41 protein-coding genes and 5 pseudogenes are annotated in these 45,288 nt (G+C 62.4%); 9 read left to right on the forward strand and 37 right to left on the reverse strand.

Annotated features, from left to right (window positions below; genetic code table 11):
- Nucleotides 1–297, reverse strand: a 297-nt coding sequence (locus NKI95_RS30650; RefSeq protein ID WP_352721560.1) for a hypothetical protein, incomplete at its 3' end; no start/stop codon positions are given.
- 318 nt (nucleotides 298–615) lie between these two features.
- On the opposite strand from NKI95_RS30650, the gene NKI95_RS30655 reads away from it, so the two are divergent.
- The 4 genes from NKI95_RS30655 to NKI95_RS30670 all read left to right on the forward strand — a co-directional run bounded on the left by NKI95_RS30655 (nucleotide 616) and on the right by NKI95_RS30670 (nucleotide 3,082).
- Nucleotides 616–1,800 (forward strand): glycosyltransferase family 9 protein, encoded by a 1,185-nt coding sequence (locus NKI95_RS30655; RefSeq protein WP_352721561.1) that lies wholly within the window; start codon nucleotides 616–618, stop codon nucleotides 1,798–1,800.
- Nucleotides 1,801–2,085: 285 nt separating this feature from the next.
- Complete coding sequence (locus tag NKI95_RS30660) at nucleotides 2,086–2,160, forward strand: ATP-binding protein (protein ID WP_352721600.1); 75 nt, start codon at nucleotides 2,086–2,088, stop codon at nucleotides 2,158–2,160.
- 4 nt (nucleotides 2,161–2,164) lie between these two features.
- A complete protein-coding gene (locus tag NKI95_RS30665; RefSeq protein WP_352721562.1) occupies nucleotides 2,165–2,530 on the forward strand; it encodes an ATP-binding protein in 366 nt (121 codons plus the stop codon).
- A gap of 198 nt (nucleotides 2,531–2,728) precedes the next feature.
- Entirely contained in the window at nucleotides 2,729–3,082 is a 354-nt protein-coding gene (locus NKI95_RS30670; RefSeq protein WP_023679095.1) for a hypothetical protein, read from the forward strand.
- A gap of 137 nt (nucleotides 3,083–3,219) precedes the next feature.
- Here NKI95_RS30670 and NKI95_RS30675 read toward each other — a convergent pair whose 3' ends face one another.
- The 21 genes and pseudogenes from NKI95_RS30675 to NKI95_RS30780 form a co-directional block, all read right to left on the reverse strand.
- Entirely contained in the window at nucleotides 3,220–4,185 is a 966-nt protein-coding gene (locus NKI95_RS30675) for a glycosyltransferase family 10 domain-containing protein (protein WP_198023618.1), read from the reverse strand.
- A gap of 283 nt (nucleotides 4,186–4,468) precedes the next feature.
- A pseudogene (locus NKI95_RS30680) lies at nucleotides 4,469–6,150 on the reverse strand (ISL3 family transposase).
- A 268-nt stretch (nucleotides 6,151–6,418) separates the two neighbouring features.
- The gene (hypF, locus tag NKI95_RS30685) at nucleotides 6,419–8,755 is read right to left on the reverse strand and encodes a carbamoyltransferase HypF (protein ID WP_352721564.1); all 2,337 of its coding nucleotides are present in this window, start codon (nucleotides 8,753–8,755) and stop codon (nucleotides 6,419–6,421) included.
- Entirely contained in the window at nucleotides 8,755–9,333 is a 579-nt protein-coding gene (locus tag NKI95_RS34565) for a response regulator (RefSeq protein WP_023679098.1), read from the reverse strand. The genes hypF and NKI95_RS34565 overlap by 1 nt, the downstream gene beginning before the upstream one ends.
- Nucleotides 9,330–11,093 carry an enoyl-CoA hydratase-related protein gene (locus NKI95_RS30700; RefSeq protein WP_352721566.1) on the reverse strand — a complete coding sequence of 588 codons (1,764 nt, stop codon included), beginning with the start codon at nucleotides 11,091–11,093 and terminating at the stop codon, nucleotides 9,330–9,332. The genes NKI95_RS34565 and NKI95_RS30700 overlap by 4 nt, the downstream gene beginning before the upstream one ends.
- A 2-nt stretch (nucleotides 11,094–11,095) precedes the next feature.
- Nucleotides 11,096–12,145: a hydrogenase expression/formation protein HypE gene (gene hypE, locus NKI95_RS30705; protein ID WP_352721567.1), complete on the reverse strand. Its 1,050-nt coding sequence runs from the start codon at nucleotides 12,143–12,145 to the stop codon at nucleotides 11,096–11,098.
- The gene (gene hypD, locus NKI95_RS30710; protein ID WP_023679101.1) at nucleotides 12,145–13,290 is read right to left on the reverse strand and encodes a hydrogenase formation protein HypD; all 1,146 of its coding nucleotides are present in this window, start codon (nucleotides 13,288–13,290) and stop codon (nucleotides 12,145–12,147) included. The genes hypE and hypD overlap by 1 nt, the downstream gene beginning before the upstream one ends.
- Nucleotides 13,287–13,532, reverse strand: a complete 246-nt coding sequence (locus tag NKI95_RS30715; protein ID WP_023679102.1) for a HypC/HybG/HupF family hydrogenase formation chaperone — start codon at nucleotides 13,530–13,532, stop codon at nucleotides 13,287–13,289. Before NKI95_RS30715 ends, hypD begins: the two co-directional genes overlap by 4 nt.
- Nucleotides 13,532–14,410, reverse strand: coding sequence for a hydrogenase nickel incorporation protein HypB (gene hypB, locus NKI95_RS30720; RefSeq protein WP_023679103.1), 879 nt, complete (start codon nucleotides 14,408–14,410; stop codon nucleotides 13,532–13,534). The genes NKI95_RS30715 and hypB overlap by 1 nt, the downstream gene beginning before the upstream one ends.
- Nucleotides 14,410–14,751, reverse strand: coding sequence for a hydrogenase maturation nickel metallochaperone HypA (hypA, locus tag NKI95_RS30725; protein ID WP_023679104.1), 342 nt, complete (start codon nucleotides 14,749–14,751; stop codon nucleotides 14,410–14,412). Before hypA ends, hypB begins: the two co-directional genes overlap by 1 nt.
- Nucleotides 14,751–15,830 (reverse strand): hypothetical protein, encoded by a 1,080-nt coding sequence (locus NKI95_RS30730; protein ID WP_352721570.1) that lies wholly within the window; start codon nucleotides 15,828–15,830, stop codon nucleotides 14,751–14,753. The genes hypA and NKI95_RS30730 overlap by 1 nt, the downstream gene beginning before the upstream one ends.
- Nucleotides 15,831–15,873: 43 nt before the next feature.
- The gene (gene hybE / locus NKI95_RS30735) at nucleotides 15,874–16,458 is read right to left on the reverse strand and encodes a [NiFe]-hydrogenase assembly chaperone HybE (RefSeq protein WP_352721572.1); all 585 of its coding nucleotides are present in this window, start codon (nucleotides 16,456–16,458) and stop codon (nucleotides 15,874–15,876) included.
- Between the two features lies 1 nt (nucleotide 16,459).
- Nucleotides 16,460–16,681, reverse strand: coding sequence for a rubredoxin (locus NKI95_RS30740; protein ID WP_023679107.1), 222 nt, complete (start codon nucleotides 16,679–16,681; stop codon nucleotides 16,460–16,462).
- Nucleotides 16,678–17,523, reverse strand: a complete 846-nt coding sequence (locus NKI95_RS30745; RefSeq protein ID WP_352721574.1) for a hydrogenase expression/formation protein — start codon at nucleotides 17,521–17,523, stop codon at nucleotides 16,678–16,680. Before NKI95_RS30745 ends, NKI95_RS30740 begins: the two co-directional genes overlap by 4 nt.
- 25 nt (nucleotides 17,524–17,548) lie before the next feature.
- Entirely contained in the window at nucleotides 17,549–17,992 is a 444-nt protein-coding gene (locus NKI95_RS30750) for a thioredoxin domain-containing protein (protein ID WP_023679109.1), read from the reverse strand.
- 4 nt (nucleotides 17,993–17,996) lie between these two features.
- Nucleotides 17,997–18,329 (reverse strand): HypC/HybG/HupF family hydrogenase formation chaperone, encoded by a 333-nt coding sequence (locus NKI95_RS30755; protein WP_352721576.1) that lies wholly within the window; start codon nucleotides 18,327–18,329, stop codon nucleotides 17,997–17,999.
- A complete protein-coding gene (locus NKI95_RS30760; protein ID WP_352721577.1) occupies nucleotides 18,329–19,015 on the reverse strand; it encodes a HyaD/HybD family hydrogenase maturation endopeptidase in 687 nt (228 codons plus the stop codon). The genes NKI95_RS30755 and NKI95_RS30760 overlap by 1 nt, the downstream gene beginning before the upstream one ends.
- Nucleotides 19,016–19,607: 592 nt before the next feature.
- Nucleotides 19,608–20,318, reverse strand: a complete 711-nt coding sequence (gene cybH / locus NKI95_RS30765) for a Ni/Fe-hydrogenase, b-type cytochrome subunit (RefSeq protein WP_352579874.1) — start codon at nucleotides 20,316–20,318, stop codon at nucleotides 19,608–19,610.
- A 9-nt stretch (nucleotides 20,319–20,327) separates the two neighbouring features.
- Nucleotides 20,328–20,903, reverse strand: coding sequence for a HupE/UreJ family protein (locus tag NKI95_RS30770; RefSeq protein ID WP_352643352.1), 576 nt, complete (start codon nucleotides 20,901–20,903; stop codon nucleotides 20,328–20,330).
- Between the two features lie 13 nt (nucleotides 20,904–20,916).
- Entirely contained in the window at nucleotides 20,917–22,713 is a 1,797-nt protein-coding gene (locus NKI95_RS30775) for a nickel-dependent hydrogenase large subunit (protein ID WP_023679114.1), read from the reverse strand.
- Complete coding sequence (locus NKI95_RS30780) at nucleotides 22,713–23,789, reverse strand: hydrogenase small subunit (RefSeq protein WP_352721579.1); 1,077 nt, start codon at nucleotides 23,787–23,789, stop codon at nucleotides 22,713–22,715. The genes NKI95_RS30775 and NKI95_RS30780 overlap by 1 nt, the downstream gene beginning before the upstream one ends.
- A gap of 996 nt (nucleotides 23,790–24,785) precedes the next feature.
- Here NKI95_RS30780 and NKI95_RS30785 point away from each other — a divergent pair.
- Both NKI95_RS30785 and NKI95_RS30790 read left to right on the forward strand, forming a co-directional pair.
- Entirely contained in the window at nucleotides 24,786–25,070 is a 285-nt protein-coding gene (locus NKI95_RS30785) for a type II toxin-antitoxin system TacA family antitoxin (RefSeq protein WP_352721581.1), read from the forward strand.
- Complete coding sequence (locus NKI95_RS30790) at nucleotides 25,071–25,580, forward strand: GNAT family N-acetyltransferase (RefSeq protein WP_352721583.1); 510 nt, start codon at nucleotides 25,071–25,073, stop codon at nucleotides 25,578–25,580. It begins immediately after the preceding gene.
- Nucleotides 25,581–26,580: 1,000 nt separating this feature from the next.
- On the opposite strand, the gene NKI95_RS30795 is transcribed toward NKI95_RS30790, so the two are convergent.
- Nucleotides 26,581–27,216 carry an FMN-binding negative transcriptional regulator gene (locus NKI95_RS30795; protein ID WP_352721585.1) on the reverse strand — a complete coding sequence of 212 codons (636 nt, stop codon included), beginning with the start codon at nucleotides 27,214–27,216 and terminating at the stop codon, nucleotides 26,581–26,583.
- Nucleotides 27,217–27,265: 49 nt separating this feature from the next.
- The gene (locus NKI95_RS30800; protein ID WP_352721586.1) at nucleotides 27,266–27,910 is read right to left on the reverse strand and encodes a helix-turn-helix domain-containing protein; all 645 of its coding nucleotides are present in this window, start codon (nucleotides 27,908–27,910) and stop codon (nucleotides 27,266–27,268) included.
- 92 nt (nucleotides 27,911–28,002) lie between these two features.
- Here NKI95_RS30800 and NKI95_RS30805 point away from each other — a divergent pair, with 92 nt between their 5' ends.
- Nucleotides 28,003–29,148: a trans-sulfuration enzyme family protein gene (locus NKI95_RS30805; protein WP_352721587.1), complete on the forward strand. Its 1,146-nt coding sequence runs from the start codon at nucleotides 28,003–28,005 to the stop codon at nucleotides 29,146–29,148.
- A gap of 229 nt (nucleotides 29,149–29,377) precedes the next feature.
- Here NKI95_RS30805 and NKI95_RS30810 read toward each other — a convergent pair.
- A pseudogene (locus NKI95_RS30810) lies at nucleotides 29,378–30,391 on the reverse strand (class I tRNA ligase family protein); the annotation flags it as partial.
- A gap of 442 nt (nucleotides 30,392–30,833) precedes the next feature.
- Between NKI95_RS30810 and NKI95_RS30815 the strand changes: the two are divergent.
- Together NKI95_RS30815 and NKI95_RS30820 are read left to right on the forward strand one after the other, a co-directional pair.
- Nucleotides 30,834–32,480, forward strand: coding sequence for an MFS transporter (locus NKI95_RS30815; RefSeq protein ID WP_352721589.1), 1,647 nt, complete (start codon nucleotides 30,834–30,836; stop codon nucleotides 32,478–32,480).
- 708 nt (nucleotides 32,481–33,188) lie between these two features.
- Nucleotides 33,189–33,428 (forward strand): annotated as a pseudogene (locus tag NKI95_RS30820) (hypothetical protein); the annotation flags it as partial.
- A 9-nt stretch (nucleotides 33,429–33,437) separates the two neighbouring features.
- Here the strand turns inward: NKI95_RS30820 and nolL are convergent.
- From nolL to NKI95_RS30880, 12 genes and pseudogenes are all read right to left on the reverse strand, one after another.
- Nucleotides 33,438–34,510 (reverse strand): annotated as a pseudogene (nolL, locus tag NKI95_RS30825) (nodulation factor fucose acetyltransferase NolL).
- A 607-nt stretch (nucleotides 34,511–35,117) separates the two neighbouring features.
- Entirely contained in the window at nucleotides 35,118–35,252 is a 135-nt protein-coding gene (locus tag NKI95_RS30830) for a hypothetical protein (protein ID WP_352721591.1), read from the reverse strand.
- A 425-nt stretch (nucleotides 35,253–35,677) separates the two neighbouring features.
- Nucleotides 35,678–35,791 (reverse strand): annotated as a pseudogene (locus NKI95_RS30835) (SMC-Scp complex subunit ScpB); the annotation flags it as partial.
- Nucleotides 35,792–36,772: 981 nt separating this feature from the next.
- Nucleotides 36,773–38,743: a relaxase/mobilization nuclease RlxS gene (gene rlxS / locus NKI95_RS30840; RefSeq protein ID WP_352721593.1), complete on the reverse strand. Its 1,971-nt coding sequence runs from the start codon at nucleotides 38,741–38,743 to the stop codon at nucleotides 36,773–36,775.
- A gap of 193 nt (nucleotides 38,744–38,936) precedes the next feature.
- Nucleotides 38,937–39,623, reverse strand: coding sequence for a lytic transglycosylase domain-containing protein (locus NKI95_RS30845; RefSeq protein ID WP_352721594.1), 687 nt, complete (start codon nucleotides 39,621–39,623; stop codon nucleotides 38,937–38,939).
- Entirely contained in the window at nucleotides 39,611–40,159 is a 549-nt protein-coding gene (lepB, locus tag NKI95_RS30850) for a signal peptidase I (protein WP_352721596.1), read from the reverse strand. The genes NKI95_RS30845 and lepB overlap by 13 nt, the downstream gene beginning before the upstream one ends.
- Nucleotides 40,156–40,425, reverse strand: a complete 270-nt coding sequence (locus NKI95_RS30855) for a helix-turn-helix transcriptional regulator (protein ID WP_023679653.1) — start codon at nucleotides 40,423–40,425, stop codon at nucleotides 40,156–40,158. Before NKI95_RS30855 ends, lepB begins: the two co-directional genes overlap by 4 nt.
- Before the next feature lie 151 nt (nucleotides 40,426–40,576).
- A complete protein-coding gene (locus NKI95_RS30860; protein ID WP_023672372.1) occupies nucleotides 40,577–40,900 on the reverse strand; it encodes a DUF736 domain-containing protein in 324 nt (107 codons plus the stop codon).
- 541 nt (nucleotides 40,901–41,441) lie between these two features.
- Nucleotides 41,442–43,163 carry a ParB/RepB/Spo0J family partition protein gene (locus tag NKI95_RS30865; protein ID WP_352721597.1) on the reverse strand — a complete coding sequence of 574 codons (1,722 nt, stop codon included), beginning with the start codon at nucleotides 43,161–43,163 and terminating at the stop codon, nucleotides 41,442–41,444.
- Nucleotides 43,164–43,240: 77 nt separating this feature from the next.
- Nucleotides 43,241–43,660: a DUF2958 domain-containing protein gene (locus tag NKI95_RS30870; protein ID WP_352721598.1), complete on the reverse strand. Its 420-nt coding sequence runs from the start codon at nucleotides 43,658–43,660 to the stop codon at nucleotides 43,241–43,243.
- A gap of 14 nt (nucleotides 43,661–43,674) precedes the next feature.
- Nucleotides 43,675–43,878, reverse strand: coding sequence for a hypothetical protein (locus tag NKI95_RS30875; protein ID WP_352549568.1), 204 nt, complete (start codon nucleotides 43,876–43,878; stop codon nucleotides 43,675–43,677).
- Nucleotides 43,875–44,837: an ArdC family protein gene (locus tag NKI95_RS30880; protein ID WP_352721599.1), complete on the reverse strand. Its 963-nt coding sequence runs from the start codon at nucleotides 44,835–44,837 to the stop codon at nucleotides 43,875–43,877. Before NKI95_RS30880 ends, NKI95_RS30875 begins: the two co-directional genes overlap by 4 nt.
- Nucleotides 44,838–45,288: the final 451 nt, after the last annotated feature.

Below are 45,288 nucleotides of genomic sequence, written 5' to 3' on the forward strand. Positions count from 1 at the left end.
CGTCTCGCCTATAAATAGCCCTGATCCGGTTTTTTGCGATGGCCTCTCCGCTGTGCTTAAAAATCCGTTTTGACTCCCCCCGCCGTCCCTGTCCCGTGGGGGCTGGGGCTCGACTTCATCACAGGGTTGATTCGTCCACTTCATGTTGGACGACCCGGACGCGCAGAAAAAAGCGCCTGCGGCGGGTCCTTTGTTAACCACCATGATGCGGGACCACAGCGACAGGGCGTGCCGGAGACGGTCAATCCGGCCGGCGATGTCGTCGCCGGCGGCGACGGTCTCATTCAGGATCAGCATCGACCAAAGAGCGAGGCCACTGCCGTTATGCTCGAGATCTGGGGACGGCGGCTTGGCGATCGCCGTCTACTCGGCGTTTCTCGAACTCACTGCATGCAAGACCGTGACGAAGCCCTTCACATTGCGGGTCGGGACATAGCTGGCTTCTTGGCGCGCTACCACCGCTAGAGATGCAGACTTCGCCCGACAGCTCCTGCTGGAGCGCGGCTTGGATCTGATGGCAGAATTCTTGCGGAGACGCGGACAAGTGGGGAGCACTCCAACCCTACACACGCGTCACTGGCTATCAGTGTTGACCGTATAATCTTCGGAATGGCAATGGCATATTTTACAAAGCACGACCGCAATCAAATTATATACCGCAGCTGGGAAGAGCCGGAACAGTCAAGCGCAAGGATGAGAATTTTGGTCCTCAAGCTTGATCATGTCGGCGACTTTTGGATGTCTCTAGGGCCCCTAAAGGACCTTCGTCAGCGTTTTGCGCATGCCCACATTACGCTGGTGGTGGGAAGCTGGAACATCGCTACTGCAAAACAGTTCGACCTCGCCGACGATCACATTGCTTTTGACTTTTTTCCTCGCAACCCAAAAGTCAAAACGCGCAAAAAAGCCGCCGACATAAGGCCGCTGCTGACCGGCGAGTTTGATCTTGCCATTGATATGCGTGTTCCGGAAGAAACAAGGCCCATCTTGCTTGAAGTCCCCGCCAGGCACCGTGCGGCGATAGTTGATCCGTACAGCATGCATCAGATCGATATTGCGATAGCGCCATTCAATCTGAAACTGCGCAGAACCATCCTCTACAAGCTGGTCCAAAAAATAGGGCTTGCTAACAAAATCCCTCGTAGATGGCTTGATTGGTTCATTGACCGCAAGCAGGTGCGTCTCCAGCATGTGTCAGAAATCCTCCTCTTTCTGGTCGCAAAGGCAGCTGCCTATTTCGAAAGCGGAGCGGGTCACCCACAGAATTCGACTACAGGCAATGCCCCGATTGTCGTGGCTCCGTTCTCCAATTCCAGCCTGCGAGATTGGCCGATTGAAAGTTTTGGCAAAGTTGTCGCTGCTCTTTCGACCCGTGGTGAGGTGGTCCTCGTTGCCCGTGGCGAATGCCTGGAAGCGCTTGAGGAGGTTGCGAAGATAGCTCGGGATCGTGGAGCCGCGAACATTCGGACGGCTGTCGACTTGTCGGAATTGGAATTCAATTATCTCGTGAATTCGGCCGCGCTCGTCGTTTCGAACAATTCAGGCACCGGGCATGTCGCTGCCCAGCTTGGCCGCCCTACTATCGGCATTTTCACGGCGTCACATCTACCGGAGATTTGGGGGTTTCGAGGTCCCCTGGTCAGCATGCTTATGAGTGTTATTGAATGTCGCGGGTGTGGTCTGGACCAAGTGCGGCATTGTCCGGTCAAAGTCCGATGCAAGTTCGACATCACGCCGGATCTCGTGATTGCCGAGGTAAACGCCTTGATGAATCATTGTAAGGGTACGGCACAAGCTTAGTGGCTCGCGGTCACCATAACCGCGATTGCCCGGATCTTGGTCGCTGATTCAATCGCTCCAAACATCTAAAGGCCGAAATTCAGAATTGAATCGACTTGGTCGAAGGACCGCAGTGGCGATGTCACCCCCTGGGCCGGGCGACCATTTCGTTTTCGTTCGCATGCCCGTCCATAGCGACAGCGCCACTAACAGCAGATGAACCACACAAAGTGAGGGAGACCCCAATTAAGTGCCAAGCGACAGCTGGCCCAAGGCGCCTGGCTGAAGGCGCATGAAAACCTCGTCATCACCGGGCAGACCGGCACCGGAAAGACTTGGCTGGCCTGCGCCTTCGGACGTCAGGCCGCCCGGCTCGAATGATTCCGTGCTCAACCTGCGCATGCCGCGTCTGTTCGAAGATCTCGCCCTGGCGCGTCGCGACGGCCGCTTTCCCCGTCTCATCGACAAGCTGGCTCGGGTGCAACTGCTCATCCTTGACGGCTGGGGCACCCACAGCCTGACCGACCAGCAGCGTCTCGATCTGCTGGAAATCTTCGAGGAACGCTATCGCCGGAAATCAACGCTGATCACCGCCCAACTGCCGATCGCCCAGTGGCACGCCATGATCGGCGAGCATGAGAAAGCAAAAAACACCGCCGCCCTTGACCGGCGCCGAAAACGGCGAAATCAATCGCAAATGACTTCAACCAGGCAACCGAGCGCCGACCCCATCCTGCTGTCCGCGAATTAGTGAAACTGCTGTCCCCGATTTAGCGGAACGACTGTCTCGTTTTTGCGAAATACGCACGTCCGACGCAGCTTGCGTTGACAGAGGCGGTTTTACGCGCAATAGCACTTCCGCTCGGCCTATTTTTGTGGAGTTCAATTGTGGTTCGGCCAAGGGCGCTGGGCGCCGGACCGGCCCCGTGTAAAGAGAGAGAGACCCTGCATGGAAGAATTCTTACCGCGCATCGCCACTGGTGCCGGCATCGGCCCGGCTCTCGCAGAGAAGGCCGTTGGGTTAATGCTGGGTTTCCTGCAAAGCCACGCGGCCGACGGTCCCGTTGCCCGCATGATCGAGGCCATTCCGGGAGCTTCGGAATTAGTAGCGAAGTATCATGGCGACGACCCAGAGGGTGGCGGCCTTATGGGGCTCGGCCAGCAATTGATGAGTGAGGGTCTCAGCATGGCAAAGATCGCCGGCCTCGCCAACGAGACGATCGCCTTCACCAAGGAACGTGTCGGCGACGAACTCGTGGACGAGGTCCTCAATTCAGTTCCTGGCCTTCCCCAGTTCGTCTAATCAGCGGCAGCCGGGGGCGCATGACCTCGTGCGCCCGTACCGGCCGTTCTGCGCAGTAGGCATTCTCCGCCGAGCTTTCCGTACCGATCTCGCCAGACCACCAACCGCCGGGCACGCGAAGCGAGCGTTGGAGTACTTCATTCGTCTATTCCAAAATCGACCTCAGGCGAATCGATGTGTATAATTTCTGGCGGTAAGGGTTTATCCTGAACGCTTTCGATGAAGCCCGCGAGATAAGCAAACGTATTGTATTTCTCGAGGACCAACCGCTTCGCCTCTCGTATTGCGCCGCGACGCTCCTTCCAGAGGTCCGAGTTGATGATTTCTTGAATTTTTTGGATTACGTTCTTGTCCTCTGGGTCAATCAGAACCATTGAGTCCGAAGGGAAGAACCTCGTGATTGCCGGGCTGCCGTAATAGATCGGCATTGTTTCAGCAACGAAGCAGTCCATAAGCTTCTCTGTAAAATAGTAATCAGCACGAGTATTCTCGAAAGCTATACTGTAACGGTAAGGTGCGAGTGCGTTCCATTTATCTCCAATCAGCCGAAAACCTCGGCCGAACAGGTCAAAATCGAGCTCCTCTCTCAGCCGTTCCAGAAACGCCAGCCGATATCGATGCCCTTTAAGCAGGGCGATGTTACTGGTAATCCATGAGAGCCGAAGCGGCTTGTCCACGACTTCGCTGACCAGAAGTTGGTCATATGTCTTGTTTACAGACCAAGACCGAGTGATAGGTGGAGCCAAAACGAATCGGCGCCCTGCATTCTGCCGAGCAGCCAGCTCTGCGTCAGACGTCAGGACGATAGTATTTTTCCCCTGCCCTTCATGAAATGCGCGATGAGCTTTCGTCGGCGGTTCGCCGATTGCAAAAATTGTCCTGTTTGGGCTCGCCTCGATATCAACAGGGAGCCCAAAAAGAGAAGCAGAGTTAAAGACGATATGCCAATCGGGCACGAAGGATGTCGTGCGTACAAAAGCGACATTGTTCCAGATTCCACTGCCCTTTGGAGTGAGATGGTGGATTGCATCATCCAAAACGCCCCAAGAATCCAGACATGTAGCAACAATGGGCGCCGGACGTTCCGTCAACAATTTGGCCAACAAAGCAGTTCCACCCCATTCACTTCCGTTGGACCGGGAGCAACTTGTGCATCGGGCGCAACACCTCTCTGCGCCTGAAATAGCTCGCGATCCTGATCGATATCAAACACACGATTCTGTGCGACTTCGCGCCATTCGACAACTCATCTCTAAGACCGCGGGAATCCCTTCACTCGTGAAGGTACTCAATCGCCATTCCGGATTGCGGTAACATTGGGCAGCATAAACCTGCCGGGACCCGCCGTCGAGGCAATTGTCGCTTTGCACTTAACCAGGTTCTTCCTCACTTTGTGTGGTGATCAGGCCGGTTGAGTGGCAGCATGCGTGCCCTAAGGAGTTCGGAGCCCGCTCTGCCGTACATCGCACGCTTGATCGTCTTCAGGCGGTTGATCTGCCCTTCCGCCTGGCCGTTGCTCCACCGTAATTCAATGGCATTGCGAACGGCGTCAACGTCACGGCGTAGGACCCGAGCGAAACGCGTGATGGCGACGAGCCCGGAGTTGACGGCATCCTCGATCCAAGTGTCGAGCTTGTCCAATTCACAGGCCCCGCAAATGCCGCGGAAGCGCATGGCAAGCCTGCGCATCGTGGCAAACTCATGTGATCCTTGCTTCAGGACGTCGACCTTTCTCGCCTGGTTGATCGTCAGCATACCCCGGGCCTTCATGCAGAGGGCCGCGGCGACTACCGGCGAGATCACATGGCCGGTCGCCGGATCCTGGATGGGGACAGCATCGCGGGCTGGTTGATGGCGTATGATCGAAGCAGGCGACGCACTGTCCTCGCCCGTCCTCTCGGCGCGGCGCCAGCTTGGGAGAAGCCGCTCCAGATTCGAGAAACTGCCCGTGTAGCCGCGCTGTTTGATATCGTGGAACAGGTGTCGTCCGCAGCGATTGCCGTCTCTCCAGGACTGGCTAAGAAACGCCTCGAAATATAAGGGTGACGTCGGCTCGACGCGGCCCTGCGTCGGTCGGGTGGCGTGTCGAAATTCAGCCATTTGGCGATGCTGCGCCGGCCGTAGCCGGTACGACGGGCGATCTCGGAACAGGACAGCCCTTTCCTTGCGCAAGGCGTGAACCATTTCGAACACCGTCTGCCGCGATCTGTCGATGAGCGTGGCGCACCCGGCGCCGATGCGTTGCGTCAACGTGCGGATCATCCTGCATCAGATCGACTTGCGCGCTCCCGATACCCTTATCGGGCAGCAATGCAGGCCCCGTGGCGCGGCCCGAAAGGCTCATCTGCTCCTCGATTGCGACCCGCAGATTCTACATGAGATGGAAACGATCAGCCACCTGGCGCGCTTGCGGTGCACCCTCGCGAACAGCTTGCGCATAGAGCCCGCATCGGTCTCGGCTCACGATCTCGACGGAAGGGTGCCGCTCTAGCCATTGCGACGCACTCGCCACGCTTCTGTCATCCAGGATGTCGACAACCGAATGGCGCTCCAGGTCCACGATCATCGTGCCGTAGCGCCATGATCGCCGCCAGCTCCAGTCATCGATGCCAACGACCCGAATGGTGGAGTTGCTGTGAGCGACCGCGGCATCTCGCTTCAGCTGCCACAGGATAGTGTCGTCGCAGACCGGCATGCCGAGCCGTCGCATCAAGCGCTCGCCGGGACGGCCGCCGGTGCTATGGCCGAGCAGACCGACAATCTCCGCGACCCTCCAAGGGGAAGCAATCGTCGGCAGACGGTCGGTGAATGTTTGTCGTTCACATTTCTGATGGGCGCACCGCCAGCGGCTCAACCGAGGCTTCACCGTCACGGTCTTGCCCTGGACCGGCAGATTCTGAAGGCTGCGGTTGGACCAGCCATGCCGACTTCGGGTCCGTCGTCCGCAATCTGGGCAAAATGCCGAACGCCGGTCCGGCAGCGGAAACAAGCCAACTGTCATCATCAGTGAGCGCGACACCCCGTATTTTAGCCCCTGGGCCGGGGGACCATTTTGTTTTCGTTCGCATGCCCGCACATAGCGGCATCCCTCGCCAACGGCGAATGAACCACACAAAGTGAGGCAGAGCCCCATTAACTGCCAAGCGACACGATCCTTGGCTGCGTACCCGTCCTCGACGATTCCCTCGGAGCATCATTCCTGGCTAGTCCTTTTACCCGGCCATACGCGATCAGCCACTCACGGCCCGGACGAAATGCGCAAAGCTGGCCGCCGCACGTCACAATGCGCAGCGCCTTATTTGGACGATGCTGATATTTTTTCTTCAACGATTGGTCTCAATGCGAAAGGGCTAGGCCGATCGTTGCCTGGCCGAGCGCCAGACCGCCGTCGTTTGCGGGAATGCTTACGTGCGCCAGCCCCTCCAATCCTGCGACTGTGAGCTCGGCAAGTACGCCTTTGAGCAGCAGCCGATTCTGGAAAGCGCCACCGGACAGTGCGACCGTGCCGACGCCGTTTTCGTTAGTGAGTCCGATGGCCTTCCGCGAGATGATCTCTATCAGCGTCCTGTGGAAGCGCGCAGCAATCAGCCCGGTTTCGGCGCCCAAAGCCTGATCACAAAGAAGCGCTTCCCACAGACCTTTCCAGGAGATAACCGGTCCCTTCCGCGAGGTTGCTGGCCAAGCCTCGGCCGCATCCATGAACGGGCTGGCGAGCGCCTCCATCTCCATGCCGGCTTGCCCCTCGTAGCTCTGGCGCTCCAAACAGATGCCGAGGACTGCCGCGCAGGCATCGAAAAGCCGCCCCGCCGAGGAGGCAAGCGGAGCATTGACGCCCCTCTCGATCATCCGGTCCAGCACCCGAAGCGGCTTTTCGGCCAAGGCGGGGACGAAGGGCCGATCGGCAGGAAGCTTGGCCAGGAAATCCGGACCGAAAGCCGCCCGCAGATGCGCATAGGCATTGCGCCACGGCTCGAGGCTGGCCTTGTCGCCGCCGGGCATGGCGACCGGCTCGAAGTATGCCAGCCTCCGGAACCCTCGATAGCCGCCGAGCAGGAACTCGCCGCCCCAGATCGTGCCGTCATCGCCGTATCCGAGACCGTCGAGGATAATGCCCAGCACCGGCGGTGCGTCGATTGCGCGGCCGTGCTGGGCAAGGCACGAGGCGAGATGCGCGTGATGGTGCTGGACCTGCACAAACCTCGCCCCGGTCTCACGGGCAAGCTCCATGGCAAGCTGGGTCGAACGGTAGCCCGGATTCCGGTCGGCCACAATGAGGTCCGGCTTCGTGTCGAACAGGCTTCGATACAGCCCCAACGCCTGCCTCCACGCGTTCTGGTTCTTCAGCTCGTCGAGGTCGCCGAGATGCTGCGACAGCAGCGCGTTGCCGTCGCCCGCCAGGCAGAACGCGGCCTTTAGGTCGCCGCCCGCAGCCAGCGCCCTGACCGGGCCATCGAAGCCCGCCGGCAGCGCCAGCGGCTCCGGCGCGAAGCCGCGCGCGCGCCGCAACACCGAAATGCCGTGCCCGTCGAATCGCACCACGCTGTCGTCGAGCCGGTTGACAATCTCGCGGTCGTGCATCAGCCAGAAGTCGGCGATCCCGGCAAGCTCCTGCCGCGCCTCGTCATTGTCCGTGCATTGCGGCTCGCCCGAGCGATTGCCGGAGGTCATCACCACCGGACCGTCCAGCGCCCGCAGCAAGAGATGATGCAACGGCGTGTAGGGCAGCATGAAACCGAGCCGCTCGTGCTGCGGCGCCACGCCCGCCGCAACGCCGCAGCTGTCACGGCGCTTCACCAGCACGATCGGCGCCGCTCGGGCGGCAAGCGCCACGCGCTCCTCGCCCGACAGCTCCGCGAATTCGGCAAGCTGCTCCAAGTCGCGCGCCATCAGCGCGAACGGCTTACCGTCGCGCTTCTTGCGGGCGCGCAGCTGCGCCACCGCCGCTTCGTCCGTCGCGTCGCAGGCGAGGTGGAACCCGCCGATGCCCTTGATCGCGACGATCCGCCCTTCCCCGATCAGCGCCGCCGCCTCGCGGATCACCGCCTGCGGGCCGCCGCCGACCACGACGTGGTCTGGACCTTCCAACCAGACGCGCGGGCCGCAGGCCGGGCAGGCGATCGGCTGGGCGTGATAGCGGCGGTCGGCCGGATTTTCATACTCGGCCCGGCATTCCTCGCAGGTCGAAAATCGTGCCATAGCGGTCGAGCGGCGGTCATAGGGGATAGCCTTGACGATTGACAGACGCGGCCCGCAATGCGTGCAATTGGCGAACGGGTAGAAATAGCGCCGGTCCTTGGGGTCGAGCACTTCCGCAAGACATTCCAGGCAGCAGGCGGCATCGGGCACGATGCCGGTCTTCACCCGCCCGCCCGCGCTCGCCGCTATGGCGAAGCCGCCCGCCGGCCGCGGCCCCTCAAGCGTCGCCGTCTCGATCCCGTCGATCCGCGCCAACGGCGGGCATTGCGCCTTTAGCCTGTCCACGAAGGTCTCGAACTCGGCATCGCTGCACCACAGCGCGATCTCCACGCCTGCAGCATCGTTGCGGACGTGACCCGATAGCCCCATAGCGGTCGCGATGCGCCACACTGTCGGCCGGAAGCCGACGCCTTGCACCAGCCCCGTCACCCGGACCAGGCGTCCCTCCACTGCGGGCTCGGCGAGCGGCGGGCCCATCAGCGCACCGTGCACACTATGCACGGGTCCAACGACCGCACGATGTGCTGGACTGCAACCGGCTCGGTCTCGCCGAGCCGCACCGGCGCACCTTCGAGCGCCAGCTCCAGCGGGCCACGATTGCCGGCCCAGTCGCGTGGCGAAAAGTTCTGTAATGCGTAGAGCAGGTCGATCTGCGCGTGGTGGCGGCGACGAACCGCGATCTGGAGAAAGAGCTGCACCCCGTTCTTCAGCGTGAGCGTGAGGTTTTCCGGATGACAGAGCTTGGTGATGTACTGGTAGATGCCGGCCTCGTTGATGCCGTCGATGGTGTCATGCGCGTCGGTGTAGCCCGAGATGATCATGCGCACGATGTCCGGCCAGCGGGTGCGCGCCTGCTTCAGGAACTCGGTGCGGCAGGTGCCGGCTATGCGCTGGTCACACAGGATGATCTGGATCCATTCCATCTCCAGGATCGAGCTGGCGGCCTTGGTGTCGCTGGCTACGTGGACATCGAAATCCTCGCTCAGGACGCGCCGTTGCGCCTCCAGCGAGCGGATTTCGTCGTCGACGATCAATATGCCCGGCAGGTCGCTCACGATGCCTTTTTCCTTCCCTCCCGGCCGGCCTGCCAGGCGACGTCGCGGTGGCGGGCGATCGTCACTGGGGTGCGCGACTTCGGCACCTTGTGCACGAAATTATGCCGCGCGACGTGGTAGCTTGGGTCGAAGCCATAGAAATTGCGGCGCATCCGCGAAAGCTCCTCCTCGCGATAGGCGCAAAGCGGCTTGGCCGCCTCGTCGGCTGCGCGCCGGGCTTGTTTTTCGGCGAGCAACCCCGGAAACTCTTCGCTCCCGGCCAGCGCGGCAGCCGACGCCCTCACTTGCGCCGTGAACAGCTCGCTTGCCCCCGCGAACACCCGGTTGGCCAGATTCAGATTCAGCGCCTCCTTCGCGCCCATCGGCAGGCGCGCTGCCGCGATCCGGCGGGCATTCTCAGTCCCGCAGCAGCTCGGCAGGAGATAGGTCCAGAACTCCGAGCCGTAGAGATTGCCCATGTCCTTGTAATGCGGGTTGAGGATGACGCTCGAGCGCATCCAGAGCTGGTCGGTGCTGCGGGCGAGAAACACGCCGCCCGCTGCCGCATTTCCGGCAAGCGCTGCTACGGTGATGTGGCTTGTCGTGCGGATGATCGCATCGGCGAGGTCGTCGATGGCATTGATGTTGACCCAGGAATCGTCGGCCGCGCTGTCGGCCGCCTCGATCCGGTTGAGGTCGAGCCCGTTGGACCAGAACTGCGGCCCTCCGCACAGCACGATCGCCCTGGTCGGACGCTCCGTCGCTTTTGTATAAGCGTCCAAAAGTCTTCGACAGGCGTCCTTTCCCATTGCACCGTTATAGAAGGGGAAGTGCAGATAGCCGACCGCAGCTTCTTCTTCGTAGATGATGTCCTGATAACCGCCCGGTGAATTGAGCGGGATCTCCGGCAGGTCTGCAACTTCCTTCGCGAAGACCATGGTCGCCGGCAGCTTGAACGGGTGTGGCGAATTGGGATGCCGGACATGGCCGATCCACAACGCGCCGTCGACGGTGACGATGGCGATCGCCGGCCCGCTTCTGGCGGCGACCACTCGCGGCTCGGGGAGCGATATCTTGCCCCGTTCACCCCGCGCGAGAGGCAAGTCACCCCCTGGTTCACGTGCGTCTCGCGCGTCGAAAAGGAAGACCGTTTCGCCGAAAAGTTCGTCCCGCACGCCGGGCGCGCCGTCGGCTGCTGCGATATTCTTCAGCACCGTTTCGGTCGTGTCGGCAGCCCAATCGATCCGCCGGTCCGCCTGTTTGATCGCGTCCCGCCACCGGCCCAGCGGCGCTACAGATTGTTCTTCCAGGGCAATCGGCTTTTCGCCCTGCTCGAACCGCGCGATCGCTTCGAGCACCGCCGTCACCGCCGCGTCCGTCACCTCGTTGCTGTAGAGGCTCGATTTCGTCGCCTTTCGCATCGCGAAGGTGGCGCTCGCCCAGACCGGCCCCGCATCCATTTCGGCCGCCGCTTCCAGCACCGTGACACCCCACTGCGTCGCCCCGTCCACCATCGCCCAGTCCAGCGCGGAGGGGCCGCGGTCGCCGACGATGCCTGGGTGAACGATCATACAGCATCGATTTTCATAGACTTCTTTCGGGATTGCCCGCTTCAGAAAGGGGGCAATAACGAGGTCCGGCCGAAACAAATCTACCGCCTCCATGGTCCGCTCGTCGTTGACGTCCATCTCGACCGAGACCTCGTGTGCGTGCTCGCCAAGCGCCACGAAAATCCTCTGACTCAAGGCGTTGAAGGCGGTGACGAGAAGCAGAATGCGCATCTTCAGCAGATCCTCGGGAGCTGTTCCCCGGCGATCCAGTCGACCACGCGCATACCGCCAAGTCTCGTTTTCATCCGCACCAGCGCATGCTGGTCTGTGACGACTTCGCCAATGATTGCGGCATCCCGGCCCATGGGATGAGCGCGTATCTCGGCGAGCAAAGTCTCCGCGTCTTGCGCCACGCAGATGGCGATCAGCTTGCCTTCGTTGGCAACATTCAGCGGGTCGAGGCCGAGCAGTTCGCACGCCGCCGCGACCTCCGGCTTCACCGGAACCGCCGCTTCCCGGATTACCATTCCGACCTTGGACTGCTGCGCGATTTCGTTCAGCGTCGCCGACAGTCCGCCGCGCGTGGGGTCACGCAACACCCGGATACCAGGAACGGAGCCAAGCATCGCCGCCACCAGATCGTGCAGAGCTTGGCTGTCGGAGATAATTTCCGTTTCAAAATCAAGGTGTTCGCGCTTCGACAGGATTGCGACTCCGTGGTCGCCCATGGTGCCGGAGACAAGGATTGCATCGCCCGGCCGGGCATTGCTTCCGGAGATGTCTGTGCCGTCCGCCAGCACGCCAACAGCGGTCGCGGAGATGAAAACGCCGTCGCCTTTGCCCTTCTCCACCACCTTGGTGTCGCCCGTAACCACGGGTACGCCTGCTTCCCGGGCGGCAAAAGCCATTGAAACAACTATTCTTTCCAGTTCGGCCAACGGAAAACCTTCCTCCAGGATGAAGGACGCGGACAACCAGAGCGGCCGCGCGCCCATCATGGCGACGTCGTTAATCGTGCCGTGGACCGCCAGTGCTCCGATATCCCCGCCCGGAAAGAACAGAGGCGAGATGACATGCGCGTCCGTTGCCATCACCAGGCGTCCGCAGACGGTGCCGAGCAGGGCCGCGTCGTTAGCCTGGGCCAGGAACTCGTTGGCCAGATGTCTTTGAAAAATATCCCGAATCAGCTCGGCCATCGCGCGGCCGCCCGCGCCATGCGTCATGTCCACCGCGCCGCGGACCGACGAGGTGGTGACGGCTAGGCTGGGATCGTTCGCGCTCATTATTCCGCCGCCTCCAACAGCTTCGGCTCGCGGAAACGGCCATAGGTCCAGTAGGCCGCGCAGGCGCCTTCGGAGGAGACCATGCATGAGCCAATCGGGTTCTGCGGCGTGCACACGGTGCCGAACAGCTTGCAGTCGGTCGGCTTCTTCACCCCGCGCAGGATCGAAGGGCATTCGCAGGACTTCACCTGGCGCGAAGCCTTGACCGACAGCTCGAAACGCTTCTCGGCGTCGAAATCGGCATAAGCGTCGCGGATGCGCAGGGCGCTGTAGGGCACGGTGCCGAGGCCGCGCCAGTCAAAGGTCTTGCGCAGCTCGAAGACCTCGCTCACCAGTGCCTGCGCCTTGAGGTTGCCCTCCTCGGTCACGACGCGGGTATATTCGTTCTCGACCTCGTGCCGGTCTTCATTGACCTGCCGGATCAGCATCAGGATGGACTGCATGACGTCCAGCGGTTCGAAGCCGGCGATGACAACCGGCTTCTGGAATTCCTCGGCAAAGAATTCATATGGCTGCGAGCCGATCACGGAGGAGACGTGCGAAGGTCCCAGAAACCCGTCAATCTTGACGATGCCCAGTTCCCGCACTTCCGGCGATTCAAGAATGTGAGAGATCGCGGCCGGCGTGAGCACATGGTTGCAGAACACGCTGAAATTCTTGAACCCCTCGGCTTGCGCCGTCTTGATCGCGACGGCCGTCGGCGGCGTCGTGGTTTCGAAACCGATGGCGAAGAAGACGACTTGCCGCTCGGGGTTTTCACGCGCGATCTTTAGGGCATCGAGCGTTGAGTAGACCATGCGGACATCCGCTCCGTCCGCCTTGGCGCGGATCAGGCTGCGTTGCTTGGTGCCCGGCACGCGCATCATGTCGCCGTAGGTGCAAAGGATGACCCCGTGCCGCTCGGCGAGCTCCACCGCATCGTCGAGGCGAGAGATGGGAAGCACGCAAACGGGGCATCCGGGTCCGTGCACGAAATGCACGTTCTGCGGCATCAGGTCCTGCACGCCGTGGCGAAAAATCGCATGCGTGTGCCCACCGCAGAACTCCATGAAATGGTAGCTCTTTTCCGGATCAGCCTCGATCGCGATGGCGCCGGCGATGGTCTTCGCAAGCTCCTGGTCGCGATATTCGTCGACATATTTCACGCCGAAATCTCCTCCAGCCCCTCCTCCAGCACGCCCGCTTCGGCCATCAGCTGCAGCGTGCGCTCGGCCTCCTCGGGGCTCACCTTGTGGAGCGCATAACCGACATGGACGAGCACGAAATCGCCAAGCGAAACGTCTGCCACCAAAGCCAATGAGATGCGCTTCGTGACCCTGTCGAACGCGACCACGGCCATGTCGTCATCGAGCAGTTCAACGACGCGGGCGGGAATGGCCAGGCACATCAGGCTGCTCCGAGCTCGGCCGCCCGCCGATGGCCGACTAGCGCCATGGCGCGGACCGCGCCGATCCAGGCCGTCCAGTCCGACATCCCCTCGCCCGTGCGCGCGGAAACCCTCAGCACCTTGATCCGCGGGTTCACCTTTCGGGCGTTGGCGATGCAGGCCTCCACGTCGAAGTCGAGATGCGGCAACAGGTCAGTCTTGTTGAGGATCATGAGATCGGCGGCGGCGAACATGTCGTGATATTTCAATGGCTTGTCCTCTCCCTCGGTGACTGAGAGCACCACCACCTTGTGTGCCTCGCCTAGGTCGAAGCCCGCCGGACAGACGAGGTTTCCCACGTTTTCGACGAGGAGCAGGCCTCCTTCGGCAAGGTCGAGGTGATCTGCGGCATGGCCGACCATATGCGCGTCGAGGTGGCAGCCCTTGCCGGTGTTGACCTGGATCGCGGGCGCGCCGGTGGCGCGGATGCGGTCGGCATCATTGGAAGTCTGCTGGTCGCCCTCGATCACGGCGATCGGCAACTTGCCCTTCAGTGCCTCGATCGTGCGGCAAAGCAGCGTCGTTTTGCCAGAGCCGGGGCTGGAGACGAGGTTGAGCGCAAGCACGCCGCGCTCGGCGAACATTTTCCTGTTCGCATCGGCATACTCGTTGTTCTTGGAATGGATATCCTTTTCCAGCTTGACCATCCGCGCCTGGCTCATGCCCGGCGCACGGGTGCCACCGGGGCCCGAGCCACAATCGTGCACATGATCGTCATGATGGGGGCCGTGATCATGATCGTGGTGGTGATCATGATCGTGGCCGTGATGATGGTGATGGCCATGCGCCTTGCCCTCGATCCGGACGGCGCCCTCGCCGCATCCGCAAATAGTGCACATCAGCTCACCTCCAATTCCCTGATCTTCATTTCTTGGCCGCCGGTCACCTGCAGCTGATGGCTTCCGCAGTCCGGGCATGGATCAAAGCGTGCCGCGATCGGCACGCTCTGGCCGCAAGGCATGCACCAGGCCCTGCCTTCCGTCTCGACGATTTCCAGCCTTGCGTCTTGCGCCAGAGAGCCACGCATGACGACATCGAAGCCGAACTTCAGCGCCTCGACCTCGACAGCGGATAGCCGCCCGATTTCCATGCAGACGCGGCCCACCTTCCGAAAATCCTGTCTCGCGGCCTCTTCCTCGATGATGCCACGGACGCTCTCGCATATCGCCATCTCGTGCATCAGCCGAGCCTGATATCGTAGCCGACGCAGGGGTCGATGGCCCGGACCAGGAGATCGGCCTGGACCGCCAGATCTTCAGGTCTGGATGCAGCGAGCGCCGAAAGCGAGCTCGCGGCAATGCCGCTCTCGGCGAAATGAATGCTGGTCGGAGCCGTGATGGCGTAGTCGGCGATTCGGTCGTCGTTCAAAACAATCCGATGTTCCAGCCGGCCGCGTGCTGCCTCGGCGAAGGCAGTAGCAGAGCGGCCCCCGTTCTCGTCGCGAAAGACTTCGCGCGTAGGCACTTCGGACCCCTCCGCGACATCCCGCAGGGCCGCGAGCCCTCCGGCGATCTGCGCCGGCAGCGTCGATGCCTCGACCACGCGGGCAGCCAGCCGCGCGGCCAGGCCGGCTCCACCGTTTTCGGAAAGGAAAGCGCGAACGAGCGGCGCACCAGCCTGCCTGGCGAGGCAGCTCGTGTCGGCCGACGTTTCCTTCGGCAAATGTTCGTTTCCCCCGTTTGTCGTTTCGGGGTGGCCTATCATGGCCCAGCCCCTTGCCAAGACCGGGGCGATGAGACGGGCCGCAATCGTGCCGCGCTCCATAGCCCACTGCGCGAAGGCATCGCGATCCATCTCGCCAAGCGGCTTTTCGCCTTCGTAGACCACGGACTGCGTTAGATGGCTCGCTTCGGCGGCCGTTTCGGCAGCGTCCGCGCCCGGAATCCCCACGCACACGCCGGGAACGAACGCATTCCCGCCTGGAAAAAGTGCCTGCTTGAGGCGCTGCGGCAGGCGCATAGACCGGCGCAGGGTTTTACCGTCGGCAGGCTCGCCCGCGAGACTGGCAGTATCCAAGCCAATGCGCAGCAGGTGCTCGCGCAGCGTTTCGGTAAGCACAAGAAGCCGCCGCGCTTGCTTCGTGCGCCGGTCCGTCCCGATCTCCAGGGCCGCCTCGGCTGCCTCAACGCTCGCCGCCGACTGCGCAATACTACAGACACTGAACAGCGAACCGATCGCCGAGATGACCTCCGTCACCGGCCGGGCTCGCACGATCGGGCCAAGCGCAACCGGGCGCGGCGGCGTGACGATGGCTTCCATAACGCGACCGCCATCGCAGACGAGATCGATAGAGACGCGGCCATCAACGCTCATGCAGCGGTCTCCTCCTTGTCGCCAAACCGAACAGCCAGCGGCGGGTCAATTTCGCCGGCTGGGAGCTCGCGGGTGTTCCGGCTGTCTCAACCTCGTCCAACGCGCTTGCCTCTTCCTCAGGTAGCCGGCCTTCCCAGACACGGATCATCTCGCCGTCTTCGTCTTCTTCCGCCTCACGGTTGAACAGTTCCGCAAGCACCTGCCGCGCGGCCTCTTGCGCACTCTCCTGGTCGGCGAATTCGAACATCGGCGAGAACAGCGAGCACATGCGGTAGCAGCCGAGCTCCTCTTCATAGGCCCGGAAGAACTCGAACCGGCCCGCCGGGAATGATGCATGCTCCTTCGTGCCCGTAGGCACGCGCGGGCGCGCTTGCCCGTCGCCAAATGGTAGAAGCACGAGGTTCATGAACCAGGGCGTGACAAGAACCGCGAGCCATTTGCCCTGCCACTGCCGCACGCCCACCGCGCTGACGCAAAGCGCCGGATTGAGGATCGGAATTCCTGCCATGGCCGTCCGTTCGATCCGCTGAAACACGAACTCTAGATGGGCAGCGACGGCTTGCGAATGATCCATGTCAATCGCTCACGACCATGAAGCCCTGCTTGGAGCCGTCACAGGTGGGGCAGCTCCAGTTGGCCGGCAGTTCGGCGAAGGGCGTGCCGGGCGGGATCTGCCAGTAGTCGTCGCCCTCAGCCGGGTCGTAGACATGCCAGCAAATCCTGCATTCGAGCCGCGACATCGGGCCGATCTTGGCATTGTCGCCGCCATATGAACCGGCAAAGAAGGAGTCGTTCACCGGTAGACCTCCAGGATTTCGAGGAGCCGCTGGCGGCTGTCCGCAATATCCTCGGGCGCAGCGCGGACCACCCCCGGCAAGGCCGTGACCTCGATCGTGTTGAGGATGAGATCGTCGGTCGAATTGAAGAAGCGCACCCACCAGACGCCGCGCGTCCCCGTCGTGGTCACGCGGCAATTGCCGTAGCCACGCGACAGCACGACCACCGGCCCGTGGCCAAGCAGGCCGTCGAGGAAGGTCAAGTCCTCTTCAGTGTGCGGCAGCAGCGACAGGTTTATGGCGTGCGGCCCGACGTCGGGCCCGACGAGCGGGATGCGGCCATTGAGCTCCGAAATCAGCGGCGGCGCGTTGAAGACGCCCGTCGGATAGGTCGCCGGCGCAGCGAGCGTATTGCGGCAGCCGGCGAAGGCCCTCTCCAGCACGGCCGAGGGAAAGGCGCCGACCTCGACGAAATCGCGCACGAGCCTGCCATCCGTTCCGGTCTGGCGCACGCGCCAGATACCGGCGAGCACCGACTCCTGAGCCTTCAGGTCGTCGCCGCAGATGATCAAGACCTCGCCCTCGCCCAGCGCCTGGTCGATCAGCGCAAGATTGGCGTCGTCGAGGCCGGAAAGATCATGCACGGCGTTTTCGCAATCCGGCGAGGACCGGCCGAGGCTTTCAGCCAGCGCGGAGAGCACCGCCAAAGCAGCTTCGAGCCCGGCGACATTTTCCGACTCCGGCAACATGGGTGACGCAGAGGTCGCCATGCCCTTCGGCATTTCCATATACTGCAAGTCGCTGCCGTCCCCTTCGCTCGGCTGTGAACCCGGCCCGATGCCGCCGAATAGCGATGCTGCCATGATGCGCCCTCCCGGCCGCTTTCGCTCACTGGAAATGATCGTGGTCGTGACGGTCGTGGGTCGCGCAGGCTTCGGGAAGCTCGAAACGCGGCGGCGCGCTCGGCCCGCGCCTCAGTTTGCCGTCGATCTCAGTGAGGTAGTCTTCCCAGTCGAGCACGCGCTTTATGGCGCCGAGATATTCGCCGTTCCTCAGGAAGACAAGCGCCGGGAAGGCGTCGAAGCGATAGCGGCTTTGCAGCTCGCGTTCGCTCTCGCGCGATACCACGGCGGGCTTGAACACGCCCTGGAAGGCCTGCACCAGCTCCGGGAGGATCACCGCCACATCGTTGCTCTCGGCGAGCCGCAACCAGTCACCGGGAAAAAACAGCGCGGTGAGGTCGTGGGCCTCGGCGAATGCGTCGATGTTCGCCTCGTCAACCACCGGGATGCGGTGGCGCTCCATCATCATGGTGAGAACGGGTGAAAACATGGACTCAGGCGTCCTCCGTGCCTTGCGGTGAAAGGGCTTGCCCCGGCCGCAAATGCTCCGGCAGTTGCGGCTCGGGGCCGACCAGGTCGGCGAAGAGGTGGTCGAGGTCGGTGTCGCCGGCGAGCGCACGCTCCGTCGCTTCGATCGCGTCGGCGATCAGGCGCGCCGTCTCGGCAGTGACAGTCTCGCGCGCGGTGTCGAGGAAGGCGAGTATCCACGTACCCGCTGGCTGGTCGCCCACCAGGGTCATATCGAGGCGCCGCGTGCCGCTGCGACCGGTGCACAGGGCAATGCCGCCGCTGCATTCAACCACCTGGAAGGGAACGCCGACACACATCAGCCCTGCCTTCCAGACGATTGCAAAAGCGCGTCGATCTCGCACTCGAAATTCGCCGGACCAGCGAAGGCACCATTCTCGAGAAGCCGCTCGCCGTGACGACAGGCCTCTTCCGGTCGGGGTCGACCGCTCTCGTAGATGCCGATGCGCATTTCGCGCGAGGCGAGCGTCTCTTCTTCGGCCAGCGGTTCGGTGCGCTTGGCGATCGTCGCGCCGAGCCAGGCGAGCCACTCGATGGCGATCTCGATTGCAGGCTCGATCTGAGCCTTCACCGCGGGCCGGAGACTGCCGCCGTAGTCGTCCAGCTCGACCGGTTGCACGCCGACGAGAAGGAGATGGGCGGGATAGTCACCCATCATCTCGGCCATGGCGAGAACTTCCTGAAAGCCAGTCTGGTGGAGCGAAATCTTCTTCACACCGAGGAAGGCCGGCACCTCGCTGCCTTCGACGAGCTTCAGCGTGCCGGGCGCCAAGCCGTAGTCGACCGCGTCGAACACCACGAGGATGTCGGCCTCGCGGATATGTTGGAGGAGGTAGATGCCCTGCGTGCCGCCATCCATGGCCCGGACGTTGTCCGCCGTTTCGCAGAGCCGGTGGAACTCCTCCACCACGCGGATGCCGAAGCCCTCGTCGGCCCATAGCAGATTTCCGATGCCGAGCACGAGCACCCGTGGCGCGTCGTTCATTGGGAAGCCTCCTTTCGACCTTTTTCTTCCAGCAGCAAGAGGCGGGCCAATTGGCCGGGGGCCGGCAAATGGTTGCGAAATAGGTTGATCTCTGGATAGCGAACGACGCGTATGGAAAGCGCGATGACGATTTTACCGCACAAACGGAAAGTATCCTTCCATTGACGGATACGGCAACGGCCGGACTGAGAACCGAATTCCAGGCCGATGGAAAGTTTGCGTTCACTCGCCCTCCCCACTCCGCCTCGCTCCGCACCTTTGCCCTGAAAGGGATAGAGGAAGGGCGCCGGGCGTTGCGGTTGGCACTTCCTCTCCCCGTCGAACGGAGGAGAGGTGTCGAGGCAAGCCGAGACGAAGTGTGGATCGACTTGAAGGCAACCCGTCTTGAAGAAAAGAGCCGGGGGGGGGGCGCCCCCCCCCCCGCCGGGGGGGGGGGGGCAGGACGAGTGGGGGGAACAACGCGCGCCCGGGGCGCGCGAGGGGCCCCCCCCCCCGCCCGTTGTCTGTTTCCACCGCCCTCCCCCCCCCCTCCTCCCCCCCCCCCCGCCCCCCCCCCCCCCCCCCCCCCCCGGCAGGTGAGGTCGCGAAAGTCCTAGTGGGAATCACGAGGCGCGCCGTTGCCGCGAAAGGTCCGCCAGCCGGAGAACATCGAGGAGATGATCGACTGCTTCGACATGATGTCCTCGCGCACCGCGGCATAGATATGGATGATCACGAAGCAGATGATCACCCACATGCCGAGATGGTGCCAGGTATGCACGTCCTGACTCTGACCGAGAAGTGGGATGACCCAGCTCGAGAACAGGTCGTACTGCCAGGACCCCATGCCGGCCCCTTCGCCGTAGAGCGCCAGTCCGGTCACGATCATGAAGATGGTGAACCAGACGAACAGGAAGTGCATGGCGAGCGTCGCGAGCGGGTTGTGCCCGGAATACTTCATCGGCTCGCTCACCAGCATGGCGTACCAGAGCACCTCGTGCCAGAGCTCCTTCCAGAACCGTCCGTTCCAGACAGGCGGGAGGAATATCTGCCGGGAATGCTCGTTGCCGGCGAAGACCCAGTAGATGCGGAATGCGAAGCCGACGATCAGGACATAGCCCGCAACGAAATGCAGGTAGCGTATCCAGCCGAAGAGGAAACTGGAACTCGCCTCGCCGCCAACCGCCGGCGGCGGCGAGCCGATCAGGTAGCCGGTGCCGGCAAGCATGAGGATGGCGAAGGCATTGACCCAGTGCCAGAGGCGCAGCGGCGCCTCGTAGACATAGACCCCTTCTTCGCCATGCGGAGTTTGGCTCGCGCTCATGGCCGCCCCCTAGCCGCCGAACACGAGCGTAGCGCCCGAGCCGGCAATGACCATGCCGAGCCCGGCGCGCGCCCAAGGCGACGACGCGAGCCTGAGGCCGATGCCGGTGCCGGCCAGATGCAGCGCCGCGGTCGAGAGCGTGAAGCCGGCAATATAGGCAAGTGCCGCGCCGGTCGTCTCGCTCGCATGGGCATGGCCATGGAAGAGGGCGAAGAACCCGGCAAGGCCGATGCCGAGCATGCCGGGAAGGCCGGCACCGGCGACGATCATGATGCCGAGAGCAAGCACGGATAGCGCTATCATGCCTTCGACCGCTGGCAGGCCGATGCCGGCAAAGGCCAACGCCGCACCCGTCATCATCATCGCCACGAAGGTTGCTGGCGCCACCAGGACCCGCGACGGCATGGCCACCGCCGACCAGACCCCGACCGCCGCCATGGCGAGAAGGTGGTCGAGTCCCATTAGCGGATGGGCGATGCCGGCGGCGAACCCGTCGGCATGCCCTGCGCCGACATGGGCGAGCGCCGGGCTGGCAAGCACCGCGAGCGAAGCTGCGGCGCCAAGTTTCAGGATAGCGTGTCTCATTTCGGTTCCTCCCCTAGCGCACTTTGACATTGGCAAGTTCCTGTCCGTCCGGACCCATGACATGGGTCGAACAGGCAAGGCACGGATCGAAGCTGTGGATCGTCCGCAGGATCTCGACCGGCTCCTCCGGCCGCTCCACCTTAGTCTCCATCAGCGACGCTTCGAAGGCGCCGATATTGCCGGCATGGTCGCGTGGCGAGCCGTTCCAGGTGGTCGGCACGACGCATTGGTAGTTTTCGATCCGGCCGTTCTTGATGCGTATCCAGTGGCCCAACGCCCCGCGCGGCGCTTCGGTGAAGCCGACCCCCTTGACTTCGGCGGGCCAGGACTTCGGATCCCATTTCTGGGTATTGGCCGTCGAGCTGTCTCCAGCCTTGATGGTGGCGATCAGCTTGTCCATGAAGTAGACCTGCTTGCGGGCCGCCCACTGTGCTTCCAGCGCGCGCGCAGCGGTGCGGCCGAGCGTCGAGAACAGCCCCGTCAGCGGTACGCCGAGTGCCCGCAGCGTCGAGTCGACCTGCTCCTTGATCTCCTCGTGGCCCTGGACGTAGCCGACGACATAGCGGGCGAGCGGCCCTACCTCCATCGCATGGCCGCGCCAGCGCGGCGCCTTGATCCAGGAATATTTCGCGCTCTCGTCGATTTCGCGGATGTCGGTGCGCGTGCCCTTGGCATTCGGCCCGAGCTGATAGTTCGGCTCCGTGATACCATCCCATGGATGCAGGCCCTTCGCCTCGTCCGGGTATTTGTACCAAGAGTGGGGCACAAACTCCTGGATCTGCTCGGGATCGCGCACGTCAACGGGCAGCACCTCTTTGAGATTGCCATCGATGATCGCGCCCTGGGGCATCATCAGGTTGGCTGCCGAATAGTCGTTGGCTTTGTCGGGGATGTCGCCATAGGCAAGAACGCTCTTGCCCGACAGCCCGCCGCCATAGAGCCAGCCCTTGTAGAGACTGCCGATCGCGATGATGTCGGGGATGTAGACGTTGTCGACGAAGGCGATGGCGCGCTCGATGACGCTGCGGACGTAGTTCAGCCGCTCCATGTTGATCGGCGCGCCGGCCGCCATCTCACCGTCGATGTTGATCGCACAAGGCACGCCCCCCACCAGCCAGTTGGGATGGATGTCCTTGCCGCCGAAGATCGTGCGCGTCGTCATGATCTCCTTCTGGAAGTCAAGCGCTTCCAGATAGTGCGTCACCGCCATCAGATTGGCCTCCGGCGGCAGCAGATAGGCCGGGTTGGTCCAGTAGCCGTTCTTGAACGGCCCGAGCTGGCCGCTCTCGACGAACTTCTTCAGCCGGTTCTGGATGTCACGGAAATAGCCCGGCGAGGACATCGGGTGGCTCGGCGAAACCGCCTGCTGCAGCTCCGACGTCGCCTTCGGGTCGGCTCTCAATGCGTTAACCGGGTTGACCCAGTCGAGCGCGTGCAGGTGGTAGAAGTGGACCAGATGATCGTGCACCTGCAACGAGAGCTGCATGATGTTGCGGATCGAATTGGCGTTCTCCGGGATTATGATGCCCAGTGCGTCCTCGACCGCACGCACCGAGGTGAGCGCGTGCGTGCCGGTGCACACGCCGCAGATGCGCTGGGTGAAGGCCCAGGCGTCGCGCGGGTCGCGGCCCTTGAGGATGACCTCGAGCCCGCGCCACATGGTGCCGGTCGAGACCGCGTTGCGGATGATGTTGTTCTCGTCGATGTTCACCTCGCAGCGCATATGGCCTTCGATCCGCGTGACCGGATCGACGACCACGCGCTGGCCGGAGGTGTCGAGATTGAAGCCGTTCGGCGTCTGGATGACCATCACTTGTTCCCTCCCTTTTCGCGCATCCGCTTGACCACGCTCGCCGCCGCATGCGCGGCCGCGGCGGCGCCGATCACGGTCGCGGCCGTCGTGCCGATCCTGTCGGCATCGGCCTCGATGCCGAAGCCGTGGACGCGGGTCAGGCGGCTGTAGAAATCGCCCTTGTCCCAGAAGCCGTCCTCGGAGCAGCCGATGCAGGGATGGCCGGCCTGGATCGGGAAGGAGAGGCCGCCGTTCCAGCCCACCGTCGAGCAGGCGTTGTAAGTGGTCGGTCCCTTGCAGCCGACCTTGTAGAGGCAATAGCCCTTGCGCGCGCCCTCGTCATCGAAGGACTCGACGAACTGGCCGGCGTCGAAATGCGGGCGCCGATAGCATTTGTCGTGGATGCGCTGGCTGTAGAACATCTTCGGCCGGCCCTGCCGGTCGAGCTCTGGGAATTTTTCAAAGGTCAGGATGTAGGTGATGACGGCCGTCATCACTTCTGGGATCGGCGGGCAGCCGGGAACCTTGATGATCGGCTTGTCCGGCAGGCCCGGAACCTTGTGGACGGGCGTGGCCCGCGTCGGGTTCGGCCGCGCGGCCTGCACGCAGCCCCAGGAGGCGCAGGAGCCCCAGGAGATGATCGCCTTGGCGTTGGAGGCGGCATGGTTGAGCTGGTCGACGAAGGGCTTGCCGCCGATGATGCAGAACATGCCGTCCTCGTTGAGCGGCGCATTGCCTTCGACCGCGAGGATGTAGTTGCCCTTGTACTGTTCGACGACTTCGTCGACGATCGCCTCGGCCTGATGGCCGGCGGCCGCCATGAGCGTGTCGTCATAATCGAGTGAAAGCATCGACAGCACGACGTCCTTGGCGAGCGGGTGCGCCGAGCGGATGAAGCTTTCGGAGCAGCAAGTGCATTCAAGCCCGTGCAGCCACAGCACCGGAATGCGCGGCTTGGACTCCATCGCGTAAGCTATTTTCGGCGCAAAGGCCGGTCCAAGGCCGAGGGAAGCCGCCGTCAGGCTGCAGAATTTCAGGAAACTTCGGCGGGTGATCCCCTGTCGGCGCATGACCTCGTAGAATGTTTGTTGCATCAGGCCTTCCTCCACAGGCGGCGGCGTCTCCTGGTGCCGCGGATATGCGAAGGCGGAGCAAGTCCGATGCCAGAGTTAAAAAGCCGAATAAATTCAAAACTCAGATGCTCTTCGAGGCGTTGACTTGTTCCGGTCGCCGGCAAAGGAGTGGAAACCGGGCTGGCAGATTTCGAACAAAGTTTCCGCGATGCGGCGAGACGAGCGAAGAGGCCTGGCGACGGGTGCCGACGGGATTTCGGCGGGCCTCGACCGACCTCGCCCAGAGGCCACGCGCGGCTTGTCAGGACGGCCGAGCAGATCGCGCTTGGCCTGCGCGGCTACAGCAGACTGGGAATCGCGGGATTTGCACCATCTACTCGTCGCCGCTTGCGTTGAAACCGCTGTTGTCGGGTTTGTCGCATCCGCGACACGGTGATGTTCGGCCGCGCGCCGCCGCACTCGCAGCTAAGTCGTTGAATAAAATGCAGACTGGTTTTTCTGAGGCTGCACGTGCCGCGGTCGTGACCGGTCTTTCATTGCGTGAGGCCGAACGTGCGATTGCAGCTCCTGCCGCCGCGCAAAGAGAGGTTCAAGATTTGTGCCAACTGCACTTGGCCGGCAGGTGGCATAGAGCGGTGCCTGAGAATGAAAGTGCCGCCGCCCAGCCTTCATAGCCGTTCCTCCTTTGTGGCGTGAAAGTCGCCATCGCGTCAGATGTTCATCAGGGTTCGGCATAGCCGGGGCTTCCGGCTACAGTCATGGCAGCGACTTCGCTTCTGGAGCCGCTCATCCGGCCGCTGAAAAACACATGCGCGTCCTAAGCCGTAATTGATCCGCCGGAGCTGACCAAAGCCACCTTGCTCTGGATTGCGGCAATGGCGATTGCGGGCGAGAAGCCGAGAAGAACCGATGCGCGAGAAGTCCTGAGGCCATCCGTCCACGAGACGTCACCAGGGAACTAAGTATTGCCTTCCGCGTTACACTACCGTATATACGTCCGCAGTACAGGAGCGCGCCATGGCCACCACAGCCACCAGGAAGGAAACACCCGTCTCGATGCGGTTTCGCGACGATGATCTCACCATCATCGACCGCGGCGCGGAGCTGCTCGGCCTGTCGCGCACGGAGTTCATGCGGCGCGCCGCGCTGCACGAGGCGCAGGCGGCCATCCTCAACGAAACCGTCATCCGCGTGTCCCCGGAAGCTTATGACGCCTTCATGCAGGCGATCTCAGCCCCCGCCGCTTCGCCCCCGCCGAAGGCGGCCGAGCGGCTGCGTCGGTCCCCGCCCTGGGACCGTTAGGTGGCGCTTTCAGGCATCGAACTCCTCGACGACGCGCACCGCCTCGACAGCTTCGATTGCGGCAAGCCGACGCTCAACGCTTGGCTGGCCGGCTTCGCGCGAACGAACCAGGTCCGCGGCTTTACCCGCGTCTTGGTCGTTCACGATGAGGGAACAGTCGTCGGCTATTGCGGCCTCGCGCCGGGCGTGATCCAGCCAAACAGCGCACCGCGCGCCATCCGCACCGGACGCCCGCCCGATCCGATCCCCTGCCTGTTGGTTGGACAACTCGCCGTCGACCATCGCTATGCCGGACAAGGCATCGGCAGCGGCCTGGTCAAGGACGCGCTGCATCGCTGCGTCGCCGGCGCCGACATCATCGGCGGCCGCGCGGTGGTGGTGCGGGCGATCGACGCCGAGGCCGAGCGCTACTGGCAGAGCTGGGGCTTCATTCCCGCGCGGGACAATCCGTCGGTGCTCATGCGCTCGATCCAGGACGTGGGCCTCTGGCTGGCCGACAAAGGCCACTAGCTCCACGCGCGTAGCGCCTCCGGCAGCGGCAGCGTCCGGGCGCGCCGGCCTGCAGCCGGATGACGATCCCTCACGCAGGGCCAGAGGGAGACGGCGGTCAGAGCGAGGAAGCTAGCAATAATCTGGGCGACTGGGCTGCCTACCAGGTCCCCTCTCGTGAAGGCGCTAGAGGATACTGGATCCAGCCGCCAAAGACCGGGAGATGGCGCGGCGCGCGGACTTTGGGATGATAGTCTGGGACGGCGCATGGCCCGGCACGGCCGTCAACGTGCTTCAGCTCGCCATCGCGAACAAGCCGTGCGTCATTTGCGATCTGGCCAGGGGCAGCATGGCGACTACGTACAATGTGGGAGACTGGTGCGCCATGCTCCGCGATGCCGGTCCAGACATTCGGCGCGCCAAGCCGAAGCCCGCATGGCGCCGGACGAGCGCCTGGCGTTGCCGGGATGATGTACGCGCGGTCCCGGCGGGTCCGACCCGATAGGCTTGATCCGGCCCCGCCCCCAACTCCACTTGTATGAACGGCCGGGGCCGGCCCTTTTCGAAACCGGCCCACCGCCGCGTGACGTTGTGCAGGATGATCGTCTTGACCCGTCTCGCATCTGAAACGGGTGCAAGCCTGCCGACATCCCGGCTGCTTGGTCATCCAACCTGGCTGCGAGGCATCGCCACCGTGGGGGGTGGCGTTCGCTGCCAGTCGGCTCCGATCTCGAAACCGCTGTGCCGCCATACCGAACACGCAACTCGGTTTAAGCGCCAGGCTGCTGTTCGAGGTATTGACGCCGCAGGCGACATGACCGGAAAGGCTGGCGGGGTAAGCAGCTTCCATCGATCCGGCGGCATTGCGGATGTGGCTGGCGATGGCGGCCTGAGTTCTTGTCCATCTGCCGCATAGCGGGTGGTCAGGTGCTGGTCGCGTTTCCGGCGAGCCGAAGCATTTGTCTCTCAAGGTCACCCTTTGGAAATCCAGCACCAGCGGCTTATCGGGACAAGATAGATGCTATTGGGATTGGGCCGCCGCAGCCGCGAGCATCGCTTCTCCCATCCCATTGACGCCTCGGGCATTCAGCATTTCACCAGCGTTCTGAATGTCGCGCACCTCTTTGTTCTGGCTGAGTTTTGATTTACCAACCAGGCCGGTGATCTCGATCTCCAGGGCGACGATCGCCTTAACCATCGTGTCAATGAAGTCCTTCGGCGCGTCGCCCATCTTCCACGAGGCAGGCTGCGAGGCTTCATGCATGTGAGTGAGCTTCGCCACGTTACGGCGCACATAGCGCTCATCATCCCGGACAGTGATGCGTCCGTGGGCGTGGACGACGAGATAGTTCCACGTCGGCACCTGCTTGAATTCATGCTTGCTTGGATACCAGTTCGGCGAGATGTAAGCGTCGGCCGCACGGAAGATAACGAGGACTTCATCGCCATTGGCGACTTCCTCCCAGACTGGATTCTTGCGGGCAACATGGCAATTGAGGACGCCCTTGTCTCCCTTCGAGCGGTCAAGCTCGAACGGGATGTGGTTCGCGTCCAAAGTGCCTTTGCTGTGGGTGACCAGGACACCGAGCGGGTGTCTCTCGATAAGGTCAAACTGGGCGTTCTGATCGCGGACGGCAAAATGGGGCGGAACGTACAACGGTATATCTCCTGTCGTGAATGGGCGGTTGTTAGTGATCGACGAAGTCTCACGGAACGGGCCCGGGCATCTTCGTTGCCGTCGATGAGGGCCCCGGATCTCGCTGTCCACCACCCTCAAGAACTGCCATCGAGAAGTGGGCGGGCGCATCAGATGCCGCCGCGTATGAGTGCGGTTGGTCAGTGACAAGCCGCACACTCTCGCCTTGGCTCAAAATTACTGCATGGGTACCCACCACGACACTTAGGGACCCCCGAGCGACCGAGATCAGCTCGCGCGTACCCGGACTATGAGCATCTGCGGAAAACACGTCGCCCGGCATAATGACCCAGCTCCACAGTTCGAACATCGTGCGTCCCGAGGTGGATGAATGAAGTTGTGCAAAGCTTCCTTTAGCGCTTGTCCAAAGCGTCCTCGTCTCTGTCCGCTCAATAGGAAGGCGAACTTTGGAAGGAAGGTCATTCAACAAATCGGCCACCGAAAGCGAAAACGCCGCCGCCAGTCGGCAAAGTATGCCGATGCTGGGGTTCGCCTTGCCTTGCTCCAGCGTGACGACGGTTCCCTTGGATAAGCCGCTCAGTTTTGCCAGTCGATCCAGGGTCAGGTTCTGGTCGCGCCTCAATTGTCGGATCCGAACCGCTATCGCTTGGCCAAGCACCTGCTCGGAGTCCAACGCTGTCGTAACGTCGGTCATTATATTGACTTAGTGCCTCGGCTCACCTATTACGGTCAATATAATGACCGGCCTGGAATTGCGCAACTGCGCCGTTAGGGAGGAAATGACCGATGCGTTTTGAGACGAAGGCGATCCATTGCGGCCGAGCTGTCGACGCTTCCACGGGGGCGGTATCCTTGCCGCTGCACACCAGCACGACGTTCCAACGTAGCGTCGACGGCTCGTTTCCGTCCGGATTCGAATACACCCGGGATGGAAATCCGACACGCAACGCGTTCGAAATGGCCATGGCCGCGCTCGAGGGCGGAGAAGATGGCATTGCCTTCGCGTCGGGCATGGCTGCAATCGCTGCAGTCTTTGAGAGCCATCCGTCGACGGGTCGGATCGTTCTGCCGGATGACATGTATTTCGGCATTCGTTCGCTGATTGACGAGACCGACATTGGGTCTCGCTTCGACTTTGCGGCCGTCGACATGCGCGATCTGGATGCCGTGCGCGCCGCGGTCACGTCGAAGCGGACTGGCCTCGTCTGGCTCGAGACGCCGTCAAACCCGATGATCCGCGTTGTCGACATTTCGGCCATCTGCAAAATCGCGCACGAGGCTGGCGCCTTGGCCGTAGTGGACAACACGTGGGCAACTCCAGTGCTTCAACGGCCCCTCGAAGTTGGGGCGGACGCGGTCATGCACTCGGCGACAAAGTACATCGGCGGCCACTCGGACTTGATGGCGGGCGTCGTCATTGTCCCGCACTCGTCACCCCTCGGTCGCCCACTGCGGATGGTCCAGAGACACAAGGGCAGCGTCGCAGCGCCATTCGACTGTTGGCTGGCATTGCGGGGCCTGCAGACATTGTCGGTACGCATGCGCGCGCATTGCGAAGGCGCCCAGAAGGTTGCTGAGGCTTTGGCGTCTCATCCGCGTGTCGAAAAAGTACTTTTTCCTGGCCTGCAAACTGATCCGGGACACGATCTCGCTAAGCGGCAAATGAGCCATTACGGAGCGATGCTATCCTTTATCGTCAAAGGCGGAGCCGATGCTGCGATGGCCGTGGCCGGCCGCCTCGAGGTTATTGCCAGGGCGACAAGCCTTGGCGGGACGCACTCTCTGATTGAGCATCGCGCATCCGTCGAGGGTGCCAAGTCCAAGGCGCCAGACGGATTACTGCGAATGTCAGTGGGACTTGAGCATCCTCAGGACATTATCGATGATCTGATGCAGGCCCTAGGCGGAACCTTCAAAGCGGCAGCCGAATGACGCGGGTGCAGGAACTCTGGCAGCGCTTTACGTGGCGGCTGGCGCAGCAATGCGGCCTGCTACGGTTGGGCGCCTAGATCAGGCAAAGCATCTTCGACGATGCTTAGATTTCGATCAAAAATCTCGGTGTCGGATGCGTTGGCGCGGAGAGACCGCACCTTGTTCAGGATCGCCGCAACCGTCGCTTCAGGCCTGCGATGCGGCTCGACCTTTTCGAGGAAACCGCCGGTATCAGCTCGGCGATCTTCTTGTGCGCGACTAAACGGTCGAGACCGTCGAGCTCGTCCCAGACCGCCTGGCGCTCCGGCGTCACCTCCAGCCCGGCGAGAAAGTCGTCATTGTCCGTGAGGGTGACCGCCGCATTGACGGTAAGGATGTTGACCGCCGGCAGCCGGTGGCGCTTGCCGACCTCGAAATCATTGAAGTCATGCGCCGGCGTGATCTTGACCGCACCACTGCCTTTTTCGGGATCGGAATACTCGTCCGCCACCACCGGGATCCTGCGGCCGACGATCGGCAGGATGAGGTTCTTGCCGACGAGATGCCGGAAACGTTCGTCGTCGGGGTGGACGGCGACAGCCGTATCACCCAGCATCGTCTCCGGGCGGGTCGTCGCAACGGTGATGAAGGTCTTCGGATTTTCCGGATCGAAGGTCATGCCTTCGACCGGATAGCGGAAGTGCCAGAGGTTGCCGTTGACTTCCTGCTGCTCGACCTCGAGATCCGAGATGGCGGTCAACAGCTTCGGGTCCCAATTCACAAGGCGCTTGTCCTTGTAGATCAGCCCTTCCTTGTAGAGCGTCACGAACACTTCGAGCACGGCCTTGGACAGGCCCTCGTCCATGGTGAAGCGCTCCCGGCTCCAGTCGGCCGAGGCCCCGAGCCGCTTCAGCTGGTTGAGGATGGCGCCGCCGGATTCTGCCTTCCATTCCCACACCTTGTCGATGAACTCATCGCGCGTCAGGTCGCGGCGGTGAATCTGCTTTTGCATAAGCTGGCGCTCGACCACCATCTGCGTGGCGATGCCGGCATGGTCCATCCCCGGCTGCCACAGCACGTTCTTGCCGCGCATGCGCTCGAAGCGCACCAGAATGTCCTGCAGCGTGTTGTTGAGCGCATGACCCATATGCAGCAAGCCGGTGACATTCGGCGGCGGGATGACGATGGTGAAGGCTTCAGCCCCTTCCTCGGCGCCTGCGCCGGCACGAAACGTCTTTTCAAGCGTATTATGTTTTTTGTGCATAGACCAACGAGTTGAACGGCGGCCCCATAAATCGCCGATGTGATAGGTCGGGCAAAGGCGTCCACCAGCTCGTACTTGTCAAGACGATGCCACCCTTGATCTTGCACCCGCCTCCGATACCAGCGATCCGCTGCGTCGTATGCTCATGCCTGTCAGGATGGGATGGGCGCTGCTAGCACCGTGGCAGTTTGACAACCCGGCCATCGGGGCGGTAGCACCGTACAAGGCCAAGAGTCGCAGGGCAGACCGCACCCCATCGGGCTGCGCGACCCAGACCAGCTGACGCCCAACTGGCACACTCATCGCGCATCAGCACCGTGGATGCGACATCTACTTTGTTGCGAGCGCGATATCGGAACTTGGTTGTGACGCAGCTGTGCGTAAGCGCACCGCTGTCAGCAAGTGAGTGAGCGAAAGAACTACGTGGTGGAGGTGAGAAGTCATGCGGCGTCAAGATTCCCCGCCCTTTGCGGCAAACACACTGATTCCTCTTCAGAATCCGGTCTTTCGTTCGATCTGGACAGCCACGCAGATATCCAGCCTTGGCTGGCTGGTGCAGAGCGTGGCCATAAGCTGGCTTATGGCAACGATTTCAGCCTCCGATCTGATGGTTGCGCTCGTGCAGGCTGCATCGACACTGCCCGCCTTCTTCTTGTCGATCCTTGCTGGAGCAATTGCAGACAGCTTCAGCCGCCGCGGCGTGATGCTTGCCGGACATTGTCTGATCGCACTGGCATCCATGGCGCTGGCTCTCTCTGTTGGACTGGGCTTTGTCAGTCCATGGCTGATCTTGGGACTGAGTTTCTTGGCGGGATGCGGCTTTGCCTTGAATGATCCAGCCTGGCACGCCTCGGTCGGCGACATCCTGGAAAAGCGCGACATACCCGCTGCAGTGACGCTGATGTCGGTGGGGTACAACGTGGTTCGGAGCATAGGACCGGCGCTGGGCGGTGTAATTTTGGCTTTGCTGGGCCCCCTTACGGCTTTCGCCTTCGCTGCGCTGACCGACCTGGTGCCGTTGAGCGCTGTACTGCGCTCCAAGTGGCAAGTTCGCTCTTCGCCTCTTCCGCGCGAGCGGATGACGACGGCCATTCATGATGGTATGCGCTTCACGGCAATCTCCTCGGAGATCAGAGTGGCGATCGTGCGCGCAACCCTGTTCGGGCTGTCAAGCATCTCGATCCTTGCTCTGCTCCCCCTCCTGGTTCGCGATCAACTGGCGGGGGGGCCAATTGTTTACGGCGTCCTGTTGGCCGGCTTCGGCACAGGCGCCTTCATCGCGGGCATTGGCAATAGCTACTTGCGACGCATCACGTCCCAAAATCGATTGATCACGCTCGCGTCCGTTGCTTGCGCAGCGTGTTGCCTTTTACTGGCTCTCACATCATCGGTGGCTGTAGCAGCGATCGCGCTTGCAATCGCTGGCGCAGGCTGGGTTGTCACCTGGACCGGAACCGACGTGTGTGTGCAGTTGGCAAGCCCAAGGTGGGTCGTTGGTCGCACCCTGTCGATCTATTACGCCCTGACCTACGGCGGCATGGCAGCGGGCAGCTGGATCTGGGGTGCTGTCGCGCAGTACTATTCCCTGACGTGGGCTTTGGAAGGTGCTGCAGCGGCGCTGTTGCTGGTTGCAGCTGTGGGAAAGCTATTGCCGGTACGGCTATGGGAGGAATCGGATCAAGGGGCCTTCGACTTCAGGCCACCAGAACTGGCCCTCGATTTGAAGCCCAGGAGCGGCCCGATCGTGATCAAGATGGAGTACTCGATACCCGAGGAGAATATCGAGGAATTTCTGAGCTGCATGCGCGAAAGGCGGCGCGTTCAGAGCCGTGCCGGTGCGCGGGACTGGACCCTCCAGCGCGATCTTCAGAACTCGACTCTTTGGACCGAGACATTCCGCACGCCGACATGGACGGACTATCTTCGTCTAAACCATCGGCTAACGGTGACTGACAGGGAGGTAGGCGAGCGCCTTGCCGCTCTGCAGGTCGGTGATTCTCCTCCTCGTCTCTCACTTTCGATCGAGCGGTCGACAAGCCCCGCCCCCGGCAGCCAAGTCCAGCCTGTGCCCTTTGTATCGCGCCCTTAAGGAAACCAGTAACTTTTCTGGGTTCGGACACGGGAATGGCCGAGACCTACTCCATCTTTCATCGGGACTGCCCGGATTGCCATACGTTGCGGCCGGTTAGGCGAGCATGAGGATTTGTGTGGCAGGTACGTCCACCACGGGCGGCCCATGTCCAGCCCCACCGCCTCTGACATCAGATCGGCTTGGGCACGGGTTCAGGTCGCCTGTCCCCCTGCATCGTGGCGAGCAGCGGGGAGCAAGGGGGCGGCGGGGTCTCCCCGGTCTGCACGGAGCGAAGCGGGCAGACGGAGGAATCCGCCATCGGCGGCTTGCAGGGAGAGGGCCGCGCGCCTCTTTCCCTCCCTCACAAAACGTGCCGCCAAGCACGTTCACGTCGGCGCAGCCGTGCCGCAGAGCCGGCCGCAACAAAGAAGGCCTACAAGGCGGAAGCATCGAAATGTCCGCCAGCGGGACCAATTAAGTTCGGTGCTGGAGAAAGCGGTTCAACAGGGCGGCCGTAGGAGCACCAGCATAGCGCCGCCGTCAGGCGCGACGCGGACCGACAGCCCCGAGAAGGGCGCTGATTGATCGATCGAAATTGAATCGGCTCATTTTATCAGCTGAAATATTCCATGAATTTTTCACGATGCTTCAGCGCGCGCGTGGATTTGATGCAGCCATCCAGGACTGCTGCATTGCCACAGCAATGGTCACAACCTGCTAGCGGGGCTTCTGGAGATGGACGCGACGATCGGTCAGACGCGCTTCTATTGGCTGCCGTCGGCGCCAGACGGTCGCGGAGCTTCAAATCTGATCGGGCTCCCGAGCGAATTGCCGTCCTACGAGCATTCGGGACCGATCCCGGCCTACAGGCACGCCTTACTTCGGGCGGCGGATCAAGTGATCCGTGAGGGGAATGCCACGCCGGCATGGCTCGCCAATGACTTCAATGCCAACTGTCGGCAGTCACATCATTAATTAAGCATAGCTCCGCGACACATATCCAAGGTGGCGCACAATCCTGCGAATTGTCATCGCTGTCACAGCAATCGCCGCACCAAGCAAAGTGGCGAACTCGATTCTGCTCGTGAGATCCCAAAGTTCTCCGAACGGTATGAGATCCATGAAGCGAAACACGGCACCCTGAAGCAGGTAAAGCAGCAGTGTGCTCTGACCAAGCTCCACCGCGACAAAGCGAGCTACGCGAGTTGAATAGCCAACTCTCCAGCATAGGAATATAAGCTGCATCGCCACTGCAGAAGTTGCTACCGAGCCAGCGAACATCAGCAACACTTGTTTGGCCGACTGTGCATCGTAGATCCAGACGAGATTGTTGTAGACGTACGTCTCCTTTCCCCAAACAAGAAAGCACATGAACGCAGCCATCGAAAGTAACACCACAAAAATAGCCTTGTGGCGCCTGATGCTAGCTGCCTGCCATCCGATCGGCTGCGCAAACAAGAACCCCAAACAAAAGAACGGGTATGTGTATCGTACCAACGGGGTTATTGACCACGAGACGGGCGCGAACGCGATCGCAATTGCAGATGCGCCTATGATCCACACCGACGAGCCATTGAAAGTCGTGAGCAACTTAATAAGGACGAAGGACGCGAAAGCTGCCCAGATGAACCAGTATGTGCCAATGAACTCCCTAAAAAAATCCAACATTCCACTGGTTAAACTGTTCGCCGAAGACATTACGGCGGCCTTCGATATCCAAATCAACGCACACCAAAAAAGCATGGGCAATACTAGTTGCATTGCTCGATCACTGACGCCTTGACGGAACGATTTGCGCAGAATCGCTCCCGAAGAAAGATATCCACTTATCGCCATAAAGAGAGGCATGTGAAACATGTAGATTGACTTAAAATATGGCGACAGCCAAAAGGCGTCAGTGCCTCGATAGACAACATATTGCAATAGATGCCCAACTAACACCAAGATAATGAGTACGCCTTTGGCGAAATCGAAGCTTAGGTCTCGGTCCTTACCCTTTCTGGGCGCGAGTCGCGCCCCTTCGAACCGACTGTTTTGTGATTAAGCATCAGACCTCCAGCCGATATCCTGCCGTTACTGCTTCCACTTTGGTTCTAGAGCTGTTCACGCACGGCATCTTCGGATCCCATTCTGGATTGTCGCACCCCAATCGGAGAGGATGGAGGGCCGCAGCACGACACAAGCGGAACAGGCCTGTTCTGGGCTAGAAGGCCGCAATATTTCCATTGAACTTCGTCCTCATCGCCTCAATAGCGGCAGTGCCGCCGCCTGGAATGTAGATCAACCGGAACTCAGGGCTCGCGCCGGCCAACTTCGATTGGTTTCGAATGGTCAAGCGGCGCCGGTCGGTCCATAAGCCTTCCTCAAGAAGCGGACCGTATCCGCTATTCTCTTTGGTCGGTAAAATCGATTGTGTTTATGGAACGCATTCGCACGATGGATACATGCGCATCAGGGCACGTGACCGCCCACGGATAGGACTTTGCTTCGGAGGTCACCGTCCTTTCGCGACTCTTGCAGTGCATGGATGAGGCGGCAATTCCCGCGGTGCAGCACCTTTCGAGCGCGTGCCACAAAATCGCTGGGTTCGACCTGCGCGGCGACTGGGTGGAGATCCGCCTGATCTAAAGCATCACCCATCCGACGGGCAACATCTCACGACGCGCCGAGCAGCTTGGCCAAGAATCCGCACTGGCCGATCTCGCGGTGCGTGCGATCGCCTCCTCGATAGCATTGGAGCAACACCTTCTTGAAATCGGCCTGTGCCGGCAATTTTGTCGTAAAGCTCATGGTGGCGTCTCCCGCACGCGCGCAGGACAGCCGGCAGATTGCGCATCTTGGCGATCAGCCCTGCCATTCGGCCCGTCGTTCTTCTTTATTCCAATGGAGATCGTAATCAGATCCGGCCGGTCACGCAGTGAAGTGTTCTCCCTTCGAGCAGCCACGTCGGCGCCGCTCAGAATCTTCGACGAGCGCGCCAGGACAGCATCGATCTCCGCAAATTCTTGCCAGCAGATCGTCCTCACATCATCATGCTCTTGGCTTCAACCGGGCTGGTGCCCTCCCCTTCCCGGCTTTTTGTCCCGACGCTCGGGTCGCTCCGCCCGGCCCGGTCAAGGCCAAAAAAAACGTCGCGGCTGAGCGCCTACTCCGGCTTCTGCCAAATATTCGTCGGCGGGTTCGCAGCACCGCGGGCGCGCTCGTGGGCAGGAGTGCGGATGGAAGTAGGTGATGCAGATCGTCACCAGCACCTCAGATTGTGTGAGGTCCACGGCTCGCTCGTTTCCGCCGACGGCGGCGCGGCGGGCGTCGGTATACGCAGGGCGGGTCGCCTTGGCCTCAGTTTCGGGGCAATGGCAAGCCCCGGTCCGCGCGGCGCCGAGTTGGGCGGAAAGATCGACGGCGCGCAACGCGGGGCTCCTAGGCGACGAGCAGTTTTCCCCCCGGTCTGACCCGGCCTCGACTCCAGATGCCGCAATGACCGTCGCGGCCCGGCGCGATTGATCGGGTCTCATGCCCAAAGCTGCCTCGGTGCCCAGTAGCGGCACCGCATTGCCCCTCCCAGGCGCTGCGCCAGTAAAGCGTCGGCGAGCCAGCATCCGTGTGCGTTCGAAGCGATCTCATTCGGCGGCCATGATCGCGCCGGTCACCATGCCGCAGCGGAAAGCTGCCGAGCTCGTCTGGTCAGGTCGCTGACCGCCTCGTCGTCGCGGGCGACGATCGAAATCTTCCCCACCGCAGCGAGGTTTCTCCCGTTAGAAGATCCTCAGCGGGATGGGCTGCCAGTTCACGCCCGGTCAACAGCATCCGGCCCGCGGGGTCGACCTTGTCTCCCGGTCGTGTGAGCAGAAGAACATCGCGAAGTGCGGCTTCATCCTCGACGCCGCGAGCCTGCTTCGCCGTACCACGGCCGCCGAAAGCCCTAGGCGCTGTCACAAGGCGCCAGCCCACCTCTCTAGCTGGCGGACCATCTCATCGAGCGCGCCGATGGCCGCACGGTCAGTGATTGCAATATCCTCAATGCGCCGCAACTGTTTGGGTCGGGGGCAGCCCTGTGCAACCAGGCCGGCACCGCCGCGTCGGCGCGGCTTCCGTGGCACCGGGAAGAGTGCCGTGGTGGCGCACGAGGGTTTTGGCTCAGAACCATGGAACACGATGGAGGATCGCGGCGCTTTTGTAGAGCGAACGATAAGTCTTGCACGACCAGCCATTTATCCCTCGCCAATTCCATGCCGCGGGCAACCAGCAGGCGAACCCCGTCCGGACTGAGTACCCGTTTCAACGCGGGCAAAAGAAGTTGTGTAGCCATGTCACGAAATGCTTGGTCCGCTTCTCTGCCGGCCGATGGTCCATGAAATCCCCTCTGCACGCACGACGCCGGAAACCTCCTTGCCGATATGATGCTCAAGCACCGGCCGCCATGGCACCAGCGTGAACTCGCGCGATTTCTCGATGACAGCGTATTTTCCGCCGGCGAGCTCGACGGAGCGGCGGAGCGTGCCTTCTATTCGATCTCCACTCTGGGCTTCAGAATAGGGCAGACCGAGTTCGTTCGACAACTGGCCGGCCACGCGGTTCAACTCGCGTTGGCGCAGCATCGAAAGCATGTTGGCGCGATAGACGATCCGGTCCTGCTCTTCCCGAGCAAGACCTTGCGCAATCAGCCACTGCCGTCGGCGGCCTTGCGCCTCTCGGACATCGCGGCCGAAACCAGAGCTGTGCAAGGCCTCCGGTATGTCGGAAACCAGCTCTCGATCGAGCCAGGTGGCGCCGTCGAAGCTGACTTGTTGTTCCAGCGGCGTCGATGAGAGCTTGTCAACCGTGACAGGCTCGGCCCCGGCCCGCTGACGCTCGTAGTCAGACACACGGTCGAGATGATCCGGTGCGACGATCCAGGTGCCGTCCGGCTCGCGCTCGACACGACCGGTCGCCCGGCGGATCGCCTCCAGTCGCCGCACGTGCGTTTCGGCAAAGCGTTCGGTGGCCGACGGGTCATGCTTGAGATGGATATCGATGCTGTAGCGCCCGTCATGGGCCGTGGCGATCTCGGCAATTGTGCGGTCGACTTGCCTTGGCCCGGTGTCCCTCGGCGTGACCCGCACTATGCAGCCCTCTGGCGTCGGTTGGGTGGCCTCGCCTTTGCCGATATCAACATAGTGGCTTTTGCCGTCCACGCCGTCGACGACGAGGTAATGGCGGTCAGTGATTTCGTCGGCCAGGCCGCGCGCAATGATGCGGCCGACGACAGGCTGCATCTGCTCTGCAGATCGATCATGGACAACATAGTCGGCGGCACTGCGGGCGAGCCCCTTGCCGGTCAGTTCGCGGTGCATGGTCTTGATGATGTCGCCCCGCTCGCCGATGCGGCGCAGCGTCGCTTCAAGCTCGCCATCAAGGCGCCAGCGGCCCGAGCCGACTTCCTCAGCCAGACCCATCCGCTCGAGCTTGCGCAGGCGGCCCTGGTGCAGCGTCTGGCGAAACGTGTCTCGGCTGGCCGGTGAGACATGCCCCTCATGGTCGCGCATGCGGAGCAGCTGCCGATCGATGCTGGTGAAGCGTTCCCGCTCCATTTCCTGGCGCAGGCGTTGCTCGATCTCGCGGTCCGTTCTCGGGCCAAGGTCCAGGCTGACCAGCTCGGCCGCCCGTTCACGGATTCCAGACGAGATGTAGTCCCGCGCGATGACTAGGTTTTCGTCGCGGTCGTCCTTGCCGCGGACGATAATATGGGTATGCGGATGACCAGTGTTGAAATGATCGACGGCCACCCAGTCGAGCCTGGTGCCGAGGTCTTCTTCCATCTGCGCCATGAGGCGCCGCGTGAGCGGCTTCAAGTCATCATACTCGATGCCGTCTTCAGGGGCGACGATGAAGCGGAACTGATGCCGGTCGCCATCGGCACGATCGATGAAGGCCTTGCCATCAACGCGGTCGCTGTCGGCGCTATAGAGCTCGCCAGGCTCGCCTTCGCGGGTGACGCCGTCGCGCTGGAGGTAGCGAAGGTGTGCACGTGCCCCGTCAACACCCTTGCCGGCCAGCTTGACGATACGCGCCTTGACGACGGCGCGTCGCTGCCGAAACGCCGCGTGGGGGTCGCGCGCTCTGAGAACGGCGGCAGCAGCCCCGCCGCGCCCCGCCCGGCTTCCGATGAAGCGGCCACGGCGACCGCTGCCGCCGCCGGCTCGGTTGATCGCGGCGCGGATCTGGCCGGCGAAACGCTTGCCTGCCTTCGAGCCGCGCGATCCGATTTTGCCCAGGCTCGGCTTGAACTCTTCATCCTGCATTGAGCCTCCTAGTAATCTTAAGCAATATCAGAGGTTTGTCGGCAGCAGCTCTCCTGACGCTGAAGGCAGCCTCCGTGGAAAACGATGTGCAGACAAAGACTTCGCCGCCTCCAGGAGGCGATGCCTTTATCTTGCCTTCCGCGGACCTGCCTCCCTGCCTCCCTGCCCCGCCCGACCCAGGATACCCCTGCCCTCACCTGCGATCCGGCCGGCCTGACCTTGCTCGCTCCGATCCGAGCGGCACCACGATTTGGCCATTCGGATCGGTCGCGGAAACACCGTTTCGCAGGAAAAACAGCGACTGCCCGGACGGGATTTCCAGCACTTTTCCGGAACGGGATTTGCCGGTGAACGCGTCCATGTCGGCGGCCGAGATCCCCGCCGCCTTCAGCTCTTCCAGATACGAAACCGTCTCGCTGGGCAGCGGTCGCCCACGCTGCAAATGCTGTTCGTAGCGGTCCGGCCCAGCGTTATAGGCGGCAAACAGGCCGGGAAAGCCGAAGCGGTCATACATGGCGCGCAGATAGGCAGTGCCTGCCAGAATGTTGTCGCGAGGGTCGTGCGGATCGGCCCCCAGGCCAAGCTCTGCGCGCATCTCCTCGTAGGTGCCGGGCATCACCTGCATGAGGCCAACGGCGCCGGCGTGTGAGGCGATCGGCCGTCCGTCCAGCATTGTCTGCCCCCGGCTTTCGGCATCCATGACGGCATAAATCCAGGGCTGTGGAATGCTGAAACGCCGGCTTGCTTCGGCTACCAAGGGCTGCCATCTTGCCAGCTGCGGACCACGGGAGATGGCGGCCGGCTGAGCGTCGGTCGCGGCGGAACAGGCGCATGGCGCTATCGCGACCATGCCCAGCATCAGGAGGGTTACTCGGTCCATAGCGGCACCAGCCTCCCGACAATATTTTCGGCCGGCACCGGCCCGAAATAGCGGCTGTCGAAGGAGTGATTTCTATCGTTGCCGAGCAGGAAAAACTCGTCGGCGGCGAGCTTGCGGCAGGCATTCCACCAAGGCAGCGGACGGTGCTGCGTGTCGGTTGCCAGCCGGCGCGCGACAATCTCGCCGCCGATGATGATGGCGTCGCCGAAGGCGCAGACATGCTCGCCAGGCAGCGCGGCAAGGCGCTTGACCAGCGGCACATTGCTGGGCAGATAGAAGCGTTCGGCGGCGAGATCGGCGACCGGTTTTGGCGGGCGGACGAGCACGAGATCGCCACGGGCCGGCGATCCGGACGCGACGCGATAGAGGCCGACCGGCGCACTGGCCGAGGCGTTCCACACCAGCCAGGGCGATGGGTTGTCGAAAGCGGCGAAGCCGATCAGGCCGAGGCCTATTGTGGCCACGGCGATCGTCTTGCGCGCCCGAACGCGCCGCAGATGGCTGCCGATCAGACGGATAGTGGGACGCCGGCTCATGAGCGGCCTCCCTCACCGGCCGAGCCGGAATCATGCCCGGCATCCTCGGGCCTGGTCTCCTGCGCGCGTCCCTTCGACCAGTCGTCGAGCTCGTCGATGTGATAGCGGACATAGCGGCCGTGCTTGCGAAATTGCGGGCCACCGCCCTTGAGCCGCATCTTCTCCAGCGTGCGCTGGGATAGCCCGATATAGAAGGCGGCCTGCGCGGTGTTGAGAAACGGACTGCCCTTCTTCGCGCGGGCCGCGCGTTCGTTTTCGTCGTCCATGATGGTCCTCGTTTCGTTACGGACAAGCGAAGGCGAGGATCGGCGAGCGAGATCGTTTTGGGGACGGGCGAAGAGTGGGGGGCGAGTTTTCGCCGCCCCTTCTTGAGAAGAGCCCCGCGCCGGTGGCGGCGCGGGGCTCGAGGCTGGCGGTTCAGTCGACCGGGTTCCAGATGATGGCGTATGTGTCGTCGTCGTCCTGGCCGGCGGCGCGGCCGAGATTGGCGTAGAGCTTGCGCGGACCGAACTCCGGGGCGGCAATCGACAGGCTCACATAGTCCTTGCCGGAGGTCTCGCCGGTGCGGATCCAGCCGGCCCCTACTTCGACCCCTTGCGTCAGCACCCGAAAGTCGGGATGGGTGTCGGCGCTCTTTGCCTGATTGGGCACGATGTCGATGTCGGCGCGGACGCTGAGCGTCTTGAGCTGGCCCTTGTAGCCGCCGTTTTCCTGTTTGGTGACGTATCCGATCGCGGTCATTTTCAGTCTCCTTTTGGTGCTCGCCGGGGACCATTCCCCTGCGATGGCGGACCGTGATGGGCGCGTCCGGACCGCCGGAACCGGGACGGCCGCAGCGATAGCGGAGGACCCGAGCGGACAGCTTTTTTGAAGCGAAGCGGCGCGAGGAAGCCGCCGCAGGCGGCGGGGAAAAAAGCTGCTGGCGAGGGTTTCGGGCGGGCCGGATCCGCCCATAGGTCGTCAAGCCAGCCGCAGGGGAATGGTCCCTGAGACGCATGGAGACAGGTGGCGCGATCGGCGGCACAAGAGCGGGCGGCAATGCAGGGGGCTTGCTGCGCGGGCTCTGTCGGCAACCCGATCGGTAATTGGCCCATGCGCGGAGCGCCTCGGCAAGCAACCCGGCGCGGTGCAGGGCTGCCGAAATGGGGGCGAGTTGGCGTCGGGATTTCTCGCGCGGCACTGGCTCGACAAGACGACCAATCGGCAGCCGGCGCGGCCCCGGAGCGGCGCGGGCGACCTGAGCGGCGGTACTCGAGAGAACCGCCGCTTAGGCCCTGATCGACTATTCGCGCGCGAACAGCGGCTGCACTTGTGTCCACTGATCGGCGGTGCGGAAGCCGCCGCGGCTGGTGTAGCTTTCGGCGGGGAATTTCATCCAGCGCGGCAGCCAGCTCTCGACCCACTGGCGGCCATTCTCGCCCGCCAGGAAGTCACGGATGATCTTCTTTTGCGTCTTGACCTTCTCGGCGACATTGCCGTCCGCGACCAGCTTGCCGCCGACCTCGGCCAGCATCGAATTGGCGATTTCCTTGTCGCGCAAGAGGTCGAAGAAGGCGTCGTCCGGTTGCCACCATGCGCCCATATCGACGTTCAGATGGTTGCCGAGTGCCTCGATGACGGCGCTGCCGGCTGCAAGCGTCTCGGCCATGACAAGGGTGAGAACGCGCATGACATCGTCGTCGCAGAGCGCCAAGAGGCGCGCGAACACGCCGGCGATAGCAAAGGCGTCGCCATTGCCGGCGGCGATCACGCTATCCTCATCCGGTGATCCGAGCAGGGCCAACACTTCGTGCCGCTTTTTGCCGAATGCAGCTTCAGCCTTGCAGCCGGCAAGGCTGGCAGTCACCGTCTCGTTGGCTGCGCGCTGTGGCTCACGGCGCACCTGCCACAGGCCGGAACCGGTGATGGCGTGCGCCACCACGAGGCGCAGCGCCACGGCGGGATGGTCGAGCATGGCCGCACGCACGGCGGCATGGCGATGCAGATCGACATAGTTCTGCATCGGGCCGGTGAGTTCGGGGCGCGGCGGCTTGGCGGCTGTTTCTTCTTGCTCGCCGCCCTCGCGGGCGCGGCGCGCTTCCTTGCGTGACAGCCAGCCCTCGTGACACTCGACCTCGCCGCGATGCGAGACAGTGATGACGACCTTGCCGCCCTTCTTCTTCGGGGTCTTCTCGTGGTCCCATCCGTGGAAATATTGGCCCGGCTCCAGCAGCACCACCTCGCTCCAGCCGTCGTTAAGATAGGTGTCGCGTCTGGCGGCAATCGCTTCGTTCTGCTTTTGCCAGAACAGGTCGGCATCGGCGAAATAGCTGTCCTCGCCGAACAGGTCCGAGGTGATCAGGCCGGGATATTCGTCGATGGCAAACAGCGCCACCTTGGTGGAAATCGACTGGCCGCCGAACAGCCATTGCTTCAATTGAAAGCCACGCGGCGCGTATTGATCGGGATCGGCACAGAGTGCCAGCCAGTCCTTCTGCTGCGCCTTGGACGCCATGGTGAGATGGCGCACCGTCTCGGCGTCGATCTCCTCGCGGCGATAGGCTTCGCGGATTTTGGGCAAGAGGTCGCCAAGCGCCAGAATGCGTTTGACCTTCAGGTCAGTGATGCCGAAGGTCGCAGCGATGTCTGGAACGGTGCGGCCTTGCCTGACGAGCCGCGAAAACGTCTCCCATTGCGATACTTCGTCAGGATCGAGGCGGGCGAGGTTTTCGATCAGCGAGGCTTCCAGCGCATCGGCGTCGTCACCGTCCTCCATGATGGCGCAGGGCAAGGGATCGCCTTCGCCGCGCTCGTCCGCAAGCGATTTCGCGGCGAAATGGCGCCGCCTGCCGGCAACGATCTCGAAGGTTTCCGGCTGGCCGTTGGGCCGCACAAGGAGAGGCACCAGCACGCCGCGCGCACGCACGGATGGCAGGATATCGGAAATGTCGGGCGCGCGTTTTCCATGGCGCATGTTGAGCGCGGAAATGTTGAGCCGATCCAAGGGGATCTGGGCAAGCTGCATGGTTACTCTCCTTCGCTTTGGTTGAGGTTGTCCCGCCGCAGAGGCCGAAGGCCGGCGCGGCGGGACGGTTTTTGCGCCTATCGGCGCTGCTGTTCCGCCGTGTCGGACGGAAGCTCGGAATGGGACTTTGAAAGGGCGTCTGCTGCCTGCCGCAGAAGTCGCTCGGCCTCGGTGATGTGGCGGCAAATGCGGGCGGCTTCGGCATAGACGGAGAGCGGAAAGCGCGCCTGGAAATGCAGGTCGCGCTCTATGCCGAGGCCAAGCGGACCTTTTACGGATGCAAGCTCGGCCAGACTGACGCTGCCGAGTTCGGGGAAGCCGAAGCCGAGATCGCAAAGGCCGAACAGCGTGTCGCCATCGGCGTCGAGTTCGGTCAAAAGCCACGTGGCGGCACCTGTGGGATTAAACAGTTTCACAACCGGAAAATGGTCAATGTCGGCGTCGGCGGCGCCATTGGCGAGCAGTCGTGCGCGCAGTGGATCGGTGATCAGGATCATGGAAAGACTCCTTGTCAGAACAGGTCGAGTTGATTTCTGCTGGCTTCATCGAAGAGGCCGATATCGAGCGGCTTTTGCGCCGCGCGCGGACACATCGGCGCGTCCATCAGGAGGGTGAGCCGATCGCGCGTGGTGATCGGCCGGACACCGGGAATGAGCATCTGCTCGCCTTGCGGCGTCGGCTCGCTCGCGGTCAGTTGAGGATCGCGCATCGTCATGCCGCAATCCCTTCCTGCGCCTCGCCTTCGGCATCGGCCTGAAGGCCAAACAGGAAATCGGCGGCCTTGGAAGCAAGACTGGCGGCACGGAAGATGGCGCGATTGTCCTCGCGCAGCACCTTCAGCCATGAGCCGATGTAATCGGCATGACGCACGGTCGGCTCGATACCGAGATTGCTGCAGACGAAGGCGGCAGTGATTTCGGCGACCAATTCTTCACGCGCGTAAGCCTTGGAGCCGAACGAGCCGGAGAGGTCGCGAGCAAGCCGCGTCGGGTGGCCGGTCCAGTGGCCAAGCTCGTGAAAGCAGGTCCGGTAATAGTCGATCTGGTGATGGAACGCCGGCTGCGGCGGCACCTGAATGTGGTCGCTGCCCGGCATGTAGAAAGCGCGATCGCCGCCGACCCTGAAATCCGCACCGCTGGCGCGAATGAGCGTCTCGGCCTGCGGCACGATCTCGCACTGAGGCAGCGGCTCGGCGGCGGCATAGAGGTCTTCCGGAAGATTATCGCACTGCGCGACATTGAAGACGGTGAAGCGCTTCAAAAAAGGCACGGCCTGTGGTTCATCGCCCTCGTGGCGTGCGCGCTCCTTCTCGTCCTTGGGGACAAAGCGGTCGGCATGCACGATGGTCGTGCCGCGCTCGCCCTTCCTGACATTGCCGCCAAGGACGAGCGCCTGCCGGAAGGTGAGCCAGTTCTGGCTGGGATAGCTGCGCTCGATGACCGCGCCCCACAGGATGAGGATATTGATGCCGGAATAGATGCGCCCAGAGGATGCATTCCTCGGCAGGCCAAGGCCTGCCTTTGCGCTGCCCCATGGCTTGACCCATGGCACGGTGCCGCGCTCCAGTTCGGCAATGATGCGGTCGGTGATCTCCTGATAAAGGCTGGCGCCCGGGCGCCCGCACTTGCCTGCGCCAGCCTCTCCGCTGGCACAACGCTTGCTGTTTACATGCATCGTCTCATCCTCCGCTCGCCAATCGCCGCGCCTTTCCCCGGAAGATCCCATGGGTGGTGGAGGCAGCGCTCGATCCCGATCTCGCGTGCCTGCCCCGTGAGTGGGGTGGGCGGCAGAACGCGACTGGCTTGGCTCGCTGAACGAGGCAGGCTGCACCCGAAGGGCCGGAACGGAGTGGAGGATGTGAGCGGAGCGAACATTGCGGCCTGCCGCAGCGGGCCTAGAAAGGAGCGTCGCCCACCCCGCGAGCGGGGGCAGGCAAAAACCAAAACCACATCGCGAAGCGATGACCGCAGCTGCGATCAACTCGCTTTGACCGACGCATTGCTCATGAACAACTTGGAGGGACAGAACACATGAAGGCTAAAAACGCGACTGAGATTGAAACCGATGCCGTCCATACGACACTCGGCGCTATCTTCCTGTCCCTGGAACTCAGTCGCTCGACCTG

Origin of the sequence: Mesorhizobium sp. M0306 (genome assembly GCF_040321655.1) — a bacterium.
Taxonomy (GTDB): domain Bacteria; phylum Pseudomonadota; class Alphaproteobacteria; order Rhizobiales; family Rhizobiaceae; genus Mesorhizobium.

What these genes read in the sequence shown, in the direction of transcription:
- NKI95_RS30655 (WP_352721561.1), top strand. Translation starts at nt 616, where the DNA reads ATGGCATATTTTACAAAGCACGACCGCAATCAAATTATATACCGCAGC.
- NKI95_RS30670 (WP_023679095.1), top strand. Translation starts at nt 2,729, where the DNA reads ATGGAAGAATTCTTACCGCGCATCGCCACTGGTGCCGGCATCGGCCCG.
- hypF (WP_352721564.1), bottom strand. Translation starts at nt 8,755, where the DNA reads ATGGGCCCGCCGCTCGCCGAGCCCGCAGTGGAGGGACGCCTGGTCCGG.
- NKI95_RS30700 (WP_352721566.1), bottom strand. Translation starts at nt 11,093, where the DNA reads ATGCGCATTCTGCTTCTCGTCACCGCCTTCAACGCCTTGAGTCAGAGG.
- hypE (WP_352721567.1), bottom strand. Translation starts at nt 12,145, where the DNA reads ATGAGCGCGAACGATCCCAGCCTAGCCGTCACCACCTCGTCGGTCCGC.
- NKI95_RS30715 (WP_023679102.1), bottom strand. Translation starts at nt 13,532, where the DNA reads ATGTGCCTGGCCATTCCCGCCCGCGTCGTTGAACTGCTCGATGACGAC.
- hypB (WP_023679103.1), bottom strand. Translation starts at nt 14,410, where the DNA reads ATGTGCACTATTTGCGGATGCGGCGAGGGCGCCGTCCGGATCGAGGGC.
- hypA (WP_023679104.1), bottom strand. Translation starts at nt 14,751, where the DNA reads ATGCACGAGATGGCGATATGCGAGAGCGTCCGTGGCATCATCGAGGAA.
- NKI95_RS30730 (WP_352721570.1), bottom strand. Translation starts at nt 15,830, where the DNA reads ATGGAAGCCATCGTCACGCCGCCGCGCCCGGTTGCGCTTGGCCCGATC.
- hybE (WP_352721572.1), bottom strand. Translation starts at nt 16,458, where the DNA reads ATGGATCATTCGCAAGCCGTCGCTGCCCATCTAGAGTTCGTGTTTCAG.
- NKI95_RS30745 (WP_352721574.1), bottom strand. Translation starts at nt 17,523, where the DNA reads ATGGCAGCATCGCTATTCGGCGGCATCGGGCCGGGTTCACAGCCGAGC.
- NKI95_RS30750 (WP_023679109.1), bottom strand. Translation starts at nt 17,992, where the DNA reads ATGTTTTCACCCGTTCTCACCATGATGATGGAGCGCCACCGCATCCCG.
- NKI95_RS30755 (WP_352721576.1), bottom strand. Translation starts at nt 18,329, where the DNA reads ATGTGTGTCGGCGTTCCCTTCCAGGTGGTTGAATGCAGCGGCGGCATT.
- NKI95_RS30760 (WP_352721577.1), bottom strand. Translation starts at nt 19,015, where the DNA reads ATGAACGACGCGCCACGGGTGCTCGTGCTCGGCATCGGAAATCTGCTA.
- cybH (WP_352579874.1), bottom strand. Translation starts at nt 20,318, where the DNA reads ATGAGCGCGAGCCAAACTCCGCATGGCGAAGAAGGGGTCTATGTCTAC.
- NKI95_RS30770 (WP_352643352.1), bottom strand. Translation starts at nt 20,903, where the DNA reads ATGAGACACGCTATCCTGAAACTTGGCGCCGCAGCTTCGCTCGCGGTG.
- NKI95_RS30775 (WP_023679114.1), bottom strand. Translation starts at nt 22,713, where the DNA reads ATGGTCATCCAGACGCCGAACGGCTTCAATCTCGACACCTCCGGCCAG.
- NKI95_RS30780 (WP_352721579.1), bottom strand. Translation starts at nt 23,789, where the DNA reads ATGCAACAAACATTCTACGAGGTCATGCGCCGACAGGGGATCACCCGC.
- NKI95_RS30785 (WP_352721581.1), top strand. Translation starts at nt 24,786, where the DNA reads ATGGCCACCACAGCCACCAGGAAGGAAACACCCGTCTCGATGCGGTTT.
- NKI95_RS30800 (WP_352721586.1), bottom strand. Translation starts at nt 27,910, where the DNA reads ATGACCGACGTTACGACAGCGTTGGACTCCGAGCAGGTGCTTGGCCAA.
- NKI95_RS30805 (WP_352721587.1), top strand. Translation starts at nt 28,003, where the DNA reads ATGCGTTTTGAGACGAAGGCGATCCATTGCGGCCGAGCTGTCGACGCT.
- NKI95_RS30815 (WP_352721589.1), top strand. Translation starts at nt 30,834, where the DNA reads ATGCGGCGTCAAGATTCCCCGCCCTTTGCGGCAAACACACTGATTCCT.
- NKI95_RS30830 (WP_352721591.1), bottom strand. Translation starts at nt 35,252, where the DNA reads ATGAGCTTTACGACAAAATTGCCGGCACAGGCCGATTTCAAGAAGGTG.
- rlxS (WP_352721593.1), bottom strand. Translation starts at nt 38,743, where the DNA reads ATGCAGGATGAAGAGTTCAAGCCGAGCCTGGGCAAAATCGGATCGCGC.
- NKI95_RS30845 (WP_352721594.1), bottom strand. Translation starts at nt 39,623, where the DNA reads ATGGACCGAGTAACCCTCCTGATGCTGGGCATGGTCGCGATAGCGCCA.
- lepB (WP_352721596.1), bottom strand. Translation starts at nt 40,159, where the DNA reads ATGAGCCGGCGTCCCACTATCCGTCTGATCGGCAGCCATCTGCGGCGC.
- NKI95_RS30855 (WP_023679653.1), bottom strand. Translation starts at nt 40,425, where the DNA reads ATGGACGACGAAAACGAACGCGCGGCCCGCGCGAAGAAGGGCAGTCCG.
- NKI95_RS30860 (WP_023672372.1), bottom strand. Translation starts at nt 40,900, where the DNA reads ATGACCGCGATCGGATACGTCACCAAACAGGAAAACGGCGGCTACAAG.
- NKI95_RS30865 (WP_352721597.1), bottom strand. Translation starts at nt 43,163, where the DNA reads ATGCAGCTTGCCCAGATCCCCTTGGATCGGCTCAACATTTCCGCGCTC.
- NKI95_RS30870 (WP_352721598.1), bottom strand. Translation starts at nt 43,660, where the DNA reads ATGATCCTGATCACCGATCCACTGCGCGCACGACTGCTCGCCAATGGC.
- NKI95_RS30875 (WP_352549568.1), bottom strand. Translation starts at nt 43,878, where the DNA reads ATGACGATGCGCGATCCTCAACTGACCGCGAGCGAGCCGACGCCGCAA.
- NKI95_RS30880 (WP_352721599.1), bottom strand. Translation starts at nt 44,837, where the DNA reads ATGCATGTAAACAGCAAGCGTTGTGCCAGCGGAGAGGCTGGCGCAGGC.